Genomic DNA, 56,760 nt, shown 5'->3' with positions numbered 1-56,760 from the left:
ACCAGGTTGGGCAGGATTTCACTGGCCAGAATGCGCAGGGTCGAGCAGCCCAGCGCCTGGGCCGACGCCACATATTCAGCATCGCGTATCTGTTGCACCGAAGCCCTGACCACCACCGCGAAGCGATCCCATAACAGGCAGCCCAGCAGCACGATCACCACTTTCAGCGAGCCGCCCATCAACGAGGCCGAGGCCAGCGCGACCATCACGACCGGCATCGCCAGCCGGGTGGTGATCAGGTAGCTGATGAACGCATCGACCTTGCCGCCGTAGTAACCCGCCAACAGCCCCATGACAGTGCCGATAAAGCCGGAAATCAACGCCGCCGCAATGCCGATGAACAGTGAGATACGTGCGCCGTAGAGCAGTCGTGACAGGTAATCACGGCCCAGCTTGTCGGTTCCCAGGACGTATTCCCACGTGCCGTTGGCCATCCATGCCGGCGGTTTCATGCGCAGCATCACGTCTTGCGCATAAGGGTCATGAGGCGCCAGCCACGGGGCGAAGAGTGCGCCGGTGAAGATGATCAGCAACAACACCGTGCCAATGGCGAAACCACGATGGCGAAAGCTCTTGCCAAGCACTCGGCTCAGGCTGCTGGGGGGTGGCAGGTAGTCATTGATCGCGAGGGTAGTGGGGGTGCTCATGTAAGCCTCCTAGCGCACGCGAATGCGCGGGTCGAGCAGTGCGTTGAGCACATCGGCCAGCAAGGTGAGGATGATGTAGATCACCGCAATCAGCAGGACCACGGCCTGTACCACCGGAAAGTCATCACGGGCGATGGCGTCCCAGGCGAGTTGTCCGATGCCTTGCAGGGAGAACACGGTTTCGATCACCACCGAACCGCCGAGCATGAAGCCGAACTCCACCGCCGCCAGCGCGACGACCGGAATCAAGGCGTTGCGCAGTGCGTGCTTGAACAACACGCGGGCAGGGCGCAGGCCCTTGGCGCGGGCGGTGCGGATGTAATCGGAACTGAGCACATCAAGCATGCCTGCACGGGTCAGGCGCATAATCGCCGGCGTCGCGTAGTAGCCCAAGGCAATGGCCGGCATGACGAAGTGCAGCAGGGTCGAATTGCCAGACACCGGCAGCCACTTGAGTGTCACGGCGAACACCACGATCAACATCAACGCAAACCAGAAACTGGGCATGGCCTGGCCCAGTACGGCAATGCTCAAGGCCAGTCGGTCGATCCAGGTGTCGCGCTTGACCGCCGCCAGCACGCCCAGTGGAATCGCCACCAGCAAGGCGATGCCCAGCGCCATGGCCCCTAAGCCGAGGGTAATGGGCAAGCGGCTGGCGACGAGGTTGTAGACCGATTCCTGAAAGAAAAACGAGTTACCCAGATCCAGTCGCAGCAAATCGCCCAGCCAGTTGAAGTACTGGGTCGGTAGCGGTTTGTTCAAACCGTATTGCACGCGGATCTGTTCGATCTGTTCGCTGGTGGCTTCCGGTCCGCCAATGGCCGTGGCCAGGTCGCCGGACAGGTGCAACAGAGAAAAGCTGATCACCGACACGGTAATGGCGACGCAAATAGCGATGCCCAGCCGGCGCAGAAGGAATCCAAGCATGGCAAGTTTCCTCATATCCAATGGATGGCAGGTGTGAGGAGGTCTCCGTGGTGCGGGTTGGTCCGCAAGCCACGGCGCCTCTCGATCAATCCGCTCGGTTGCGGATCACTTCCAGCTGGACTGAACGAAACGCGGCAGTTCATCCGGATATGGCGTGAACGCCAGTTCGGAGGTGTAGGCGTAGTTCATCGAGTAGTTGAACAGCGGCGCCCAATACGCCTGTTCGCTGATGCGCTGCAACGCCTTGCGGTAGTTGTCCTTGCGCACTTGCGGGTCGAGGGCGTTGTCAGCGGTCTGCAACCAACCCTGGACTTGCGGATCCTTGATGTTGTCGTCCGGGTTGCCCTTGAACCAGGTGCCGGCCGACGCCGAGGTGTCGAGGATCGAGAACGAGCCCCAGGCCTGAAACGACATGGGCACCTTGCCGCCACGTTGCTGATCGCGCAGGGCGGCGTACTTCAAGAAGCGCAGCTTGGCGTTGATGCCCACGGCGCGCAGGTTGCCGATGATGGCTTCGACGTAATCACGGTCGCGATAGGCGAAGATTTCGGTCTCGAAGCCATTTGGGTAACCGGCTTCGGCAAGCAGCGCCTTGGCCTTGGCCGGGTCATAGTCGTAGACCGTGGCCGCGGTGGTATCGCAGCCGAACTGGCCTGGATAACAGGCAACCTGCAAGGGCTTGGCTTCGCCACCCACCAATTGCGTGGCCAGCGCATTGCGGTTGATCGCATGGTTGATGGCCTGACGCACCTTGAGGTTTTTCATCGGCGAGTTTTCAGTGGAGGTGCCCCGGGCATCAAGAATCAGGAAGCCGATGCGCATGGTTTCGCCGCTGGTCACGGTCAGGTTCGGCATGCCTTTGAGGTCGACCGCCTGATCCGAGGTCACACGCCAGGTCCAGTCGACACCATCGGTCATCAACTCGGCCAGGCGGGTTTCCGCATCCGGGATCACTCGGAATTTCAGGTGACCGATATGGGGCTTGCCTTGTGGGCTGTCTGGAAAGTAGTCCTTGTTGATCTCCATGGTCACGCCTTCGCCAGCCACCACCGACACGGCTTTATACGGTCCGGTACCGATTGGCTTGCGGCTGAATTCGGCCAGGCCGACCTTTTCGAAATACTGCTTGGGGAACATCGGAACGGCGTTGGACAGGTATTCCAGCGCCGGAGGGAAGGGCTTCTTCAAATGCAGGCGGACGCTGTAGTCACCGGTTTTTTCGGCGCTCTTGATCCAGTCTACGTTTTGCACGGTCACGACTTTCGCTTCGGGCGACACCACGTAGTTGAGGGTGAACACCACGTCGTCAGCGGTGAAGGCGTCGCCGTTGTGAAATTTGACGTCTTTGCGCAGCTCGAAGTCGATGGTGGTGTCGTCGACCTGTGTCCAGCGGGTGGCCAACATGGGTTTGTATTCGCCGCTGTTGGGATCGCGGTAGATCAGGTTGTCCCAGATCAGCCGACCGAGAATCACGCCTTCGCGTAGATCGTTGTGATAGGGGCTGATGTTTTCAGGCTCGCTGTCGGAAGCGTAAACCAGGGTGTCGTTGGCTTTACCGGCATGAGCCGGAAAACTGCTGATGATGCCCATCAGCGCGATAGTGCAGGCGAAACCTTTGATGCCCATGCCGTCGTCTCCGTTGGCGAGAGTGGTTGAATCAAAGGGCAGCGAATCGCAAAAGCGGAAAGGAGGGTAAAAAGACAGGTCATGTTTTTTTTGATCTGGACACGAATGTAGGGAAAGGCTATCAATGCCACAAGAATAATATTTCGATACTTCCTTTGCCGAAAAGGCAAACCTTGGGGGCGCCGATGCAGCTGTATGGTGTGCAGTCCACGGCACTGCGCTATTTTCTTGAAGTGGCGCGATGCGGATCGATCAGCGAAGCCTCGGTACGGCTGAACGTCGCGGCGTCAGCGGTGAGCCGGCAGATTGCCAAGCTTGAATTGGCCCTGGATGCCAGCCTGTTCGAGCGTCGTGCCCGGGGTATGGTGCTGAGCGAGGCGGGGGTACGACTGGCGGCTTATGCGCGCAAGTCGCAGCTTGAGGCCGAGCAGGTGGTGCTGGAAATTACCGAGCTGCATGGCTTGCAACGAGGTCATGTGCATGTGGCCTGCTCGGAAGGATTTGCGCTGGAGTACATGCCCAGGACCATCAGCGCGTTCCGGCGTGAGTATCAGGGCATTCATTTCACGTTGGAGGTCTGTGCGCCTGCCGAAGCGACCGAGAAGGTTCGCTCCGGCGAAGCCGATCTGGCGATGACCTTCAGCCTGACGCCGCAAAAGGAAATCAAGGTCGAACATGTCCTGAGCGGAGCGATTTTTGCCGTGGTCTCCAACGCTCATCCTTTGGCCGGGCGTGAAGCGGTCAGCCTCGCTGAGCTGCAACCCTGGCCCATTGCGTTACCCAAGGCCGACACCACGATACGGCAACTGTTCGACATCTGTTGCGGTGTACAGGGGTTGTTGTTCGACCCGGTGCTGACCACCAATTACGTTGCCTCGCTCTATAGCTTCGTCCGCGAAGAGGGGGGTATCAGCCTGGCCAGCGAAATGACCTTGCACAAGCAGGTGGCGGACAAGGCACTGCAATGCTTGCCGATCCTCGATGAAGGCATGCATGCGCGGCGCATCGAACTGCAAAGCATGGCTGGACGCAATCTACCGGCAGCGGTTTGTGCATTCAGGGATTTTCTGATTGCGGATCTGGCGAAAGCCAGGCTCTGAGCCGGGTGAGTGGGGCTTCAATGCTTGAATGACGTCATTCGATTTTTTCGACCATCAGCCGCAGCGTTGTATTTGCTCCAGGATCAGGTTATCGGTGATGTTCATGTCATCCAGCAACAGAAACATCTTGCTCAGCACCTCGGCCATTTTCTTGTCGGTGTCGGCGAACGGCAGGTAGAACTCCCTGGCGTTGCTGGCTGCGGGTACGATGCACAGGTAATGGCCGGGTTCGATATGGATGGCGGCGCTGCCCAGATGAATGCGGTAGTTCGCACGCTGGCCGGTAATGTGCAGAAAGTGCCCTTCGCATTTAACGTTTCGCAGCCCTAGCCCTTGAATCAGCTCGCCGACCAGTTCGGCGCGTCGTTGCACGGTTTCGTGGCTGGTGCTGTAGTCGTCTGCGGTGTGGGCCACGGAGACCAGCAGGTCGGCGTCACGCATGACTTCCGAGAACAGCAGCGGCGGTACTTGCTCAAGGGGGATGGCTTTGTGGTCGCGGTGGAACGCAATCGTGTCGAAGGTAAAGTGTTCTGTTTCCGAGAGGTAATGACCGGTATCCAGAAAGTTGAACAGGGCGTAAATGCCATGCTCCTTGCTCTCGTAATAGATGTCCTCGACGCTGGAGGTCGACCAGTTGCGCACCTGTAGCAACCGGGCGGCGACGTTGGCTTTCAGGCGGTGGCCGGCAAAGCGGTTGGACCACAGGCCGGTGTCTCGCTCGGCCGGTGTGAGCAGGTACAACTCGCGAAAGGCCTGTTTGAATGGCTGCACGCGGCGATGGGTCACCACGTCTTTCTGCCAGGCCGACAATTGGCCTGCCGTGAACAGATGAAAAGGGTGAGCGATACGCAGAGTCTTTTCAGCGATGTGTTGGCGGCCTTCAAGGTCAGTCACCGTCAGCGTCGCGGCATCGAGCCAGCCCAGCGCAGCGCCGTCGGCCTGCACAATGAGTTGTTCCAGTAGCAGGCGAGCAGCGGGCATTTTCAACAGTGGCTTCAGGTCGTCCAGGGCCAGGGTTTCGCCGCTGCTCATCATCGCTTCCAGGGTGCGGCAGAAGCGGCCGATCTGCTCCTTGAGCTGGGTCTGCTGCGTTTTGAGGTCGATGAAGGCTGCGTTCTTGCGAATCGCAGGCGGTGCGGTCTTGAGCGTCTTTGCGGCCTTGCAGATCCGCAATGTGGGTGACAAGCCGTCGATGACGAGTGTGACGTCATAGCCATCGATGGTGGCGGCGGTCAGGGCGGATTCGGCGATCTCCGATTCCATGGCCCATTCCAGGCGAATCGCCGAGGGGTAGCCGGCGACACGCGCCAGGTTTTCCAGGCCTGCCTGCACCGCTGCGTGGGAGTTGGCCTGGCGTTCAGCGCCGTACTTGCGCACCTCCTTGTGCAGTTTCTTGAGCGTCAGATAACGCTGGCGTACATCGTCCGAATCCATGACCGGCAGCAAGCCATAGATGCGCATTGCCGCCTGTGCATGGCGGGTCAACTTCTTTTCCAGCGCCGCTCGACCAATGCCCTGGTAGGCGTCGAGCAGCACACGGGTCTCGGGGAATGCCCAGTGCGAGGGAGCGAGCGTCGCGAGGTACTCGCGCAAGTGGTCTGGGTCGGCCTCGGCCAGCGCCTTGTCCAGCAGGTAGCGGTCCACCACGCCCACGGTTTCATCCAGCGTATTGGGCAGGTCGGTGCCCCAGCCGGATCGAGGTGCCAGGGCAATGTTCAGGTATTCACGCTGGAAGGCTTGCAGATCGCTCCAGCCGAGCGCGTCGAGTACCACCCGGCTGGCTTGTCCGGCGTAGGGCAGGGCGGTCAGCAGGGTATTTCTCGAAAAGCCGGACAACGCCGCGAGCAGCTCTGCCGATTGGTGTTTGGGCAAATCCTGAAGCGGCAGGAAGCATTGGAGCACCGCGGCCGTATCGCCGAAGCTGTCAAAGTCAGCCGGCGTCATCCCCAGTCGTTCGATGACCGCCAAGGCCTGCAGCAACCAGCGGGTCTGATACACCTCGACCAAGCGGAAGGTGTCAGCCAGCCGCTCGGCGTCATCGGGCAATCCAGCCAGGGCGTCCTCGACGTAACGAGCGGTGAAGTTCGCCAGTTCCGAGGGCACTTCGGCGGGGGTGTCGTCAGGCTGAGATGACTCATCATCGATGTCTTGCGGGTCATCGTCGTTTGAGTCGTCCTCGTCGAAATCTTCATCGGCGTACCGATTCAGGTCCGCATCATCGCTGTCCAGTCCGGTGTCGTCTGAGTAGAACATCATGGCGCGGCCCCAGGTATTGGCCGCCCGGACGAAGCGCGGGTAATCGAGGCGACCCGCTTCCATCAGGCCCAGGGCGATGCGCCTGATTTCCTTGTGCCCGTAGATATACGCATCGGCGATTTTCCTTTGTTCACCACCCGGCGTTGAAGGGGGCTGTTCGCGGTTCCAGCTGCCGTCCAGCAACCATTCGGCGAAGGTCTGCCAGGCCGGGGTGGACGGGTAATCGCTCAGGCGTTGGAGGCAGGCGTGAACATCGGGGAAGGCCCAGGCCTGGTCCGGACTTCTTCGGTAATAGGCCGGGCCATCTTCGTCAGTGGGCAGTGGATAGTCACTGTCCTCGAAGGCAAATTGCAGCATGTGCCGCAGTCGCGCGCAGATCTGTTCCAACCCATAGGCATCCGGGTGAGCCGTGACCCAGGCATCGCAGAGTCGATATTGCAGACCGTAGCGCTGTTGATCGCGGCGGTCCTCCAGATCGTCCCAAACGGTCGGGAACACAAAACCATCGGCCAGTGCCTTGGGCCCATCCTTGGGATGCTGCCTGACCCAGTCATCGGCCAGGCGCAGGAAATCGATGCTGTCCCAGAAGTCGGGCTCGAATACGTCATAGCGACTGAGCTCGGGATAGTCATCCAGCGCTTTGTCACAGAATGCTCGCAGTGCTGCGAGGCGTGTGGCTTGTTCAGGCACAGGACGGCGTGACGGCATGATATTGTCCGAAGAAGTGAGTGGCGAGGATCAGCCGCCAAGCAGTGGCACCAAGCGGATAAACGCGAGGGTGGAAGGGGGACTCAGCTCGATTGTCTCATCGAGCCTTTGCAGCATGACGCCGTTGTGCAGGACGCGGAATGCACGGTTTTCAAAACCCTTCAAGGCGCGTTCGACCTCAACGCCGACATCCAGGTCTGGAGGCGCGCTGACTTGGGGCATGACCACCGCGCCTTCACTGGCTTGCCGAAGTATGTCCCGCTCGCTCAGGTATTGGCGGTCGAGCACTTCACGCACCGACATTTGTTCCAGCCAGTGCTGGACCGACAGCGCGGCGATCTGTTCGGCTACGGTCAGGCGAATGAGCTCGGCGACCGTCAAGGTCGACGCGGTCGGAGTCAGGGTGACAGGGGGCAGCAAAGGCTCTTGGCGTGCGCCTTTCAGGCAATAGCTATGAACCACGAACTCCATGACGCGTTCCTTGCAAGCCAGGCCAGCCGGGCGGATGGCGCCGTAGCATAGCCCCGTGTGCAATAAATTTCATCACGTCGCCTTCTCTTTGCATCTTTACGATATTCGCCGGTCAGCCTCCCTGCGCCGAGCGGCCGATGAACTTCTGTTGTCGGCGGAAAAACCGTAGTGCTAAGGCTGGACGGTGCTCTTGGTGGAGACGATTTTGCCGTAGCCTTCCATGGGTGGCGTCTCGACCACCCACATACGCTCGCTGCGACATTTGAACTTCACACCTTTGCGCGGTGCCATGACTCTGGCCGTCTCCATGCACATTGCCCTGGTCGCGAAGGTAGGCCCCGGTTTGCGTTCCTCGACACAGCCTTCGATGCCACTGCAGATCGTCATCACAACAAAATAAACAGTCATCATCTCGGTATTGCTCCCTTGCGCGATGCGAGTGAACACATCCTGTAGTCCAGGTCGGCTGGGCTAAACGTTTAGCGGGGTTGCCTTCGGATAATGAGCTTCGATTTAAATCGCCAGCAATGGCACGTTGGTACCGCGCGTCGGGAAACTGTCGCTGTATTAATATATTTTTATTTCATCGATTTTTATGCCAATAACTTGGCGTCACCCGCGTGCCGGGGAGGGTGAACGCGGGGTCCATGAACACCCGAGAACCCTGTGGGAGCCGAGCTTGCTCGCGATAGTGTCGGTACATTCAACATCACTACAAGCTGACCCCGCGCTAGCGCGTTCCACACAGGGAATTTGTAGTGAGCGCCCGATCAGGCCATACCCCAATCGCTGCTCAGCACACGGGTCGCATCCTGACGGATTGGATTCACCGATGGGGTAGATCCATTCACAACTTCGATGCCGTCAACCCCTGCGCGTAATCCGGTAATCAGGCTGTCATTGCACGATTCGTTGCAACGATTTGCTCATGGGTGAACTGACTGCCAGAAGCCATGAACTTGGCCAGAAGTGCGTCCCGGTTTTGAGGCGCCTTCGTTTTATCTGCCGCACACAAGGCCGATTTCAGCTCCGGCAACGTCAGTTCGGTGCAATACGCTGGCGTGCCTGGCTGCTGGCGCCATGACTCCTCAAGGCTACCAGCGGCAAGCGCGGTGAAACCGGTATCTTCGACAAGAGCCTGCGCGATTGCCTCGGCATTGGCGTCATCCCCGGCGACAGGCAAGGCGATGCGTGTTGAAGACCCGGTGGGTTGGCCTTTGTCGGCAAGCGTCGCTGCGAGGACGGCGTTCCATGCCTTGATGATCGGGCGGCCAATCTGCTCGCTTACCCAGACGCTCTCGGGCTTGCCGTCGTCTACTTCTTTGATTGACCCGTCCCGTCCTGGATAGTAATTGGATGTGTCAATGACGACTTTGTCGGGAACATTACTCAACATCTGCTTGAGATCAGGGTATTTCGCAAAGGGGATCGAGAGAATGACAACGTCCACCTCGCCACGCTGAGTAGGAACCACCTTCAGGCGCCGTTCAAACAAGCGGTGCCCCGTCGAGGTGCTACCGACACGCTTAACATCATTCAGCCGGTGGTTTGTATCCTGCCAGCATTTTCAATACCTCATCGTGTGCCCCGTTCGCTTCAGCAAACCGCAATGGCTTGGCACGTTCGACGACAAGTTCGCATGGGGTCGGGGTGATCTCGAGCAGTTCGAAGATTTCATCCAGGAACTCATCCAAAGGCATGGCGTGTTCGTCATTTTCCTGACCGAGCAAAGTGGTCCGCACGCCCGGTGGCGCAAGCTCGATAACCTCGACTGACGAATCCTCCAGCTGCACGCGAAGACTTTGAGTGAACGAATGAACGGCTGCTTTGGTCGCGCTGTAGGTCGGTGTCGCAGGCAATGGGACGAATGCCAAAGCCGAACTGACATTCACGATCGTTGCACTGGGCTGCTTGATCAGTTGGGGTGTGAAGGCATACACCATGCGAATCGTGCCCAGCAGGTTCGTTGTCACGATATCTTCGGCTGTGCCCAGGTACTGGGAATCAGTCAGATCTTCCCAGTGCATGATGCCCGCATTGTTTATCAGAACGTTGAGATTCGGGTGGCTGATCGCAAGCGCTTCGCGGGCGTGCTCGATGGATTGTGGATCGGCGACGTCCAGCAATACCGATTCAATACCTGGATGTTCCGACACGATCTTGTCGAGCAGAGCCTTGCGACGTCCCGCGATGATGACGTTGTTTCCCGCCTTGTGCAGCCTGAGCGCCAGGCCGAGGCCAATGCCTGAAGTGCTGCCGGTAACCAGGATCGTGTTGCCAGTGCTGTTCATAGTAAACTCCGGTAAGAGTAGGTAAGCGGACAGGTGTCCACTTGCAGAAAAAACTACCGGACAACTGTCCGCTTTGCAATGCAGCGAAGGAAAAAACTTTGCCCAGGAATGACGAGTTGGCGATGCGTTCTGACGCCAAGAAAAACCGAGAACGAATTCTGAAAGTCGCTGTGGCGCAGTTGACACTCGATCCTGCTGTCCCGCTGAGCGCGATCGCGAAGAAAGCTGAAGTGGGACAGGGCACGTTCTATCGCCATTTCGCCAACAGAGAGGAACTGGTATTCGAGGTTTATCAATTCGAAATGCAGCAAGTGGCCTCGTTGGCGGAACAGCTGCTCGCGACAAAACCCCCTAAGGAAGCCCTCCGAGAATGGATGGATTGCCTCGCTGAATATGCAATGACAAAGGCGGGACTTGCGACCGCGATACGACAAGCAGCTTCCACCTACGAGTTTCCAGGAAAGTCGGGGTACGCCCCCGTCCAGGCAGCAGCCGAGTCGCTTTTGAGGGCGAATGAAAAGGCTGGAACGATTCGTAGCGGGGTTACCCACGACGATTTTTTTCTAGCCACTGCCGGCATATGGCAAATAGATTGCCAGGGCGAATGGCGCTCACGTCTTGCCAGATTGATGGACTTGGTCATGGACGGTCTATGCGCTGGCAGCCCCGAAAGCCTGAAGCAAAGAAACCAGTAGCATTCAAGTCGGCGGTCAGCGAACAGCTTGCCTACAACGACAGATGCAAAGGCGCTAGCATGAGCGTTTACTCATAGAAGGGAACATCATGCGGAACCTTCCTCCTTCTTCGAGCCTGCGCGCCTTTGAAGCCGCTACGCGGCACGCCACGTTCACCGCGGCGGCAGAGGAGTTGCATGTCACACAGAGCGCAGTGAGCCACCAGCTCAAGCATTTGGAACAGCTCTGGGGATTGCAACTGTTTCATCGCGGTAACTCACTGCACTTGACCTCGGCGGGCGCAGCGCTTGCGCCCATCGTCCGGGAGTTCTTCATGAAGCTCGAGGCCACCTTGGCCGATTTGCGCGAGCAAAACGGGCGGCAGCGGCTGAGCGTGAGCACGACCTATTCTTTCGCCTTGAAGTGGTTGCTGCCCAGGCTTCCCGATTTGGCGCAAGCGCATCCGGAAATCCTGCTTACCCTGGACAGTACCGATAGCCCCATCAACTTCTCGACGACAGACCCGGACGTGGCTATTCGCCTGGGCAACGGGCATTTCCCTTCGTTGTTTTCAGAATTCCTGTTCCGCGAGCAGATTTTCCCAGTCGCCAGCCCAGCGTTGCTTGCACGCTTTGGTACGCCTCAAACGGCCGCCGAATTGCTGCGCTATCCACTGCTTACGCGCGATGGCGCAGCGTTGGTGCCGAAATGGGAGCAATGGTTTGCCCAGGTGGGCGTCGAGGTCACGACCTTGAAGGAAAGCATCCGCTACGCAGATACCAATATGACCATCGAGGCGGCGCTCCTGGGACACGGTATCGCGCTGGCACGCAGCGGGCATGTCGAAGCCGAGCTCAATGACGGCCGTCTTGAAAGGCTTTTCGAACTGCCGTGCGCATCGCCCCTGGCGTATTACTTCGTATGCCCCAAGGGGATCGAGACTCAGCCTCATATCACCCGCTTTCGTCGTTGGCTGGTGACCCAGGCCCTGGACGCTCAGCACGCTTATGCATGAGGTTTTCCTCATGTAGGGATGAAGAGACTTTGCTTTTTCAGCGCTGCTCGATCGGTCTAGGATGATGCATGCCTTTACACATCATCTGCCTCGTCTTGTTCGCCGCGCTGCTACACGCCAGTTGGAATGCCATGCTGCGTGGGGGGGCCGACCGTTTGTGGTCCATGACCATCATGTGCGTGGCGATAGCCTTGGCGAGCGTCGTTGTGGCGGTGCTGTTGGAGCTACCCGCCCGTGCCAGCTGGTTTTGCATCGGACTCTCCGCTGTATTGCACGTGGGTTACAACCTGTTCCTGGTGCGCAGTTACAAGTCCGGCGACCTGGGCCAGACCTATCCAATCGCCCGCGGTGTATCCCCGATCCTGATTGTCCTGGCCGCCTCGCTGTTCGCGGACGAGCGCGTGGCACCGAGTGGACTGCTGGGTATTGCGTTGGTGTCGACCGGAATCCTCTCGCTGGCTTATACCGGGCGCCGGCGAGCGTTGCCTGACTTGCCCTATGCACTGGGGACTGGTTTTTTCATTGCCGCCTACAGCGTTGTCGATGGCATAGGTGTTCGCCTCTCCGGGGCGCCAATGGCCTACACCGCCTGGATGTGCCTGTTGTGGGGCGTGATGATGCCCCTGGTTTATATCGGACTGCGAGATGCCAGGAGCCTTTTTGCCTTGCGGCCAGGTATCACCGTGGCCTTCGCTGGCGGGCTGGTTTCATTGCTGGCCTACGGCGTCGTGATCTATGCCATGGCCCATGCCCCGATGGGGGCGGTGTCCGCCCTGCGCGAAACCAGTGTCATGTTCGCCGCTTTGATCGGGTACGCATTTCTTGGCGAAGCATTGACCTTGCGCAAGCTGTTGGCCTGCGCGGTCATTGCCCTCGGTACGCTGGTGATCGGCTGACGCTGCTTTTTTCATTGGGCTGTGAGGATTGACCATGAATGACCGTTCGCAAAAACCCGTGATCCTGATCACCGGAGGCGGGCGCGGGATCGGGGCGGCGACCGCCCTGCTGGCCGCTGAGCAAGGTTACGACGTCGTGCTGACCTACATCGCCGATGAGGCATCGGCGTTGGCGGTGGCCGCGCAAGTCGAGGCCAAGGGAGCCCGTGCCTTGGCGGTGCGCGCCGATAATGCCGACCCAGCCCAGGTCGCCGAACTCTTCGCCACCCTTGACCTACGCTTCGGACGAATCGATGTGCTGGTCAACAACGCTTCGATATTGGCACGCCAATCTCGCTTGGAGGATCTTGGCTTCGAGCGCATGCAGCGGATCTTTGCGGTCAACACCTTGGGCCCGATGCTCTGCGCGCAACACGCGACCCGGCGCATGGCTTACCGTTATGGCGGGCGTGGCGGTGCGGTCATCAATATTTCTTCGGCGTCAGCCCGCCTCGGTAGCCCGAATGAATACGTGGACTACGCAGCATCCAAGGGGGCGGTTGAAACGTTCACGACCGGTTATGCCAAGGAAGTGGCCCGGGAGGGTATTCGTGTCAACTGCGTTCGCCCCGGGCATATCTATACCCAGATGCATGCGAGTGGGGGAGAGCCGGGCAGAGTCGACCGGGTGAAGGAGACGATTCCCATGGGGCGCGGCGGACAACCGGAGGAGGTCGCGCGGGCCATTCTCTGGTTGGCGGGGCCGCAGGCTTCGTTTGTGACGGGCACCTTCCTGGATGTGACCGGAGGGAAGTAGACCGGCTATCGAGGTCTTCTTTCAGATTGCAGCGTCCGATTATTGCCGCTGTACCACGACCGGTCATGCCGTGTTCGAAGCGGCATGACCGGAGCGCTCTGCGGATTATTTTTGCGCCAGCAATGCCTTTCTTGTTGCCTTGTCATGTTTCATGGCGGCGATTTCACGCTCGCAGGCCTCGATATCGAACGAGTTGTCCCACTTGGCAATGGCGATGGTACCGATGCCATTACCGATCAGGTTGGTCACGGCTCGCGCTTCGTTCAGGAACCGGTCAATGCCCAAGAGCAAAACCAGGCCTACCAGAGGAATGGAGTGGATGGTTGTCAGCGTTGCAGCCAGCGTTACGAAGCCCGCACCCGCCACGCCAGCCGAGCCTTTTGAGGTCAGCAGGAACACGCCCAGCAGAATCATCTGGTCCGTAAAGGTCAGTGGTGTATTGGTCGCCTGGGCGATAAAGATGGCGGTCATGGTGAGATAGATGCAGGTGCCGTCCGCATTGAAGGTGTACCCCGTCGGCAACACCATGCCCACTACCGATTTTTTACAGCCAAGCTTTTCGAGCTTGACCATCATTCGCGGCAGTACGGCTTCGGTGGAGCAGGTACCGAGCGTGATGAGGATTTCATCCTTGAAATAACGCAGGAATTGCAGGAGTGGCATGCCCGACCATCTAGCCACCGTACCCAGCACGATCACGATGAAAATCAAGGTCGTGGTGTAGAGCGCGACCAGCAACTGGCCGAGTGACAGCAAGGTACCAATGCCGTACTTGCCGATGGTGAAAGCCATACCTGCACCGGCGCCGATCGGCGCCAAGCGCATCACCATTGCAACCACCTTGAACAGCCCTTGCAGGAACAGGTCAATGGTGTTGATCAGCGGCTTGCTGGTTTCGCCCATTTGAACCAGGGCAACCCCCATCAATACCGACAGCAGGATGACCTGGAGCATGACGCCATTGGAGAATGCGCCAAGGAAGGTCGGCGGGATGATATTGAGGAAGAAATCAATGATGCCGCCTTGCTCACTGGCCGCTTGGCTGTATTTGCCAATGGCGCTTCCATCCAGTGCGCTAGCGTTGATGTTCATACCCACACCAGGCTTCACGATGTTGACCACAATGAGGCCAACGATCAAGGCGATGGTTGAAAGGATCTCGAAGTAGACCAGCGCTTTGACGCCAATCCGCCCGACCTCCTTGATGCTGCCCATCTTCGCGATACCCACGACGACGGTACCGAAAAAATAATGGGCGCCAACAGCATTTTGATCAGCTTGATGAAGCCATCGGCGAAGGGTTGGAGCTTGGCTCCGATATCGGGCGCGAAGTAACCGATTGCCGCACCGATCACGATGCCGATCAGCACTTGCACATACAGTTGGCTGTACCAGCGGGTTCTGGAGATTTCCACGAAAGCACCTCATTTTATTCTTGTGATGGGCATGTGGCTTGCGTCAGTGGCGGACGCCTGATCCTGCGGTCTTTTTCAGAAAAACCGCAGAGCGAGAGGGATCAGCCTTCGCCCAGCTCACGCATGACGGCGTACAAAGCGGACTTGGCTTCAAAGCCAACACCTGGAATATCCGGCAGGCCGACATAACCATTTTCGACGCGGATGCCGTCAGCGAAGCCGCCAAAGGGCTGGAACACATCGGGGTACGATTCGTTGCCGCCCAGGTGCAAGCCCGCGGCGATGTTCAGGGACATCTGGTGACCACCGTGAGGCACTACGCGGCGGGAAGACCAACCCATTTCCTCCATCACCTTAAGGGTGCGCATGTACTCCACGAGCCCGTAGGACAGCGCACAGTCGAACTGCAAGTAGTCACGATCGGGGCGCATGCCGCCGTGGCGCAGAAGGTTGCGGGCGTCCTGGTGGGAGAACAGGTTTTCGCCGGTCGCCATGGGCAGTTCATAGTGGTTGGCAAGCTCGGCCTGCAAGGCGTAGTCCAGCGGATCGCCGACCTCTTCGTACCAGAAGAGGTTGTACTGCTTGATGGCTTCGGCGTAAGCGATACCGGTCTGGAGATCGAAACGACCGTTGGCATCGACCGCCAGTCGACGACCGTCCCCAACCACTTCAAGTACCGCCTCGATACGACGGATATCCTCGTCCAGCGGCACCGCACCAATCTTCATCTTGACGACATCGTAGCCACGATCCAGATAGCTCTGCATTTCCGCCTTGAGCTTGGTCTGGTCTTTGCCGGGGTAGTAGTAGCCGCCCGCTGCATAGACCCAGACCTTGTCATCGGCCAAGCCGTTACGGTAGCGATCAGCCAGCAGGCGATACAGCGGTTTGCCTTCGATCTTGGCAACGGCGTCCCATACCGCCATGTCGAGGGTGCCAACGGCGACCGAGCGCTCGCCGTGGCCGCCCGGCTTTTCGTTGGTCATCAAGGTCTTCCAGATGGCGAACGGATCCAGGTTGTTGTGCTCATGATCGACGAGCGTATCTGGATCCGCTTCCGTGATTCGTGCCAGGAAGCGATCACGCATCAGGGCGCCTTGGCCATAGCGACCATTGGAGTTGAAACCGTAGCCGATGACAGGCTTCCCCTCGCGAATCACGTCCGTGATGACAGCCACGACTGAGCAGGTCATTTTCGAAAAATCGATGTAGGCATTGGCGATTGGGGAGGCAATCGAAACGGTTTTTTCACGAATGTCTACGATGCGCATGGCGGGTTCCTCTTGTTGTTGATGGCCCCACGTTATGCGTTGCGATGCCCCCCGCCCAATGCTATTAATGCCGCACCCTATGCACAGGAGGCATGGCCCTTGGAGCTCGTTTGGCTTGAAGATTTCTCGGCGCTTGCGGAGTACGGCAGCTTCGTTCGGGCGGCTGAGGCGCGGCACGTTACCCAGCCCGCATTCAGTCGCAGGGTGCGGTCATTGGAGACCTGGATGGGAGTGCAGTTGTTCGTTCGAACGCCTCAAGGCGCGACGCTTACCGAAGCAGGCAGGCAAATTTTGCCGAGTGCTCAGGAGGCGGCCAGGCGCTTGTACAGAATGCGCAACGAGGCCCAAGAGATCGCTGGAATGGCCGCCAAGTCGCTTCAGTTCGCGGCCACTCACTCCCTGTCGTTTACATTTTTTCCAAAGTGGCTTCGAAGCTCGGAGAGCGGTGCTCCCATCGAGGCTGTGCAACTGCATTCGGCTAGCATGGCAGCCTGTGAGCAGATGCTCATACACGGTCAGGTTCAGTTTTTACTGTGCCACCGCCATCCCGATGTTCCTCCTCTGCTAGCCCCTGATCAGTTCATTGGCAAGAAGGTAGGTGAGGACGTTCTCGTTCCCCTTGCGAGTGCTTCCGCTAACTTCGGCACCTCGCCTGCGGCATTGCCCTACCTCGCTTACACCCATGAGTCCGGATTGGGGCGTATCGTCGCTCACAGATTGCGTGGCAAAGAGGATTACCTGCACCTCAAACCACTTTTTAGCAGCCATCTCGCAGCGGTACTCATGTCCATGGCCCTGGAAAGCAAAGGTGTGGCCTGGCTGCCCAAGAGCCTTACCGAACAGGAAATACTGGATGGGCGCTTGGTCCGGGCGCTCGACGAAAGCTGGGATATACCCCTGGAAATTCATCTGACCCGTCCAACAGCGCCACTCAGTCAATCGGCCGAAGCGTTCTGGGGCAGGGTGGGCAAGTGACCGCTTCTCACGTACACCTCTCTGCGCCTCTACGGAGTATTAACACCGTGATCTCATACGCGAGAACCGCTTTTCCCGTTGTCGTAGCGACTTCCACATCGAACACGACCCAGCCTCGGTTTGGGTTTTTGGTGTGAATGAGTAACCGGAGGACTTGAGCGCTAAGGTTGAGCTTGTCTCCTGGCACTACAGGAGCGATCAACCTGAACGCATCGATCTTCCCTCCCGCCACGAGGCTTGTTTGAAGAAACAACGCGTCGCACATCAAGCGCTGCGCAAAACCGAAAGTTTGCACCGCGCTGGCACAGTGCACCCCTAACGGGCTCGAATGGGCAAGGTCCGGATCGATATGCATATCCAGAGGATCGTACTCGATCGCAAAGGCAATAATTTGCTCCTCTGTGATGGCGGCAGACTGTGTGGCAGTCCATGTTCTGCCAAGCGTAAAGTCTTCCCAAAACAGCGCCTTTTCCATCGCGATGTCTCCATTTTTTGTGTCATGACCATTGAAGGTCCTGGAATGGATAGTGGCGCTGACCAGGGCTCACGGCAATGTTCAACCACCTCAGCCTGGCTGAACGCTTTGGACAGTGGGGGCTTGGCATCGAGGTTCTGACGGCGCTGTTAGCCAATTGATCTCAACCTGCACCACCTTCGGGTTGACACGCGTTGTGTTGGCGCGAGAACTTATTGACGCAACTTCGACCGCGAGGCCACCCGCAGAGAGAGCTACGCGTGCTCGCCCAAGACAAAGGGACTACTTCAATCAGCTTGGTGCATGAAGCCCTCGAGGGCGCATTGCGGCGCCAGCTGGATACCGCTGGCGTCCTGCAGCAAGCACGCATCGATCCTGAGCTCCTTACCTCGCCCCAGGCGCGCGTTTCGGCAGCTGCATTTTCTCGTTTGTGGGTTGCGCTTTCAGACCTTCTCGATGATGAGTTTTTCGGCATCGATAGTCACCCAATGCGAAGAGGCAGCTTCCGACTGATGTGCCAGGCGTCGATTGGTTCCACGTCGCTAGAGCAGGCATTGCATCGGATTTTGAAGTTTCTTCGGCTCGTACTCGACGACATCTACGGTGAACTGATGTTTGACGGCGACTGCGCCGTCATCGTCATTCATGATCACGGCGTTGAGCGACGCCTGTTCAGCTATGGAACCTGGCTGATCCTGGTCCATGGCCTGCTGTGCTGGCTGGGTAACAGGCGTATTCCAATTCAGGCGCTTTGCTTCAGGCCCTCCCGGCCAGCTGACGACAGCGACTACCGCATGCGTTTTTGCGAAGACATTCAGTTCGGTGCGCCAATCAGCTCTGTGCGATTTGACCGCAGTTTTTTAGATCTGAAAGTCGTGCAAACCAACGCCACCCTGTCGACCTTCATGAAGGAGTCGCCTGCCAGCCTGTTAGTCAAATATCGCAACGAAGACAGTATCAGCGTCCAGGTCCGAATGAGATTAAGAGGTCTGGACCCGGAACAATGGCCAGAGCTCGACAAGCTGGCGAAGGTTCTTGGCATGTCCTATTCGACCCTTCAGCGAAGGCTGCAGGCCGAAGGCATCAGTTACCAGCGCCTGAAGGACAACTTGCGGCGGGATATGGCAATCAACCTGCTCTGCCAGCCAGACATGACGGTCATGGAGGTGGCGGCGCTCACAGGTTTCCAGGAAAGCAGCGCCTTTCACCGGGCCTTCAAGAAATGGACTGGAGTCAGCCCGGGCGCCTATCGCCGATCTAACGCCGACGACTCAAGTGAGGGCTGAACAGCCCTGCATGTGTGCGCGCGAGTTTCCTTGAAAACTGCAACTCGTTTCCCGACCTGAACCCTCGGCGCTTTCACGCCAGCACCGCCCGGACGTGTCAGGCGGCCACGACTGTCCAAAACGGTCACGCAAAACGATGCCGTAGGGCATAGGCCACCGCCAACCCAACTCCTACGATGCGAACCAGGTAATCCCTGGGTGCGCGTCGATCAAGCAAGCCGCCGGTCGTTGAACCGGTGTGCCTTCTCCCCCGACCGCAACCACGACCATGCGCCTCGTGACGCAGGGACATGTGCACTTCACCAACAAAAACAAGATCGAAGGAGACACACTATGCAGCCGGTAAATGCACTTGCGGTGGACTCAACGTTCAACCGCTTCCATGGGCTCATACTTTTTTGGTGTGTGCTCATTCTGATCATCGATGGCTATGACCTCGCCGTCGTCGGCGCTGCTCTTCCGGCAATCATGAAAGACATGAACATCGATCCGACCAGCGCCGGCGTCATGGCCGGTGCTGCACTCTTTGGAACGATGCTTGGCGCAATTTTTCTTGGCACGCTGGCGGACCGCATTGGCCGGCCGAAAATGATCGCCATCTGCGTAGCGCTGTTCAGCATTTTTACCGCCGCGGCAGGGCTGACGAGCGACCCTATCAGTTTCAGCATCTCTCGCTTTATCGCCGGCCTTGGTATTGGCGGTGTACTGCCCATTTGTACAGCGCAGATGGGTGAGTTTTCCCCGCTCAAACTACGCACGCGCCTGGTGACCCTGGTTTTCGCGGGCTACTCCGTAGGCGGTATTCTGGTGGCGCTCACTGGCAAGCAGCTCATTGAGAGCTACGGCTGGCAGTGGGTGTTTTATGTAGCGCTGTTGCCTGTACTGTTGATCCCCCTGATTCTGAAGACCATGCCTGAGTCCATCGGTTATCTGCTCAAAACCGGCCGTCAGCAGGAGCTGCGGGCTATCGCGGGCAAAATAGACCCGACGCTCCAAATCGACGAGAACACCGTGATGGTGGGCAACGCTGCGGTCCTGGATAAGCAGCAGGCACCCGTTCGGCACCTGTTCAAGGAGGGCCGGGGTTTCAGCACGGTGATGATCTGGGCGGCGTTCATGACTGGCTTGTTTATGGTCTACGCCCTTAACTCGTGGCTGACCAAGCTGATGGCGATGGCTGGTTTCAGCCTGGGCTCGGCGTTGAATTTTGTGATTGTGTTCAACGTGGGCGCCATCGTGGGGGCTATTGGTGGTGGCTGGCTGAGCGACAAGCTCAACATCAAGCACGTGCTGGTAGGTTTCTACATCGTCGGCGCCATTGCGCTGACTGTCTTGGGCTATACGCGCTCAACGACGTTATTGTTTCCGGTGGTATTCGTTGTCGGGGCGTCCACCTTGGGTACCCAGTTGCTGGCCTATGCCTATGCGGGTGATTTCTACCCCTCAACGATTCGTTCGACCGGCGTGGGCTTTGCGTCGGGGGTCGGTCGAATCGGCGCCATCGTTGCCCCGGTTCTTATCGGCTGGCTGGTGTCATTGAACCTGCCGCTCGAGAAAAACTTCATGGCCATCAGCCTGGCTGGCCTGATTGGCGCGGCCGCGGTCACCCTGATCAATCAATCGCGCGCTGACTCTACACACGTTCGAAAGGCAACGGCCCTCACGCACTGACAAGCGTTGCGTATCCCCTGTACCCGAATCTGTAAGCCATAAGGCCTGAAAATGAACCGCTTATCCCAGCCGCCAGTACCAGCTGAGCTACTTAGCCAGACGATTGATTGGGCGATCGCTTCACGACGCAGCATTCGGGCGTATCTGCCCACGCCTGTACCACGGGAAGAAATCGAGGCGATCCTGGACGTCGCCCGTTTTTGCGCGACAGGCGTGAACATGCAGCCTTGGCGTGTCCACGTAATCACCGGTGCCGCCAAGGCTCAGGTTTCAAAGGCTATCGCTGAACTGGACAACGATCCGTCGCTCAGCGGTGACCTTGAAGACGCCTACGAGTACTACCCACGAGAATGGACATCGCCGTATGTGGACCGGCGCAGGAAAGTGGGTTGGGACCTCTATGGCCTGCTGGGCATCGCCAAAGGTGACAAACAGCGCATGCACGCTCAGCACGGACGCAACTACCGTTTCTTCGATGCGCCTGTCGGTTTGCTCTTCACCATTGACCGGGTGCTCAAGGAGGGGAGCCTGCTGGACTACGGCATGTTTTTGCAGGCGGTGATGGTGGCGGCGCGAGGAAGGGGGTTGCATACCTGCCCGCAGGCAGCCTTTTTGAAGTACCACGAGGTTATTTCCAACGCGCTCGAGATTCCCGCCGAACAGATGCTGGTATGCGGAATGAGTCTTGGCTACGCCGACGAAAACAGCATTGAAAATACGTTGGTGACTGATCGTGAGCCCGTGAGCGCGTTCACTACGTTTCATCACAATAATAAGGAGTCAACACCATGAAGCCTGGTGCCTACGAGAATGGGTTGGAGCAATCCAAGGCCAACTATCTGCCCCTGACACCCCTTGGTTTTCTGGATCGCGCGGCCCTTGTCCACCCGGACCGGGTCGCCGTGGTGCATGGTGACCTGCGCAGAACGTGGCGCCAAACGCGCGAACGCTGCTATCGGCTCGCCAGTGCGCTTTCCAACGAGGGCATGGGGGCAGGGGACACGGTGTCGATCCTGTCCCCCAACACCCCTGCCATGCTCGAAGCCCATTTTGGCGTGCCGCTTTGCGGCGCGGTGCTCAATACCGTCAACTACCGCCTCGATGCGGAAGGCGTGGCATTCATCCTGCGTCATGGGGAATGCAAGCTTCTGTTGGTGGATCGCGAGTTTGCGGCACTCGCGGTTGCCGCCCTCGAACGTCTCGAGCATCCACCCGTGGTCATCGACATCAATGATCACTTGGCGCCCCTGGGCAACAGCATTGGCGATGTCGACTACGAAACCTTTATCGGCCGCGGCAGCCCGGATTTCCAAGGCGTGTGGCCCAGTGATGAGTGGCAGCCCATCGCACTCAATTACACGTCCGGCACCACAGGCGATCCGAAGGGGGTCGTGGCCAGCCATCGCGGTACCTATCTCATGAGCATGCTGCAGATGACCAACTGGCCCCTTTCCCGGGCGCCACGGTACCTGTGGACATTGCCTATGTTCCACGCCAACGGCTGGTGTTTTACCTGGGCTATCACTGCCGCTGCTGGCACCCACGTGTGTTTGAGGAAGGTCTCGGCAGAAGCGGTGTTCGATGCGATCGATACCCAGGGTGTCGATCACTTCTGCGCGGCACCGATTGTCATGGCCATGATCGCCAACTCAGCCGATCGTCCCCCGCTTGAAACGCCGGTTCGCGTGCTGACGGCGGGCTCTCCGCCTCCGGCAACCGTGCTTGATGCCGTCGTTTCCTTAGGCTTCGACGTTGACCATGTGTACGGCATTACCGAAGTATCCGGCACACCGATCAGCTGCGTCTGGCAGGACGGTTGGAACGCGCTCGCGCAGAGTGACCAAGGCGCCTTGCGCGTACGCCAGGGCGCTCGCGCGGCTGGATTTGAGGGCCTGATGGTGGCTGACGCTGAGACCCTGCAGCCGGTTCCAAAAGACGGCCACACCACCGGAGAACTGCTGCTCAAAGGCAACACCGTGATGATGGGTTATCTGAAAAACGAAAACGCGACGCGCAAAGCCTTTGAAGGTGGCTGGTTCCACACCGGTGATGTCGCAGTGGTGCACCCTAACGGTTACATACAAATCACCGACCGCTGCAAGGACGTCATCATTTCCGGAGGAGAGAATATCTCGTCCGTCGAAATCGAAGAAGCCATCCACTGTCATCCGGCTGTTTTGCATGCAGCCGTCGTCGCGCAACCTGATGACATATGGGGCGAGGTGCCGTGCGCGTTTATCGAACTCAAAGGCGGGGCTGAGCGGCCTACCGAAGCCGACATGATCGCGTTCTGCCAAGCGCGCCTTGCCCGCTTCAAATGTCCTCGCAGAGTGATCTTCATGGAATTGCCCAAGACCGCGACCGGGAAAATCCAGAAGTTTCTTCTGCGAGAACAGGCCGGCAGTCGCGATGCAATTGTGCGTTTAGCATCGAGTGGTTGAACCGGGTTCAGTTCGCCCAAGGCGGTCGGGCTCAATCGTTGATATTCCCACCGCATCTTCATCGAGCGTTTCGCATCCAACTCACACGCTGCCACCCATCAAGCAGTGAGCACTCATGCACACTACAAAAACAAAGGGCGCCCACAATGTCGAACAAAAACAATAAACTGTGGTTGGTTTTAGCTATTGCTTCCCCAGCATCCGTGGCATACGCCGACATCGTAAAGGATGCAAAAGGAAGTCTGGAACTCCGTAATTTTTACTACAACCGCGATTACCGAAACGACGGGGCAACCCAATCGAAGCGGGATGAATGGGCTCAAGGTTTCATTCTTAATCTGCAGTCAGGCTTCACCGAGGGCAGGGTTGGCTTCGGTATCGATGCCCAAGGCCTTCTAGGTGTGAAGCTGGACTCGAGTTCGGATCGAACGGGTTCTGGACTCCTCGCCTACGATTCCCAGCGGAACGTCGAAGACGAGTACGCAAAGATGACCTTGACCGCGAAAGCGCGTATGGGGCGAAGTGAATTGAAGATAGGCGGGCTCAGCCCGCTGATGCCCTTGCTATGGAGCAACAACAGCAGGCTGCTGCCGCAAGTGTTTCGCGGCGGCATGCTGGTATCCAATGACCTGGATCCACTCTCCGTGACTGCGATAAGAGTCAATGCCGTCAGGCAGCGTAACTCCACTGACTTCGAGTCTCTAACCACATTTGGCTATCGGGCTATCGAAGCCGATCACTTCAACTATCTTGCTTTCGACTATAAGGCTCTACCCACGCTGACGCTCAGTGCGCATGCCGCACAGCTTGAGGATCTATATCGGTCGAATTTCTTTGGCATGAAGCTGAACCAACCCATCACGCACGGTAGCGTTATCGCAGACATTCGCCTGTTCGATGCGAAAGAAACCGGAGATAAGAATTTAGGGGAGGTGGACAATCGGACACTGAGTAGCTACTTCGCTTACAGCCTTCAAGGTCATACCTTGGGTGGTGGATATCAGAAAGCATGGGGCGACACCCCGTTCGCCTTTGTTAATGGAACGGACACCTATCTGTTCGCTGAGTCGCTCGCGAGTACATTTACAGCGCCCAATGAACGTATCTGGTTCGCGCGCTATGACTTCGACTTCGTCGCCGTTGGCGTGCCCGGGCTTACCCTCGGCCTCAAGTATGTGAGCGGTCAGGACGTTGACCCAACGCTGCTGACGACACGCCAAGCGGCTGCGTTGAGAGCGGAAGACGAAGAGGGGAAAGAGTGGGAGCGTGTGACTGACCTTACTTACGTTGTGCAAAGCGGCCCGGCGAAAGGTGTCGCCGTGCAGTGGAGAAACTCGACCAATCGCTCGACCTATGCCGACAGCGCGAACGAAAACCGCCTCATCGTTCGTTATACGGTGAACTTCTAGTCGAGCATCGGGCGCTTTCCTCAGTCGGCTTCTTCAATGGTTTTTTCTGGGATGCCTGGCTTTCATCGCCGCGTTCAGCAGCTTTGATGCGCACAACAAGAGGTTCATCCCGCAGCTGTTGTAATCGGGTCATACAACGACAAGCGCCGCTGCTCCCTGGTCGGGACAGCGGCGTTATTGTCTAACGTTTGCGGCTATTTGTAATGTTGCTCAAACACCGCCAACTGCTCGGGCTTGATCAACTGAAAGGGCACCCAGACGTCCGTTTCCACCGGTTCTCCCTTGATCATCTTGAGTGCGGCCTGTACCGCGCTGGTCGCCTGGGCCTTGGGGTCTTGGAACACCGAGGCGACCAGCATCCCGCGCTTGATCGCCGCCAGGCCGTCGGGCAGGCCGTCGATACCGACGATGGCGACCTCGCCCTTGGCTTTGCCGGCCTGCTGCAAGGCCATGGCCGCACCAATGGCCATCTCGTCGTTGTTGGCGACGATGGCGTCAAACCGACTGCCGGCCAGCAACCAGTTACTGGTCAGGTCCATCCCTTTGTTGCGCTGCCACTCGGCACTTTGCTGCTCGACGATCTTGATCCCGGGATAGTCCTTGAGCACCTGTTTGACGCCTTCGGTGCGGTCGTGGGTGGCGTTTTGCGCCAGGTCGCCCATGATGATCGCCAGGTTGCCCTGGCCTGCCGCCGGTTTCGCGCTGTCGATCATCCTGGTGGTCAGCCTGCAAGTGCTGTTGTTCGGTATCAACCCGTGGATGGCCTTGTTGACCATTCCCCTGGCGATCTGCCTCGCGGCGGTGGCGGCCCGGGTGGTCGGCGCCACGGGTATTCCGCCGATCGGGGCCATCGGGCAATTGTCCCAACTGAGTTTCGGCATCGTCGCCCCGGGGCAGGTGCCGATCAACCTGATGAGCGCCAATACCGCCGGTGGTTCGGCCGGGCAGTGCACCGACTTGATGAACGACTTCAAGGTCGGCCGGGCGATTGGCGCCACGCCGCGCAAGCAATTGATCGCCCAGACCCTGGGCATTTTCATCGGTAGCATCGTCGGCGTGCTGGCCTATCTGGCCCTGATCCCGGACCCGCAAACCATGCTGCTCACCGAAGAGTGGCCGGCCCCGGCGGTCGCCACCTGGAAGGCCGTGGCGCAAACCCTGACCCTGGGCCTGGATTCGCTGTCAGCGAGCATTCGCTGGGCGATTTTCATCGGCGGCCTGGTGGGTTTGTTGTTGGGGATCCTCGACAGCCTGCTGCCGGCGCATCGGGCCCGCTACCTGCCGAGCACGGCGGCCTTGGGCCTGGCCTTCGTCCTGCCGGCCTCGGTGTCCCTGATGATGGCGCTCGGTGCGGTGCTGACGTGGCTGGTGAGCTGTCGCTGGCCGAGCCTCACCGAACGCTTCGCCATTACCGCGGCGGCGGGGTTGATTGCCGGGGAGAGCATTACCGGGGTGGGGGCTTCGTTGTGGCAGATGCTTGGCAATGGGTGAGGGCGACCTCAGTTATCAGGAAACGGCAACGACAGAAGCCAGGCACTGAAGGCCTTCAACGCCGGCAGGTGTTGGTATCGGCTCGCGTAGACAAGGTAATAGCGGCGTCCGCTTTCCATCGGTTCAAACAGCGCTACCAGGTCGCCGCTCTTCAGCTCATCCTGGACCAGGATTTGTGGAACCAGCCCAATCCCGATCCCCGCCGACACGGCTTGGATCAGGTGGGCAGTCAGCTCGAAGCTCGGGCCGGATCGCATGTTGCGGTGGTCGACGTTGTGCTTGTCGAACCAGTCCGGCCAGGCTCCCGGCCTTGATACGACGTTCAACAAGGCATGCTCGGCAACGTTCGCCGGCGACATGGCGCGGTACTCGGGCAGTGCGGTCGGGCTGGCGATCACCACCAGCTTTTCCGTGAGCAACTGATGTGCAATGTAGCCAGGCCACTCCCCCGAGCCTGCGCAGATGATCGCATTCATGTCGTGGGTGGAGGATTGAACGTCCTCGCGGATGATCCTCGAATGTATGTGCACCAGCAGGTCCGGATGCTTGGCATAGAATTCATGCATCCGCGGCAGCAGCCATTTGGAACCGAGGGTTGGCAGCACGGCCAGGTTCAATGGGCCGGTGTCGCTCTTGTAGGCGATGGCCTGCAACGTTGCGCTTCGAATACGCCCCAACGCGGCCGCCAACTCGTGCTGATACAGCGCGCCGGCGGCGGTCAGTTCAATCTTTCGGCCTTCGCGGCGGAAGAGTTCGATTTCAAGTTGCGCCTCCAGGGTCTGCACCTGCCGGCTGACGGCGCTTTGCGTCAGTGCCAACTCTTCCGCGGCCTTGGTGAAGCTGCAATGGCGTGCGGCGGCCTCAAAGGCAACCAGCAGCGACATCGAGGGCGTCAGTCGTCTAGGGTTCATTCATAAAACTCATGTAAAAACAGCAGGAATTACGTTTGCTCCGACCGTATAGGCAGGCAAGAATCATGAAAACCTTATGCAGCTGCTCGATACGTCCTGTACTGAGCATACGTAATGTGAATGCATAGATTAGCTTTTCAGCCTGTAGGAATACATCATGATTGCCCGGTTATCGCCTCCTGAACCCCAGAAAGCGACCTATGACGCTTTTCTGAATGCGCTCCAAGTGGCGGGGTTCCAAGGCGAGATTGCCCGCGACCATGGTGACCGGACGGTATTGGCCACCGACAATTCCATCTACCAGCGCCTGCCCCAAGCGGCGGTATTTCCCCTGGATGAACAGGACGTGATGATCCTGTCGCGCCTGGCCGCCGAACCCGCGCACCGTGCGATCGTGCTCACGCCGCGCGGTGGCGGTACCGGCACCAACGGGCAATCGCTGACTGATGGTGTGGTGGTCGACCTTTCCCGCCATCTGAACAAGATCCTGGAAATCAACGTCGAGGAACGCTGGGCCAGGGTACAGAGCGGCGTGGTCAAGGATCAGTTGAACGCAGCGCTCAAGCCCTACGGTCTGTTCTTTGCCCCCGAGCTCTCGACGTCGAACCGCGCCACCATTGGCGGCATGATCAACACGGACGCGAGTGGCCAGGGCAGTTGTACCTACGGCAAGACGCGCGATCACGTGCTCGAGCTTTCGACGGTGTTGCTGGGCGGTGATCGTCTCACCAGTTCAGCCGTCGACGCCGCGCTGTTGCCGGCGCTGGTCGAACGCCGGGATCGGGTGGGGGAGGTCTACCAGTGTGCGGTGGACATCGCCGATACCCAAGCCGAGCTGATCAGGGACACCTTTCCGACACTCAACCGTTGCCTGACCGGTTATGACTTGGCCCATCTGCGCGAAGCCGATGGGCGCTTCAATCTGAACAGCGTTCTTTGCGGCTCCGAAGGGTCCCTGGGCTTCATCATCGAGGCCAAACTGAACGTCCTGCCTATCCCGAAATACTCCATCCTGGTGAACGTGCGTTACGCTGGCTTCATGGATGCCTTGCGTGACGCGAAGGCGTTGATGGCAATGAAGCCGCTGTCGATCGAGACCGTGGACTCGAAAGTGCTGATGCTGGCGATGAAGGACATCGTCTGGCACGGCGTCGCCGAGTATTTCCCTGAAGACCCTGATACGCCGACACTTGGGATCAACCTCATCGAGTTCAGCGGGGATGACGAAGCGGCGGTTCAGCAGCAGGTTCATGAGTTCGTTCGGCACCTGCAACGCGATACTTCCGTGGTCCGTTTAGGCCACACACTGGCCATCGGCGCCGATGCGCTCAAGCGTGTCTATGCGATGCGCAAGCGCGCCGTGGGGTTATTGGGCAACGTCAAGGGCGAGGCCAGGCCCCAGCCCTTTGTCGAAGACACCGCTGTTCCACCCGAACATCTGGCGGACTTCATCCAGGCGTTCCGTGCACTGCTCGATCGCCATGGCCTGCAGTACGGCATGTTCGGTCACGTCGATGCCGGGGTCTTGCATGTGCGACCGATCCTCGACATGAAGGACCCGGCCCAGGCCGCCTTGATCCGGCCGATTTCCGATGCGGTCGCGGCCTTGACGCAACAGTACGGCGGACTGTTGTGGGGCGAACATGGCAAGGGCTTGAGGTCGCAATACGTGCCCGATTACTTCGGTGATTTGTACCCTGCACTGCAAGCGCTGAAGGCGGCGTTCGATCCATTCAACCAACTCAACCCAGGCAAGATCGCCACCCCGAACACGCTGCCCGGCGCTCGATTGACCCGCGTCGATGAAGTGCAAATGCGCGGTGCCCTGGATCGCACCATCGATGAGCGTGTCTGGCAAAGCTATGACACGGCGGTTCATTGCAATGGCAATGGCGCGTGCTACAACTTCGACCCTGATGACGCCATGTGCCCGTCCTGGAAGGCGACGCGCAATCGCATTCACTCGCCCAAGGGGCGGGCGTCGCTGGTCCGCGAATGGCTGAGGTTGCAGGGCGAGCAGGGTGTCGATGTACTGGCGGCCAGCGAGCGGGTTCGAGGGGCTGGCGGGGCGCCGAGCGTTGCGCGCCGGGCCGTGAATAGCCTGGCCCGGAAAATGGGGCAGCCGGATTTTTCCCATGAGGTCTACGAGGCGATGAGCGGTTGCCTGGCCTGCAAATCCTGCGCGGGCCAATGCCCTGTGAAAGTGAATGTGCCGGAGTTCCGCTCGCGTTTCCTTGAGCTTTATCACAGTCGCTACCTGCGTCCACTCAAGGACTACCTGATTGGCTCACTGGAATACACGGTTCCGTATTTCGCCAAGATGCCGCGGCTGTACAACTTCGTGATGAGTGCCCGGCCGATCCGCTGGGGGCTCGAACGAGTCGCTGGGATGGTCGATAGCCCGCTGCTCAGCCTGGTGGATTTTGCCGCTGTGTGCCGGCGCTGGAGCGTGGAGGTGGCAACTCCGGAACGCCTGGAAGCGCTTAGTGCTGAGCAGCGTGAGAAAAGTGTCATCCTCGTTCAGGACGCTTTCACCCGGTTTTTTGAAACGCCATTGCTCGTTGATTGGGTGGAGCTGATCTCGAGGCTAGGCTACCGAGTCTTCCTGGCCCCGTACGCGCCCAACGGCAAGCCGCTTCAGGTGCAGGGTTTCCTGAAAGCGTTCGAGAAGGCCGCCAGCTTCAACGGCCAGACCTTGCTCAGCCTCCAGCAGTATCGAGTGCCATTGGTGGGGCTCGATCCGGCGATGACCCTGGTCTATCGACAGGAATATGCCAAGACACTGGATGCCGGCAACGCTCCCCAGGTGTTGCTCGCGCAGGAGTGGCTGATGGATGCCCTGCCGGAAGATGCGGCAGTGGAGGAGGGAGAGCCTTACCACTTCCTGCCCCATTGCACGGAAAAGACCAATGAGCCGGGCAGCGTCGGGCAATGGCAGAAGATTTTCCAGCGCCTGGGCCTGACGCTTCACGTACAAGCCAGCGGCTGTTGCGGAATGTCGGGCACCTACGGGCATGAAGCGCGAAACGCTGGAACGTCCGACACGATCTACAGGCAGTCCTGGAAACCGCTCCTGCAGAAACTCAATCGGTCGGGCAGGGTGGTTGCCGATGGGTACTCTTGCCGCAGCCAGGTGAAGCGGCAAGAGGGTGTGACGGTGCTTCATCCCCTGCAGGTTCTGTTGGCGCGGGTGAAAGAGTAGGCACAGATCCCCCGTGGGAGCGAGCTTGCTCGCGAAGGCGGTGGATCAGGCAATGAAGTATTTGGCGGAGCGGCCTCATCGCGAGCAAGCTCGCTCCCACAGGGGGCTGGGTAAGGCCCGAGCCTTTCGACAGGCACAGATCCTTCCAATGAGGGCTGGGTATGGCCCGGCCTTGCGACTGGGTGAAGGCGTTGTCGAGGTCGCCTGGTCTCAGGACGCGTCCTGCTGATAGGTGCAACCTACGTAGAGATCGCTGTCCTTGTTTTCGGTGGAGACCACGCGCAGGGTCGCGCCGTTGTCGAGGTTGCGCTGGTAATCCACGTAGCCGTCGGTATCCAGCGTCTTTTCCAGTTTCAGGGCGCTGGCGAATTTCTCTGCGTCGGCCTTCGGGTTGCTGCTTTTGGCCTGGAGAAAGAAGCTGAAGCGGTCGGTCATCACCAGGGTGGTCGACGACACGCCGTGCACCGTCAGCGCCGGCGAGGCTTGCCAGGCGCCGCCGCCCCACGGGGTGTGCGCTTCATCCTTGGGGAGCGTCAGTTGCTCGGCGTCAACCAGGTTGTTGAACTCGCCCACCTGCTGCGCACTGGCCTGGCACTGCGCCAGTGCCTTGAACAGATCGCTGTGGCTCGGGCCAGCGGCCGAAACAGCGAAGGTGGACAGGCACCCGGCCAGGGCGACGAGACCAAGAGAGATTTTCATGCCTACATCCTTGTTCAGTTGAATAACAGGTGATGGATACCCGAAGTCAATGGCTGCAAGCATCGGATATTGCTGCCCGGCTGCACACGGGCCTGCGCTGCAGGTTGGAAGCTTGCCATTGCTGACTTGAATAGGCCATCAGGTTATCCCTGAGGGTGGACTGTCGTAGAAACACTTTTTTGCTCATTTCTGGCACCGGTAGTCGGCGAGATAACGGTCGGCATTACCAACCCACAGGCCACCGCAGCACTGACGGCCTGTTGGCGGCTTACCGAGCCCAGCTTGCGTCGCGCATTGAGCAGGTGGAAGTCGATGGTGCGTTCGGAGCAGGTCAGGATGTGGCTGATTTCCCAGGTGGTCTTTCCTTCGCTGGCCCAGTACAGGCAGTCCATTTCCTTGGGCGTCAGGTCCTGGCGCGCTTGGGCAGGCCGTTGCAGTTGATGTCGTATCCCGGCGAGCAGGTAGGGAATGAGCATGAACAGTTGATAGACGGCAGGGTTGGAAACCCCTTTCTGTTCGGTGATCTGTGTGTCGTCGAAGGCCACGCTCAAGGTTCCCCTGAGCATTTCGTAGCGCAGTGGGATGCTCACGCCGCTGCGCAGGCCGTGTAGCTCGCGTTGCTCCCAGAAATGCCGGGAGCGTCCCCGGGCGCGCCGTCGTTCGCTGTCCCAGAAAAGCGGCACCAGCTCGCGTCGACAGTGTCTGAGTATCGGGTCGATCTCGATCAACCCATCACAGCGGTAGTGTTCCAGCCAGCGTTTGGGGAAGGTGGTGATGAGACCGGCGAGAGGGTCGGTATCCCCCGGCGTTGCCGGCCCGAGGCTGATGAGGTAGCTGCCGAAGCCGAGTTGGCGCAGTACTTTGTTCAGCAGGCGCTCCCAATCGCAACGGTTGGCATCCTTGGCGAGGCTCGTGAAGGCGGTCAGCGTAGCAGCACGCTCGGCTTGGGTCCGGCCGCAGGCGGGGGAGTGGTGTTTGTCCATAAACGGATCGCTCTAGTTGTAGCAGGAATGAAACAGTCGGAGTACAGGAAGGAAGGGGCGCATGCCCCCTCCGGATGAATCACTTGTGCACGTGACACCGGATGAAGCTGCGGAACAGGTCCAGGCCGTTTTCGGTGAGGATGCTTTCAGGGTGGAACTGCACGCCCTCCACCGGCAGGTGGCGATGGCGCACGCCCATCACATAGCCGTCGTCCGTGGATCTGGACGTGATCTCCAGGCAGTCGGGTAACGGCTGCTCGCTGATCATCAACGAGTGGTAGCGGGTCGCCCTAATCGCATGTGCCTGGGTGTGGTCATAGACGCCCTTGCCGTCGTTCTCGATCGTGCTCACCTTGCCGTGCATCACGTGTGGGGCCCGGCAAACCTGGGCACCGAAGGCCAGGCCGATGGCCTGGTGACCCAGGCACACACCCAGCAGCGGCAGGCGTCCCTGAAAGTGCCTGATCACTTCGATGTAGCCCACATCGGCCGGATGCCCAGGCCCAGGGCCCAGCACGCAGAAATCCGGTGAGAACGCTTCAATGCGCTGGATGAGGTCCGGTATGTCGTGACGCTCGACGTGGGTTTCCAGCCCCAGTTGTTCCAGGTATTGGCTGATGATGAAGACGAAGCTGTCATAGGCGTCGATCAAGAATACTTTCACAGTGCGATCTCCTGGCCGGTCACTGCCCGATAGACGGAACCCATCTTGTACAGTGTCTCTTTCCACTCAAGCTCTGGCACCGAATCGGCCACCACTCCGGCGGACGCACGCAAGTGGTACGTACCCTCATCGAAGACCGTCGAGCGAATGCACAATGCGGTGTTGACGCTGCCATCGAAACCGACCAGGCCCAGGGCCCCGGCATAAATGCCCCGGCGGTTGCTTTCCATCCCTTCGATCAGCTCCATCGCTCTGACCTTGGGCGCGCCGGACATGGTGCCCGCGGGGAACGAGGCCTTGATCACGTCGAAGGCATCCAGGCCCGGGCGCAGCAAGCCGCGAACGTTCGACACCATGTGGTAGAGGTGCGAGTACTCTTCCACCAGCATGAACTCATCGACCTCCAGCGAGCCGGCCTGGCACACGCGACCGATATCGTTGCGACACAGGTCTATGAGCATCAGGTGTTCGGCGCGCTCCTTCTCGGAGCGGGTCAGCTCCAGGACCAACTGAGTCGGATCGACGCCAGGCTTCTTGCCCACGGTGCCGGCGATCGGGCGCATCTCGATCAAGTCGTCCTTGATCCTGACGAACAGCTCGGGGCTGGCGCCGATCAGGTCGATGCCGCCTACGTGGGCCAGGTACATGTAGGGGGAAGGGTTGCGCAGGCGCAGGTTCTGGTACACGTCGAACGGCGAAACCTGCGAGCGGATGCGAATCTCATGACCGAGCTGGATCTGGTAGACGTCGCCGGCGCGGATGTGCTCCATCGCCACTTCGACACGCTCGACGAATTGCTCCGGGGTCACCGTGCGCTCTTCCTCGAAGCCCTCGGGGTATGGTGGCGGGGCCAGTGCCTCGGATGCCGGGGTTGTGCTCAGGAAGGGGTAGTCCTCCAGCGTGCGGGGCGACCAGAGATCGTGGTTATTGATCAAGGTTTCGACGATGCCATTGCTGTGGAAATAAACCAGGGTCTGATAGACCGACAGGGCAATGAGCGGGTAGTCGTAGGTCTGTTTGGCCAGATCGGGAAGTCGCTCGATCAGGCGAACGCAGTCGTAGGAGAAATAGCCAAAGAATGCCAGGCTGGAAGGGGCATTGGATGCAGGTTGGAACGTTGCCTGGATCGCCCGGAGCAGGTTCCACGCAGCCTCGCTGTCGGGTAGATGGATCTTGTGTTCCGGATCGACCTGCATGCCCGCTTGCCGCAGGCTGGCGGACAAATGTTCACACAGGGCGGCGCAGCCTCTCAGTTGGGCCTGGCCCTCATTGATACACACTTCGAAAAGCGGTTCGAGCCCGACGATCGTCGCCCGGCGATCACGGCTTGGGCCGGACAGTGATTCAAGAATGAAAACAGACTCGCGACCCAGTTTTTCCAGTGCATTTGCATATATGCCAAGTGTATCCGTAGGTCGACGTTCTTCACGGCGAAGAACATTCACGCCAATTAAATTTTTATTCATGGTTAATACCATATTCAAGGTGTAACGATTCAGGCGCTCGATTAAGAGAGCGCCACGGGAATATAAAGCGCGCGGGCACTTTAAATACGAGTTGACGGATATTCTGAATAGACGGGACGGACGCTGTTCATGTCGCGCGCACTAAAAAGCTTGCAATGGATTGCAGCCAATTGTTGCGCAGGGCACAAGGCGCGAGCGCCTTCGATTTCAGAGGGGAAAGATCAGGACGTTGCTGGCAGGCAGCAGACAGGCTCCGGTCTTCGCTGGATTAGCGACGCCAGATATTGCTTTTGAAGATGGCCAGAATGGCCCGGGAACAGCTGTCGGGATAGCTGTGGGAGGAACTGATAGCAGAAAGGTGATAGTACATTTTTAGACATCCCAGTCTTGGCTAAGCACTGCGGGAATAATTGGCAGTGCGGCGAAATTACCAGTGTGCCCTAGGGCTGTCAACTGCTGAGGGCATATTAATCTTTCATTCATTTCTGAATGTCGACGGGGGCCCTACGCGTATGTAATCGCGCGTGCCTTTAACAAGAAACTCGTGCGCGCACAACTGCGAGATAGCGCAGCTGGGTATTTATAAGTTCTGTTACTAACGTAGCGGCCGTTGAGTTCCAGTAACCCATCAAACCTGAGCGGCTGAAATGAAAGAGCATTTAGAGACATTCAAGAAGCGGTACGACCCGATTCATCATGCCTATTGGACCGATGTCCTCAGTGACACCGAGCTGGCGGCCTGGCACCAACAGTCGCTTCCAGGCGTTTCTGGAGCGAGTCGGTTATGGCTTCCTGCGGCCTCGGGAGCGTCCGCTGCGCGACAAACTCGCGGCAATTGCGGTCGTCGGCCGACGCTATGGACACACGGCGGTTTTCTCCCAGGTCGCCCTGAACGTGCTGCCCAACAAAATGATTCTGGTCGGCTCGGGATTTCCGCCGTTCTTCCAGACCCTATCTTGAACGGGGCGCCAATGTGGTGGCGGCCATCACAGGGTTCATTGCAACGTCCAGAGGGCAGGAGGAATCGATCAAAGCCTGGCCGCCAAAGTCCCCTTTCTGACCTCCCATAGCCTCAACAGCCGGGTATAGCTGCCGTAACGTGCACTTGACTGCGCGCGAAGGAGCGTCCTGATGAACCGTAGAACCTTTATGCTCGGCACCGTGGGAGTGGGGGCGTTGATGGCAGGGGCGGGCGCGCTGTTGCGTCCGAGCGACCGGGGCAGTCCCTACAACGAGTACTTCCGCGCGCTGAACCAGGAGCTGAAGGTCCATGGGCCGATGCGGCCGGTGATGCTGATCGACCTCGATGGGCTCGATCACAACATCGATGTGGTCATGCAATCGGTCAAACGTGCCGGCAAACACTTGCGCCTGGTGGAGAAGTCCCTGCCGTCAGCGGGGTTGTTGGCGTACATCGCCAAACGGACCGATAGCCAGCGGCTGATGTCCTTTCACCAGCCATTCCTCAATCAGGATGCGGTGACCTTTCCCGAGGCCGACCTCTTGCTCGGCAAGCCTTTACCGGTACGCTCGGCCGAGGTGTTTTACCAAACCCACAAGGGAACCTTCGACCCTTCCAGGCAACTGCAATGGCTGCTCGATACCCCCCGGCGGCTGATGGATTACCTGGCATTGGCGCAGGGCCTGGGCATCCGGCTGCGGGTCAATATCGAGCTGGATGTCGGCCTGCATCGCGGCGGAGTCGCTGACCAGGCGGTGCTCGGCGAGATGCTGAGGCTGATCAGTGCCCATCCGCAGCATCTCGAATTTTCAGGCTTCATGGGTTATGACCCGTTTGTCGGCATGGGCGTGCCCCGGATCCTCGGTTCGTCCCAGGCGTTGTTCGACCAGGTGATGGTCATTTACAACGGTCATGTGAACTACGTACGTGAGCATTTTCCGGCGCTTTGGCACGACGGGCTCACGCTCAATACCGCCGGCAGCCCCAGCTACCGCATACACGAACAGGAGCGCTTGAGCAGCGAGGTCTCGGTGGGGACGGCGTTTCTCAAGCCGACCCATTACGACTTGCCATCGCTGGCCGAGCATGTGCCGGCGGCCTTTATCGCAACGCCGGTGTTGAAGAGCACCGGGGCCGTCAATTTCCCCGCTTTGGATGACAAGTCCCGATTGTTCTCCTGGTGGAATCCGAATCAGCGCGGAACCTTCTTCATCTATGGCGGCAACTGGATGGCCGAGTTCGAGTCCCCCTCGGGGCTGCAAAGTAACGAACTCTATGGCCGCAGTTCCAACCAGGAAATGGTCAACGGCTCACCGGCCGTGGGGCTGAACGTGGAGGACCAGGTGTTTTTACGGCCGACCCAGACTGAGTCCGTGCTGCTGCAGTTTGGCGACTTGCTGGCCGTGCGCGGGGGGAAGATTGTCGAAACCTGGCCGGTGTATTGATTGGCGCTTCACCGGCGCAACCCTCCATCGTGCTTGGCCGGCAAAGCGATTGCTCAAAGCCTGCCGCGCAACAGAAACAGCACCAGCGCCACCAGGCAGGCCGTCGCCTGGATCCCACCCAGCGTCGTGACCGGTGCGAAGCTCAAGACCGAGGCCAGCCAGGTGGTCAGCGCAGCCGCGCCCATGGAGAGAAAACCCAGCAGTGCGGAGGCCATCCCGGCTTCTTTGCCGAAAGGGCCCATGGTGATCGCCGTGCCCAGCGGATTGGCCAGGCCCATGCCCCAAAGGAAAGTGACCATCGAGAGGGCATACCACCACAGGCCAGGCACGGCCGGACCTACCAGAAGCAGGCCACCGCCGATCATGGCGCAGGCGATGCCCAGGAGCGTGATGACTTGAGTGCCATGACGATGGGCCAGGCGGGGGGCCGCCATGCCGGCGGCGAACACGACGAATACCGTAGAGGCGAAATACAGGCCGGTCTGCACCGACGTCAGGCCGATGCCTTGCATCAGGATGGCGGGCGCCGCCGCGAACGAGGCGAACAGGCCGCTCATCAGCAGGCTCATTGAGAGGGCTGGGAGGATGAAGCGCTTATCCAGTACCAATCGGCGATAGGCGAGTACCACGCTCTTGGCCGAGTGGGGCGCCCGGCGATCGGCGGGATGGGTTTCTCCGAGGTCGCGCACGTAGAAAAACGCCAGTACCACGGCGGCCAGTCCCACCAGGATGAAGATGGCACGCCAGCCGAGCGTGACGGCCAGTATGCTGCCGGCCAACGGCGAAAACCCCGGCGCCGCGGCGGTGGCGATCATCGTCAGCGACAGGGCGCGGGCGAGCGTCTCGCCTTCGAACAGATCCCGAGCGATGGCGCGCGACAGCACCGAGGCCGCGCACACGCCCAGCGCCTGCACGACGCGTCCGGCGATCAGCACATCGAGGGTGCTGGCCAGGCCGGCGACGACGGTGCCGACCACGAACACTGACAAGCCGCCCAGCACCAGTTTCTGGCGTCCGTAGCGGTCGGCCAGTGGCCCGACCACCAGTTGGCCCAAGGCGAAGGTGATGAAGAAACTGGACAGCGTCAGGCCGAGCTCGCGAGCGGTCACGCCCAGGTCTTCACCGATCGCCGCAAAGGCCGGGAGGATGATGTTGGTGGAGAGCATGCTGATCGCCGCCAGGCCCGCGAGCAGCGCCACGACTTTGCCGGTCAATGGTTGTGTGGAGGCGTGCGGTTGCCTATCGGTGATCGCCAATGAAGGTCTGGCTTCCATACGTCATCTCCTGCGCGGGTGGAGGGCGTGCCTCGACCTGAGTCTGCGGCCCGTGGCGGTTCACATGATGGTCATAATATTCGACCAAATATGATGATCATCATCTCAGGCGTCAAGCTAAATATTGGCGGTTCGAATTTCGTGACAGGAATCATCCGCGCGCTGTCTGCCACCGGACAGTTGATCAACAAGGTTGTCACCATGCAGGCATTTCCCGTGAACGAATGCATGTCTAACTTGCTGTAAATAAAAGACTTATTACTTGGCACGAATCGTGTTGATAGAGCAGTAAGAAGCACTCGGAAGGGGTGCTGAATCTATCGAGCAGGAGTTCCCATGCCACGTGAAATTCGATTGAATGCCTTTGAGATGAACTGTGTGGGTCACCAGTCGCCCGGTCTCTGGAGGCATCCCAAGGATCGCGCCTGGCAGTACAAGGACCTGGATTACTGGACCGACCTGGCCAAGCTGTTGGAGCGCGGCAAGTTCGACGGCATCTTCATCGCCGATGTGATTGGTATCTACGATGTGCTCGGTGGCAATGGCGATGCGGCCATCCGCCAGGCGACGCAGGTGCCGGTCAACGATCCCTTGGCGTTGATCACGCCGATGGCGCTGGTGACCGAACACCTGGGCTTCGGCCTCACCGCCTCGTTGACCTTCGAGCACCCTTATCCCTTCGCCCGTCGCCTGTCCACGCTGGACCACCTGACCAAGGGGCGCATCGGTTGGAACATCGTCACCTCGTACCTCGACAGCGGGGCGCGCAACCTCGGGCAGAAAGCCTTGAGCGATCATGATGCGCGCTATGACTACGCCGATGAATACCTGGAGGTGCTCTACAAGTTGTTCGAAGGCAGTTGGGAAGAGGGCGCGGTGGTGCGCGACCGTGAGCGCGGCATCTTCAGCGACCCGAGCAAGGTCCATGAGATCCGTCACCAGGGCAAGCACTTCCAGGTGCCGGGCATCCACCTCTGCGAGCCGTCGCCGCAGCGCACGCCGGTGCTCTATCAAGCGGGAGCGTCGAGTCGTGGCAAGGACTTCGCCGCCGGCCACGCGGAGTGTGTGTTCGTTGCCGCGCCGTCCAAGGTGATCCTGAAGAAGACCGTGGCCGATATCCGCCGGCGTGCTGCCGAAGCCGGACGCGATCCACGCAAGGTGCTGATCTTCAACCTGCAGACGGTGATCGTCGACGAGACCGACGCCAAGGCGCAGGCCAAGTGGCAGGAACTGAAATCCTACAGCAGCTATGAGGGCGCGCTGGCGCTGATCTCCGGTTGGACCGGTATCGATTTCGGTCAGTACCGGCCCGACCAGGTGCTCAAGCACATTCATACCAACGCCATCCAATCGGCCGTGGAAACCTTTTCTACCGCCGACCCGGACAAGCAGTGGACCGTCCAGGAGCTGGCCGACTGGGTCGGTATCGGCGGCTTCGGCCCGTTGATTGTCGGCAGCGCGCAAACCGTGGCCGACGAGCTGCAGGCCTGGGTCGAGGACACCGATGTGGACGGTTTCAACCTGGCCTACGCCTTGGCCCACGAAACCTTCCGCGATGTGGTTGAGTTGCTGGTGCCCGAGTTGCAACAGCGCGGTGCGTACAAGACCGAATACCGCCCCGGTACCTTGCGCGACAAGCTGTTCGGCGACGGTCCGCGATTGCCCGCTAACCACCCTGGCGCCGGCTATCGGGACTTGAAGCGCCTCGCCCCGCGCAGCCGCCTCGCTGAACCGGCCTTGGCCGGTGAGGAGTAAGCGCATGAGTGTCTACGAACTCAATTCGCCACTGCTCGACCGAGTCACGGACAGCGCCCTGGCGGCCTTGCAACGCTGGGCCAGGGAACGACCGACGCAGATCGCCCTGCGCCATCGGCGCCTCGGTCTCTGGAAGGCCTGGCGTTGGATCGATGTGCAGCGCGAGGTCGAGCGGGTGTGCGATGGCTTGCGCCAGCAGGGCTTCGCCCCTGGCGCGCGGCTGGCCCTCAGTGGTGCCTTCGAGCCGAGCCTGCTGATCCTGGCACTGGCCGCGCGCCAACTGGGTGGGCACAGCGTAGTGATCGACCGCGACAGCCGGGGTGAGGACCTACAACGTCAGCTACGCCTGACCCGCCCGGCGTTCGCCTTTGTCCAGCGTCGCGAAAGCGTATCGCACTGGCTGCAGTGCGGCCTGGACGAGGAGTGGCCGCTGCGGCTGTATTCGGCCCAGGTCAACGTAGCGAATCGTGGTCTGTGGCAGGTGCAGTCGCTGTCGGTGCTGTTCGTCACCGAGGCGCCGACCGCACAACGCCAGGGCTGGGCCGAGGACGCAGTGGTGTGGGTCGATGAAGGCACCGAGTGGCGCGATGGCCTGGCCCACTTGTTCAGTCGCTGGCTGGAGGGCGAAGGCTTGGCGTTTCCGGAAACGCGCGAGTCAGCCAGTCGCGATCGTCGCGAGATCGCCCCCACAGCCTTGCTGCTGTCCGCCGTGCGAGTCGAATCCCTGGCGGCGGAAATCGAAGCTCGCCTGCCACTTCCAGGCAGTTGGCGCCGACGCCTGTGCGAATGGACCCTGGACGATCCGCGGCGTGGCCTGCGCCGCTGGCTCAAGGCGCGGGTACGGCACCTGCTCGGCTTCCAGCGACTGCGCCGGATCGAAGTGCCGAGCGCGCCCGCAGACGCGGTGCTGCAAGGCCCCGCACGCCAATCGTGGTTGCAGGAGTACCTGGAGCGAGCGGCATGAGTGCGCTGCTGGAGGTGCGCAATGTGTCGCTGTCGTTCCAGGGCGTGAAAGCGATTTCCGACCTTTCGTTCAGCGTCAAGCTTGGCGAGATCTGCGCGCTGATCGGGCCGAACGGCGCGGGCAAGAGTTCGCTGCTGAACATCCTCAACGGCGTCTACCGGGCCGACGCCGGCCAGTTGTTCTTCGCCGCCGAACCGTTGCGCCGCCCGCATCCGCTGAAGGCGGCGCGACTCGGTATCGGTCGGACGTTCCAGAACAATGCGCTGTTCAAGAAAATGAGCGTGGTGGACAACCTGCTCACCGGCCTGTCGCGCTTCCAGCGGACGTTTTTTCTCGAACAGGCCTTGGGCTTGCCGCGTGCCCGGCGCGAGGCGCGGGCGTTCGCCGAGCGTGCCGAGCAGGTGCTGGAATTTCTCGAGTTGCAGGCCTGGCGCGACGTCGCCGTGGGCAGCCTGGCCTACGGCCTGCAGAAGCGCGTGGAGCTGGGCCGGGCATTGATCGCGCAGCCAACGCTGCTGTTGCTCGACGAGCCGATGGCCGGCATGAACGCCGAGGAGAAACAGGACATGAGCCGCTTCATCGCCGATATCAATCGTGATCTTGGCACCACGGTGATTCTCATCGAGCACGACATCCAGGTGGTCATGGGCTTGTCCAGCCATGTGGTGGTGCTGGATTACGGACGCAAGGTCGGCGACGGCTCGCCGGCCGAAGTCCAGGCCAATCCCGATGTGATCGCTGCCTACCTGGGGACGCCTCGCCCATGAACTTCTTTCTGGAAACCCTGATCGGCGGGCTGCTGGCCGGCACCTTGTATTCGCTGGTAGCCATCGGTTTCGTGCTGATCTACAAGGCCAGCGGCGTGTTCAATTTCGCCCAGGGCGCCATGCTGTTGTTCGCCGCGCTGACCTTCGTCAGCTTGCGCGAACAGGGCCTGTCCTTTGCCCTGGCGTTGCTCCTGACGGTGTTGGTGATGGTCGTCGGCGCGCTGTTGATCGAGCGCCTGGTATTGCGGCCGTTGGTCAACCGTTCGCAGATTACCCTGTTCATGGCCACCCTCGGCCTGTCGTTCATTATCGAAGGCCTGGCCCAAGGGTTGATGGGCGCCCAGGTGCGCGCCCTGGACCTGGGCATCGAGGACGTCCCGCTGTTCGTCGGCGAGATCATGATCAGCCAGTTCGACCTGATCGCCGCCGGGGTGTCCGCGCTGACCGTGGCGGTGCTGGCCCTGCTGTTCAACAAGACCCGCATCGGTGTTGCCCTGCGCGCCGTGGCCGACGACACCCGTGCAGCGCTGTCGCTGGGCATCAACCTCAACCGCATCTGGCAGATCGTCTGGGCCGTGGCCGGGGTGGTCGGGCTGGTCGCGGGGCTGCTCTGGGGCGCGCGCCAGGGCGTGCAGTTCTCGCTTTCGCTGGTGGTGCTCAAGGCGTTGCCGGTACTGATCATCGGGGGCTTCACCTCGATTGGCGGGGCCATCGTCGGCGGGCTGATCGTCGGCGCCGCCGAGAACCTCGCCGAGGCCTGTATCGGCCCGCTGATCGGCGGCGGCATCACGCCCTGGTTCGCCTATTTCCTCGCCTTGATCTTCCTCTACATCCGACCGGCCGGCCTGTTCGGCGACCGGATCATTGAACGGGTATGACGCCATGACCGCTACTGTTCCGCGCCTGACTGCCAGCTTCGACGAGGCGCCGCTGACCCTGGTGCGCCGGCGCTGGCGGCCGGGCCTGCTGCTGTTGCTGCTGGTGGCCTTTGTCGGCCTGCCGTGGCTGGGCAACGACTATTGGCTCAACGCGATCCTGATTCCGTTCCTGGTGCTGTCGCTGGCCGGCCTGGGGTTGAACCTGCTGACCGGCTACACCGGCCAGACGTCGGTCGGCGCCGCCGGCTTCATGGCGGTGGGCGCGTTCGTCACCTACGGCCTGCTGCTGCGCGTACCCGGATTGCCGCTGCCACTGGCGCTGATAGGCGGTGGTTTGATCGCCGGGCTGGTGGGGTTGCTGTTCGGCATCCCCAGCTCGCGGATCAAGGGCTTCTACCTGATGGTCACGACGCTGGCCGCGCAGTTCTTCCTGGAATGGGTATTCGCCAAGTTCCCCTGGTTCTACAACTACGCCTCGTCCGGCACCATCAGCGCGCCACGCCTGGAGCTGTTGGGCCATAACCTGACCACCCCAGTCGGTCGCTACCTGTTGACCCTCAGTTGCGTGGTGCTGCTGACCTGGATAGCAGCCAACCTGGTGCGCAGCCAGGTCGGCCGCAACTGGATGGCGATCCGTGACATGGACACCGCTGCCGCCGTGATCGGCATTCCTGTGGAGCGCTACAAGCGCCTGGCCTTCGCGGTCAGTTCGTTCTACCTGGGCATCGCCGGGGCGCTCTGGGCGTTCGCCTACCTGGGCACGGCCAGTGCCGGCAGCTTCGACATCAACCGCTCGTTCCAGATTCTGTTCATCATCATTATCGGCGGCATGGGCAGCATCGCCGGCAGTTTCATCGGCGCGGCCTTCATCAGCCTTGTGCCAATCCTGCTCAGCCATGCCGGGCAATGGCTGTTCAACGGCAACGTCGACGCCGGGCAATTGCAGAACCTGCAGAAGGTGCTTTTCGGCGGCCTGATCATCTGGTTCCTGATCAAGGAACCGGAAGGGCTGGCCCGCCTGCTTGGCGACTTGCGCGAACGCATCAGGGTCTGGCCGCTGCGGTTCTGAGCGCCGATCCACGACCCGACAGACCTTGACCCGACCCAGGGAAAGGAGGTTTCCAACCGCCGGCCATCATGACGTGGCCAGGCACTCAAACCGAGAAAAACAACCATGCATGCAACCCTCAAACGTCGCCTCGCCGCCATCGGCCTGGCACTCGGCGCCTGCGCGGCGCTGGTACCGGCTGCCCAGGCGGCCAACGAACAGTTCTTCCCGCTGGCCACCTACCGGGTCGGCGCCTATGCCTCCAGCGGTATTCCGGTGTGGGCCGGAATGATCGACTACCTGCGCTACATCAACGAGGTGGAAGGTGGCATCAACGGCGTCAAGCTGGTCTGGCAGGAGTGCGAGACCGAATGGACGGCGGAGAAGGGCATCGAATGCTACGAGCGCTTCAAGAACGGTCTCGATGGCGCGCCGGTGGCGGTCTATCAGCCCAACGGCGCACCGGCTGCCTACGCCCTCGCGGACAAGGCCGAGGCCGACAAGATTCCCTTGATCACCCTTGGCTATGGCCGTACCGAAGCCACCGACGGCAGGGTGTTCCCCTATAACTTCCCGGCCATGCTGACGTTCTACAGCGAAGCCTCGGCGTTCATCAACTACGTGGCCGAGCGCGAGGGCGGGTTGGACAAGCTCAAGGGCAAGAAAATCGCCACCGTCTACCACGACTCCGCCTACGGCCGGGAAACCCAGGGGCCGTTGGCGTTGCTGGCGCAGAAGTACGGCTTCGAGAACATCCAGATCGCGGTGGCCGATCCGGGTAACGAGCAGGCCGGGCAGTGGCGCCAGGTGCGGCAACTCAAGCCGGACTGGGTGTTCCTGCGGACCTGGGGCGTGTCCACGCCGGTGGCGATCAAGACCGCGGCACGTTTCGGCTACCCGGTGGAACGCATCGTCGGCGACATCTGGGCCAGTTCCAACGAAGACGTGCTACCGGCCGGTGAGGCGGGCAAGGGGTATCTGGCATTGACACCCTACCCGGGCGGCGCCGACTTCGACATTCACCAGCGCATCCGCCAGCACATCCTCGATACCGGCAAGAGCGATCTCAAGGATCCGAAGAGTTTTGGCAGCGTCTACTACAACTCCGGCCTGGTGAATGCCGCCATTGCCGTCGAAGCGATCCGCACCGGGCAGAAGCATTTCGGCAACCGTCCGCTCAACGGTGAGGAAGGTCGCTGGGGCCTGGAGCATCTCGACCTCAACGATGCGCGCCTCAAGGAAATCGGTTTTCTTGGGCTGATGCAGCCGCTGCGGTTGTCTTGCAGCGACCACGAGGGCGGCGGGGCGGCCAAGGTTCAGCAGTGGGACGGCCAGCAGTGGAACCTGATCACCGACTGGGTCCAGGCCGACCGCGCCACGTTGCGCCCGTTGATCGATGCCAAGGCCGCCGAGTACGCGAAAGAGAAGGGCGTGACCCCTCGCGATTGCACGGCGCAGTGACCCTGCACACGGCTTGGCAAATCGAAACACAACCGGGCGCGACTGCGCCCAAGGAGTAAACCATGACCATTGCGGCCCTTGCGGACGCCGAAAGCAGTGAGTTGCTGGCGGTGCAAGACATCGAGGTGATCTATGACGGCGCGATCCTCGCCGTGGCCGGGGTTTCCCTGCGGGTCGGGCAGGGCGATATCGTTGCCCTGCTCGGTGCCAATGGTGCGGGCAAGAGCACTACGCTCAAGGCCATTTCCGGGCTGGTCCAGGCCGATCGGGCGCAGGTCAGCCGTGGGCGGATTGTCTTCCAGGGACAGGACACCGCCGGGGTTGCAGCCAATCTGCTGGCACGCCAGGGCATTGTCCATGTGCTGGAGGGGCGGCATGTGTTCGCCCACCTGACGGTCGAGGACAACTTGCGCAGCGGCGGCTTCCTGCGCAAGCCGACGCGCCGGGAGCTGGAGCAGGATCTGGAGCGGATCTACGCCTGGTTCCCGCGGTTGAAGACCAAGCGCAAGACCCAGGCCGGGCTAACCTCGGGCGGCGAGCAGCAGATGCTTGCCATCGGCCGGGCCTTGATGACCCAGCCTCGACTGGTGCTGCTCGATGAACCCTCGATGGGGCTGGCGCCGATTCTCGTCGAAGAAATTTTCGCCATCGTCGCGCAGCTCAATGCCCAGGAGGGCGTGAGCTTTCTGGTGGCCGAGCAGAACATCAATGTCGCCCTGCGCCATGCCAGCTATGCCTACATCCTAGAGAACGGGCGGGTAGTGGGCGAGGGCAACGCCACTGAGCTGGCGGCGCGGGAAGACCTCCAGCATTTTTACCTGGGTGGCAAGGCCCGCTGAGGAACTGTTCGCTGGGCAACAGTTCACCGACAGTTTGCCGCTCACGGGGCTTTCAAACGTACCCGAGTATTTCTTCAAGGTATTGAATATAAAGCGTTTTTAATATTGGTACGGGCTGTGCTTTAGCGCTGGATGAACCCGTTATGCATGGAGTAGCACATGACCGTCTCACCGTCTTTCGATCTGCCTGGACAGGCTCATCCGGCACCGCGCAGTCCGGCCCACATCATCCGTAGCGACGCCGAGGCCATCGAGGTGGCGCAGCGCCTGGCCGAGGATTTCGCCCGCGAGGCGGCCTTGCGCGACCGCGAGCGACGGCTGCCCTGGGAAGAACTCGAACGTTTTTCCGCGAGCGGGCTGTGGGCGATCCGTGTGCCGAAGGCCTACGGTGGCGCCGAGGTGTCCTACGCCACCCTCAGCGAAGTGATCGCGATCATTTCCGCTGCCGATCCGTCCCTCGGCCAGTTGCCGCAGAACCATTTCGGTGTGCTCAGCAACCTCAGCCTGACCGGCAGCGAGGAGCAGAAGCGCCGCTACTTCGCCAAGGTGCTGCAGGGCTATCGTTTCGGCAACGCCTTTTCCGAAGCGCGCAGCCAGTACGTCACCACCTTCCAGACGCAGATCCGCTTCGACGGCGACACGGCCGTACTCGACGGCGAGAAGGCCTACTGCACCGGTGCGTTGTTCGCCCACATCGTGCCGGTCGCCGGGGTGGACGAGGCGGGGCACGTTCATATCGCCCTCGTTCCACGGGATGCGGCGGGCCTGACGGTGATCGACAGTTGGGACGGCTTCGGTCAGCGCATCACCGCCAGCGGGCAGGTGCGCATCGAAGGTGTAAAGGTACCGGCGAGCGATGTGGTGCCGGCCTGGAAGGCCTACGACCAACCCACCTCCGACGGCCCGATCTCGCAAATCATTCAGGCTGCGGTGGACACTGGTATCGCCCGGGGCGCCTTCGCCGAAACCTTGCGCGTAGCACGCCAGGCGCGGCCATGGGTGGACAGCGGGCTGCAACACGGCTGGCAGGACCCGCTTGGCCAGGCGCTGATCGGTGAGTTGGCCTGGCGCCTGCAAGCGGCCGAAGCGATTCTGCGTCGCGCGGCGCACGCGGTCGACCGGGCCGTCGCCGAGCCCAGCGAGGAGCGGGTTGCTGAAGCTTCGGTGATTGTCGGCCAGGCCAAGGTGCTGTCCACCGAGATTTCCCTGGAAGCTTCCAGCCGTCTGTTGGAGTTGGGCGGCACCCGCAGCGTCTCGGCCAGCCAGGGGCTGGACCGGTTCTGGCGCAATGCGCGGACCCACACCCTGCACGATCCGGTGCGCTGGAAGTATCACTTGGTCGGCAATCAACTGCTCAACGGCATCAAGCCACAACGTCATTCCTGGAACTGAGGTATCGCCATGTCCAACTTACATTCCCCCGGCCGTAGCGACCTGGCCCATGCTCGGCATGTCGAGGCTGCGCTGATCGACTATCTGCGTGCGCAAAGTGCCCGTCACGAAGCGCTGGTGATTGCCGCCGTCGGCGAACTGCGCATCCGCATCGACGCTGCTGACGCCTTGCTGGAGTACGCCGATGAGTCCCAGTCGGCCGCCATTGCCTTTCGCTTGGCTGCCGCCGAGGCGGCGCGCCTGGCGGGTGACGTGTACTTCGAACTGGCCGGCCGCAGCCTGCCGCGGCCCCTGCCACACAGCGCCGAACCGGCCTTGCTGACCCAGCGCCGGTTGCTGGGCGACCACTACCTCAACGGTGCCGCGTTGGCCGACGGACAAGGAGGGCAGGCTTGAGTCGATCTGATCGCTATTGGGGGTGGGGGCAGTGAATGGCGGGGCGTAGTGTCCACTCCCGGATTGAGCAGATCTGGCTGTGTTGAGGCGATGTGGCTGTCGAGGAAGTTCCTGTGGCGAGGGGATTTATCCCCGCAGGGGCGCGAAGCGGCCCTAAAGACTGGGCACGCGGTGTGTCAGGCCGGTTGAGAGGGACTGCTTCGCAGTCCAGCGGGGATAAATCCCCTCGCCACAAGGTCCAGGTTGTCTGGTCGGCTCAGGTCAACGCAAACAGCCGCCTGGCATTGCCGTGGAAGAACTTCTCCAACACCTCGTCTTTCAACCCCAGTTGCAGGGCGTCTTCGATGCTTTGACGGATCGGTCGGAAGGTGTAGGACGAGCCGAACAGCAACTGGTCGGCCAGGTAGCCGTTGGCCGCTTGCACGTAACCCTCGCTGCCCGGCTGGAACAGGTACATGTCCGGCACCAGGTGAATGTTTTCAAAGCGGAAAGCAACGCCGAGGGCCTGTTGCACGTTGGGCCAGTAGCCGTGGTAGACGACGATCGTCAGGTCCGGGAACGCACGGGCTACGGCCGCCAGGCGTGCCGGGTCGTTGTAGCTCGGGTCCGGGGTGGTCGGCCCACTCATCAGGAACAACGGGATACCGCGCTTTTGCAGGTGTTCGTAGAGCGGCCAGTACAGCGCATCGTCGGGGTGCCGGGCCGGCTCGGCGAAGCCCGGTTCCAGGTCGATGCCGGCCAGGCCCAAGTGATCGATCGCCCGGTCTATTTCCGCCAGGGCGCCTTCGATTCCTTGTAGCACCGGCTCTACCGAGCCGATGCCGATCAGCTCGTCGTGACCCCGAACGATTTCGTGGATGCGCTCATTCGGCAGGTGCTGGCTCGGTGTATGGCGGCCCACCACCACGGCTTTGTCCAGCCCGGCGTCACGCACCTCGGCGAGAAAACCCTCCGGTGTCAGCGAACGTTCGAAGTGATCGTCCGGGCCGCGAGTGCCGACGCGCCGGTTGAGCCAGCGCGCCACGGCGTGTTCGGGCGAGCCCGGGACCCCGCCGAAGAATGGGTGCAGGTAAGCCGGGCGACAACGCAGGTCGATGACATTCATGCGACTTTCTCCTTGCCGGCGCGAACGTCGAAGGCGCCGCCAGTGAAGGCGCCCTCCACGGTGACCTTGCTTTTGCCCGGTAACAACGGGAACACCAGTTCGGCGAAGCGGTAGGCCTCTTCCAGGTGCGGGTAACCCGAGAGGACGAAGCTGTCGACGCCCAGGTCGGCGTATTCGAGCAGGCGGGCGGCGACGGTTTCCGGATCGCCGACCAGTGCCGTACCGGCACCGCCGCGCACCAGGCCGACACCGGCCCAGAGATTGGGCGCCACTTCCAGCCTGTTGCGGTCGCCGCCGTGCAACGCGGCCATGCGCCGCTGGCCTTCGGAATCCATCTTGACGTAGTTGGCCTGGGCGGCGGCGATGGTGGCGTCGTCGAGGTGGCTGATCAACTCGTCGGCAGCGGCCCAGGCGGCTGCGCTGGTTTCCCGCACGATCACGTGCAGGCGCACGCCGAAGCGCACGCTGCGGCCATGCCTGGCGGCACGAGCGCGCACGTCGGCGATCTTCTCGGCCACGGCCGCCGGCGGTTCGCCCCAGGTCAGGTAGGCATCGACATGCTTGGCTGCCAATTCGTGGGCGGCCTCTGATGAACCGCCGAAGTACAGCGGCGGGTGGGGGTGTTGTACGGGTGGGAAGAAGTTCTGGGCGCCACGCACTTTCAGGTGCTTGCCGTCGAAGTCGACGGTTTCGCCCTGGAGCAGGCGGCGCCAGATGGTCAGGAACTCATCGGAGGCGGCATAGCGCTCGTCGTGCGTGAGGAACACACCGTCGGCTTCCAGTTCGGTGGCGTCGCCGCCGGGTACGACGTTGAGCAGCAGGCGGCCACCACTGGCCTGGTCCAGGCTGGCGGCCTGGCGCGCCGACGCCGTGGGGTTGCCCAGCGAGGTGCGCAGCGCCACCAGCAGCTTGATGCGCTGGGTCACCGGAACCAGGCTGGCGGCGGTCACCCAGGGATCCAGGCAGCTGGCCCCGGTGGGGATCAGCAGGCCATCGTAGCCGAGCTGATCGGCGGCCACGGCGATCTGGCGCATGTAGGCATTGGTCGCCGGTCGGCCACTGTCGGAGTGTCCCAGGTAACGAGTGTCGCCGGAGGTGGGAAGGAACCAGAAAATATCCAGGCTCATGGGGTTTGATCCTTGTGCGGTTGGGCGTATGGAAGGGCGCATGGGCCCTTCCGGCATCGCAACGCTTGGCATGTTGGGGCGTTGTCGGTCGCCCATGGGGGCGCCGCATCGCCTGGTTTTAGTTTGATCAGATCGACAGTTGCAGCGCCCGATCCGGGCGTGTTTGGATGTCCGGGCGACGTCGATTGACCACCAGCTCGCCAATGGCGATCAGTCGTGCTCGCGTGACGTTGCGACTCAGGCCCAGCAAGCTGGCGGTACGCACCTGGTTGCAGTGGCAGAAGCGGTAGGCGGCGCGCAGCAGGCTGTCTTCGACCTTCTCGTGGAGGCCGCCAGCCTGTTCTTCGAACAACCGGTGGAATGTGCGCAGCAGTTGTTCGTCAGCGCTCTCGCCGAGGGCGGCCTGCGCTGGCTCCTGGCGCTCGATGCGCAGGGACGATAAGCGCAAGTCGTCTTCCTGCACCAGACCGTTGCGGCACACCAGCAAGGTGTGGTGGATGACGTTCTCCAGTTCGCGGATGTTGCCCGGCCAACTGTAGTCCGCCAGTTTGCGCTCGGCTCCGGAGGTCAGGCGCACTTCGCCGTAGCCCAGGCGGTTGCAGTAGGTCTTGATGAAGTGACGGGTCAGCGGCAGGATGTCGCCTGGTCGTTCACGCAGCGGGGAGAGTTGCAGGCTGACCACGTCGAGGCGGTAATACAGGTCCTCGCGGAAGTGGCCGGCGCCGATGGCCTTGTCCAGTTGCACGTTGGTGGCAGCGACCACGCGCACGTTGATCGGGATGCTCTTGCGCGAGCCCAGGCGCACCACTTCGCGCTCTTGCAGCACGCGCAACAGCTTGACCTGGATGGCCATTGGCAGGTCGCCGATCTCGTCGAGGAACAATGTGCCGCCGTTGGCTTCCTCGAACCAGCCGGCCTTGGCGGCGAGGGCGCCGGTGAAGGCACCTTTCTCGTGGCCGAACAGCTCCGCCTCCACCAGCGATTCGGAAAAAGCCCCGCAGTTGACGGCGACGAAGGGCCCGGCGCGACGACCGCTGAGGTTGTGGATGTGGCGTGCGACCAGCTCCTTGCCCGTGCCGGTCTCACCAATGATCAGGACGCTGGCCTCGCTGGGGGCGACCTGTTGCACGTGGGCGAGCAGCGCCTGCGATCTAGGGTCTTCGAAGACCTGTGCGGTCGCCCGGATCGAGGTAGCCAGTGTCGGCGAAGGGGGGAGAGTCAGCAGTTGCATGGGCATCCCTATGAGTAGAAGGAGGGGGTGGGCCGCGTCTGGTTCAGTGCCCATTCACCCAGTTCGTGGAGTTTGTAATCCACGGGGTCGTGCAGGCTCTGGGTGCGCAGGTTGCGCCAATGGCGATCCAGGCGTAGCGAAGCATGGGTGGCGCGGGCGCCGGTGACTTCGAACAGGCGGCTACAGATATCCAGGCCGGTACGTACGGCGGCGACTTTGGCGGTGGCGATGGACAGCGCCAGTTGGGCGCGTTCCTCGGCACCCAGGGCGTGGCCCTTGTGCCAGGCCTCATCCAACTGGTCGGCGGCGCGTTCCACCAGCAGTCGCACACTTTCCAGGCCGACCCAGAACTCGCCGTAGTGGCGCAGTACATAAGGGTCTTCGCTGACATGCTGGGCCTTGGAGCGGAACCACGGACGGCCTTCCTTGAGGGTGTAGTGCCGGGCTTCTTCCAGGGCGCCTTCGGCAATACCGAGGAAGATGTGGGAGAAATGCAATTGCGCGATCAGCGGGCGCAGGCAGGCGAAAGGCGTACTCAGGGGGCCGGGGTCGAGCAGCAATTCGTTCTCTTCTACCCGCACCCGTTCGAAAGTGGCACTGCCGCTGTCGGTCTGGCGTTGGCCCATATTGTCCCAGTCGCCGTGCAGGGTGATGCCGGTGCGGCCACTGGGGATCGCGGCGATCAGCAGTTTGCCGCCAGCGCTTTCGTCGATGGCCGAGGCGATCAGCATTTCCGAGTCGCTGGCACCGGAGCAGAAGCTCTTCTTGCCGGAGAATTCGCGCCAGCCGTCGAAGGTCTTGACCACGGTACGGGTGTCCAGTGGGTTCAGCGCGTTGCCCCAGAACCAGTTCTTGCGAGCGGTCTGTTCGAACCAGGGTTGCCACTGATCGGGGCGCGAGAACAGGCGCACGGTGGCCAGCATCAGGTGCTGAAAACCGAAGACGTGGGCGATGGAACTGTCCACCTTGGCGAACTCGCGCACCACGCCAAGGGTTTCGCTCCAACTGGCCCCGAGGCCACCGAACTGGGTGGGGATGCTCAAGGCCAGCAGACCGCTCTGGCGTATGGCATCGCGTTGCAGTTTGGGCGTGCCGCCGGCCTCGTCGCGCTCGACGGCGGTTTCGGCGAACTCCGCAGCCAGGCGGCGGGCGGTCTGCAGCGGCGTCAGCACGGTGGGTTGTGGTTGGATTCTCATGCGATGTCCCTCGCAAAAACGCCTTCCAGGCAGATGCAATCGTGATTCATGCGGGCTCCTCAGGCGATCTTGCGCAAGGCGTGCGCCTGGCCGGCAAACAGGCGAGCGGCGCGTGCGGCCGCCAGCTCGATGCGCGACTGCAAGGTCGCATTGACGATGCGGTAGTCGGCGAAATCGGTCTCGCTGGCGTACACGCCGATGGGCAGGGTGAGTGACTGGAAGAAGCTGAACAGCGGGCGCAACTGGTGATCGAGGACCAGGGCATGGCGTTCGCTGCCACCGGTGGCGGCCAGCAGTACCGGCGTGTTGATCAGGGCGTCCTGGCCGACCAGATCGAACAAATGCTTGAACAGGCCCGGATAGGTGCCGCGATAGACCGGCGCGGCCACCACCAGCAAATCGGCAGACTCGATCAGGCGCAGTTCGTGCTCGACGGTTTCCGGAAGCTCCTTGCGCCACAGCGCACTGCCCAACGGACGGGCGATGTTGCCCAGTTCGATCAAGTGGGTGTCGATGACCAGATGCTGACCGAGCTCGCCCAGGATGGCTTCGGTCAATGCCAGTGTGCGCGAGGGGCGGGCGGTACCGCCGGAGACGGCGACGACTTTCAGTGGAGTGCTCATCCTAGGTGTTCCTGTTGGACTGTTGATCGAGGTACATAGGCTTGAGCAAGGGCCGTACCAACGCGAAAAGCCCAGCGTTTACTGGGCTTCGCGGGGAAGGGAGGGGGCGTAACTGTTGGTCTGGCGGATGAATTGTTGAATGGCTGTTGCCCAGGCAACAACCGAGCCGCTGTTTCTGGGGCAACAGTCTTCAGTGGCAACAGTCTTCAACCCTACAGGTCGTCCGCCATCGATGCTACAGTCCCGTCTTTGCAGGGGAGCGCGCGTCATGCGGAACGTGGTATTGGCTTTGACGATGGCGCTGCTGGCGGGATGCGCGACGGCCAACGAAACCTTTGGCATGGGGCAAATGTGCGGCCTTCATCCGTACTGCGGTGCGGCTACCGATATCGAGATCATCAAGGGCTCGACGAACGATAACGATGTGTATTCTCGCGCGTTGGCACCGTTTGCAATCGTTGACCTGCCTTTCAGTGTCGTGGCCGATACGTTGATTCTGCCCTATACGATCTTTCATATGAGGCCCGCGGAGGAGTAGGCCTCTCTGAATGATTCGAACCCGCTCCCTCGCCCCAGGGATTTAAACCCCTGCGACAGCCTCGCGAACGAAGTCTTCATAGGTGCGCAGCGGGCGTCCCAGAATCGCCTGGAGCCGTTCCACGGTGCCTTCAGCGGCCTGCATGCCAAACGTCTGGATACCGGACATCATCAAGCGCATGTCATAAGCCAGCCAGGCAGGACCATGCGCAGCCAACTGTGCTTCGAAGGCGACCACATCGTCACCGCCGTAGGCGATCTCGCGACCCAGGGCGGCGCTCCAGATTTTCGCCACGGCGGTACCGGTCAGTGCGTGCGGGCCGACCAATTCCAGGGTGACCCGGTCCAGGGCCGAAGGTGCCTTGTCGCGACGCAGCAACTCGGCAGCGGCGATATCGGCGATGTCCCGGGTATCGATCATCGACACGCCCGCCGAGCCGATCGGCATCGGGTACACCGAGTAATCCTGAATCGTCTGCCGGACCATGAATTCGTTTTGCATGAAGTAAGCCGGGCGCAGGATGGTCGCCGGGATGTCGAGGCTTTCGATCATGCGCTCGACCGTGTGCTTGCCGGTGAAGTGCGGCACGTAGGTGAACTTGTCGGCATGGATCACTGACAGGTAGACGATGCGCTCGATGCCGGCTTCGCGAGCGAGGTTCAAGGTGATGAGGGCTTGTGTCACCTCGTCGGGCGTCACGGCGTTGAGCAGGAACAGCGTACGCACCGATGCCAGTGCGCTGCGCAGCGAAGGGACGTCGGTGAGGTCGGCGACGACTTCAGTGACGCCCACCGGGAAACTGCCCTTGCCCGGCTGGCGCACGAGGGCCTTGACCTCGGCGCCTGCGCTGGCGAGGCGTTGAATGATGAGTGAACCGAGGGTGCCCGTGGCACCGGTAACGAGAATGCTCATTTTGAATCTCCTGCAAAGGGTGGATGAGTCAGAAAGTCCGCTAGGACCTTGTCGGCCCGTTGCGATGGAGAAACGATAGGGTGTTGCAGGAATAAATCGAAGACACCAGGATGTAGACACTCCGTTGCAAAAGTGGAACACCATGAACCTGAACGCACTGATCGATTTCACCCTCGTGGCCACGAACGAGGGGTTGGGCAAGGCAAGCCGTGCCAGCGGAATATCCAAGGCGACCTTGTCGCGCCGCATTGCCGACCTCGAGGAGCAATTGGGGGTCAGGCTGATCGAGCGCAGCGCCCGCGGCCTGAAGCTCACCGAGGCCGGTGCGCTGCTGATGGCCAGGGCCGAAGGGCCGTTGGCCGAGGTGGCCGAAGCCATGGCGGCGGCGAAGGAGGGTGTATCGACGCCGCGCGGACGCTTGCGTGTCGCGGCTCCGGTCCTGTTCTCGCAGCTTGCGATGGGACGCATCGGCGCAGCGTTTTGCGCGGCTTACCCTGACGTCACGATCGAGGTCATTGCGGAGGACCGCGTGGTCGATCTCGTCGAGGAGCAATTCGATGTCGCCATCCGGATCAACCCCGGCCCGGACAGCGATTTGGTCGGTCGCTGTTTCGCCAAGGACCGGCTGGTGGTGGTGGCCGCCCCTGAACTGCCGATGCCTGCACCCGGCGCCATCCGCTCGGTTCCCGGCATTGTGGCGTCCGGTTTCGAGCCCACCCAGTGGACACTGGACGGCGGCCACTTGGTCCTGGAACCGATCCCCAGGCTGCGGTTCTCTTCGTTCCTGATGATCCGCGATGCGGCCATCGCCGGTGGTGGGGCGGCCCTTATCCCGCAGTCGATGGCATGGAGCCAGTTGGCCAGTGGCGAATTGGTCCAGTGGGGCACGGTATCGGGGAAAGAAGCCGAACTCTGGGTCTTGCACACGTCCCGGCGACTTGCTGCGCCAAAGGTGCGGGCCTTTGTCGATTTCATGTGTGCCAGGTACCCGGACATGTCCCTGGTTTTGCAGGGATAAAAACGCTCACGTCAGGTCGTCGGTCATGAGCCTCACCCTGTGGCAATCGGTCGGCCCGAGTTTTTGACCGCTTGCCGAGCGCACCTCCATCGGCATGAGCGCTTGCCCGGACGCGTTGTCCAACAGCACGGAACGGGTTTCCCCCGGCTCGAACAGGAAACGTTCGCCCCACTGCCGCAGGCTGACCACCACCGGAAAGATCTCCCGGCCTTTCTCTGTCAGGACGTACTCCTTGTAGGCGCTCCCATCCGAGGCGGGTCGAATGTCGAATACGCCGGCCTCGACCAAGGCTTTGAGTCGCGAAGCCAGAATGTTCTTGGCCACGCCCAGGCTCTTTTGAAATTCGCTGAATCGACGGATGTCGTCGAATGCGTCGCGGATGATCATCAGCGACCAGCGATCACCCATCACATCCAGTGTCCTGGCGACCGGGCATTCGTTGTTTTGCGATGAAGCGGTTTCCATTTTATTGACCCTCTGGAAAGCATTGCCAAGTTGGCCGGAATTTGTGGTTGCAAATTGAAACCTGATAAAGCAACAATCCACACAGGTTTTTAATTGAAACCAGTTTAGCGCCAAGGAGACGTGCATGACAGCAGAGGCCGACTGTTTCACCCAGCAGCCTTCGGGAAATCAGGGTGGCGAGGGAGCTTGCTCTCGCCGGCCTGTAGGAGCTGACGAGCGAAGCGAGGCTGCGATCTTTCCCACGACGCTTGAGTCTCAAGCGAAAGATCAAAAGATCGCAGCCTTCGGCAGCTCCTACACGAGATCATCGGGGCTTCCGCCGTCGCTCACGTTATTGTTTTCCGTGACCTGCGCCCTGGCCGTCGCCAATGTCTACTTTGCCCAGCCCTTGCTCGCCTCGATGGCCGAGAGCCTGGGCGTCGCTTCCGGATTGATTGGGGGGGTGGTGACGGCTACCCAGGTGGGGTACGCGCTGGGGTTGCTGTTCATCGTCCCGCTGGGGGACAGGGTCGATCGTAAACGGCTGGTTTTCGCGCAATTGGTGTTGTCTGCCATCGCGCTGGCGGCCGTCGGCGCAGCCCAGCATTGGTTGGCCTTGCTGGGCGCCATGGTCGTGATGGGGTTGCTGGCGGTGGTTGTCCAGGTGCTGGTGGCCTATGCCGCCGTGCTGTCCTCGCCCTCCCAACGGGGACAGGCCGTGGGCAACGTCACCAGTGGCGTTGTCCTGGGGATTCTCCTGGCGCGGTTTACCTCCGGGGCGATCGCCGACCTGGCGGGCTGGCGCGGGGTTTATTTCGTGTCCTCGGGCTTGATGCTGGCCACCGCAGCGGTGTTCTGGGCCGTGGTGCCCGCCGCTGCGTCGCCCCGTCACCGGCAGCCTTACCTGGCGCTTATCCGCTCGCTGTTTGTGCTGTTCGTGACCGAGCCGATGCTACGGACCCGAGGCCTGCTGGCCTTGCTGATCTTTGCCGCTTTTTCGGTGCTGTGGACTGCGATGGTGCTGCCGTTGAGCGCCGCGCCGCTGTCACTTTCACACACGGCCATCGGCCTGTTTGGCCTGGCGGGTGTCGTCGGTGCGCTGGCGGCCAGAAGCGCCGGTCGTTGGGCCGATCAAGGTTTTGGACAACGGGTGACTGGTTTGTCGCTGGGGCTCCTGACGTTCTCCTGGCTGCCCATCGCATTTACCGAGAGCTCCCTGATCGCACTGGTCTGCGGCGTGGTGCTACTCGACTTCGCCGTACAAGCCGTGCACGTCACCAACCAGAGCCTGATTTTCGCCGCGAGGCCCGACGCCCAGAGTCGAATGGTCGGTGCGTACATGTGTTTCTACTCGGTGGGTAGCGCGCTGGGAGCGGCCGCCGCGACCCAGGTCTATGCGCTGTGGGGCTGGATGGCAGTCAGCCTGCTGGGCGCCTCGATCAGCCTCGCCGCGTTGGTGGCCTGGAGACGCTCGCTTCATTGCGGCCACTGCTCAAGCAGGATCGAGACGAATTTCTCCGCGGCCGGGGAGAGCGATGCGCCCCGGCGGTAAACCAGGCCCAGGGAGCGGTTTACCACCGGCTCGATCAGCGGCACGCTGACCAGGGTTGGATGATCCCC

At 60.8% G+C, this 56,760-nt stretch carries 50 protein-coding genes and 4 pseudogenes (2 of these 54 running past the window's edge); 28 read left to right on the top strand and 26 right to left on the bottom strand.

What is annotated here, in order from left to right:
* From BLU85_RS13375 to BLU85_RS13365, 3 genes are all read right to left on the bottom strand, one after another.
* On the bottom strand, positions 1-647 hold the 5' portion of the coding sequence (locus tag BLU85_RS13375; protein ID WP_092203494.1) for an ABC transporter permease. It extends 256 nt beyond the left edge of the window; 647 of the gene's 903 nt are visible here — the first part of the coding sequence; it begins with the start codon at positions 645-647; the stop codon falls past the left edge of the window.
* A gap of 9 nt (positions 648-656) precedes the next feature.
* Positions 657-1,574 carry an ABC transporter permease gene (locus tag BLU85_RS13370; RefSeq protein WP_064053624.1) on the bottom strand — a complete coding sequence of 306 codons (918 nt, stop codon included), beginning with the start codon at positions 1,572-1,574 and terminating at the stop codon, positions 657-659.
* Positions 1,575-1,679: 105 nt separating this feature from the next.
* Positions 1,680-3,200, bottom strand: a complete 1,521-nt coding sequence (locus BLU85_RS13365) for an ABC transporter substrate-binding protein (RefSeq protein ID WP_092203496.1) — start codon at positions 3,198-3,200, stop codon at positions 1,680-1,682.
* A 185-nt stretch (positions 3,201-3,385) separates the two neighbouring features.
* Between BLU85_RS13365 and BLU85_RS13360 the strand changes: the two genes are divergently transcribed.
* Positions 3,386-4,300 (top strand): LysR substrate-binding domain-containing protein, encoded by a 915-nt coding sequence (locus BLU85_RS13360; protein ID WP_060742845.1) that lies wholly within the window; start codon positions 3,386-3,388, stop codon positions 4,298-4,300.
* A 54-nt stretch (positions 4,301-4,354) separates the two neighbouring features.
* Here the strand turns inward: BLU85_RS13360 and BLU85_RS13355 are convergent, their stop codons facing one another.
* The 5 genes from BLU85_RS13355 to BLU85_RS13335 form a co-directional block, all read right to left on the bottom strand.
* On the bottom strand, positions 4,355-7,264 hold the full coding sequence (locus tag BLU85_RS13355; RefSeq protein ID WP_092203498.1) for a DUF4132 domain-containing protein: 2,910 nt from the start codon (positions 7,262-7,264) through the stop codon (positions 4,355-4,357).
* A 30-nt stretch (positions 7,265-7,294) separates the two neighbouring features.
* Positions 7,295-7,735, bottom strand: coding sequence for a hypothetical protein (locus tag BLU85_RS13350; protein ID WP_092203501.1), 441 nt, complete (start codon positions 7,733-7,735; stop codon positions 7,295-7,297).
* Positions 7,736-7,906: 171 nt separating this feature from the next.
* On the bottom strand, positions 7,907-8,182 hold the full coding sequence (locus BLU85_RS13345; RefSeq protein ID WP_092203503.1) for a hypothetical protein: 276 nt from the start codon (positions 8,180-8,182) through the stop codon (positions 7,907-7,909).
* 442 nt (positions 8,183-8,624) lie between these two features.
* On the bottom strand, positions 8,625-9,230 hold the full coding sequence (locus BLU85_RS13340) for an NADPH-dependent F420 reductase (RefSeq protein WP_256572876.1): 606 nt from the start codon (positions 9,228-9,230) through the stop codon (positions 8,625-8,627).
* A gap of 37 nt (positions 9,231-9,267) precedes the next feature.
* The gene (locus BLU85_RS13335; protein ID WP_092203505.1) at positions 9,268-10,026 is read right to left on the bottom strand and encodes an SDR family oxidoreductase; all 759 of its coding nucleotides are present in this window, start codon (positions 10,024-10,026) and stop codon (positions 9,268-9,270) included.
* Between the two features lie 122 nt (positions 10,027-10,148).
* Here BLU85_RS13335 and BLU85_RS13330 point away from each other — a divergent pair, with 122 nt between their 5' ends.
* The 4 genes from BLU85_RS13330 (at position 10,149) to BLU85_RS13315 (ending at position 13,407) form a co-directional block, all read left to right on the top strand.
* Entirely contained in the window at positions 10,149-10,721 is a 573-nt protein-coding gene (locus BLU85_RS13330) for a TetR/AcrR family transcriptional regulator (protein ID WP_092203652.1), read from the top strand.
* An 88-nt stretch (positions 10,722-10,809) separates the two neighbouring features.
* Positions 10,810-11,715 carry a transcriptional regulator GcvA gene (gcvA, locus tag BLU85_RS13325; RefSeq protein ID WP_092203507.1) on the top strand — a complete coding sequence of 302 codons (906 nt, stop codon included), beginning with the start codon at positions 10,810-10,812 and terminating at the stop codon, positions 11,713-11,715.
* A 68-nt stretch (positions 11,716-11,783) separates the two neighbouring features.
* On the top strand, positions 11,784-12,611 hold the full coding sequence (locus tag BLU85_RS13320) for a DMT family transporter (RefSeq protein WP_092203509.1): 828 nt from the start codon (positions 11,784-11,786) through the stop codon (positions 12,609-12,611).
* Positions 12,612-12,645: 34 nt separating this feature from the next.
* The gene (locus tag BLU85_RS13315; protein WP_092203511.1) at positions 12,646-13,407 is read left to right on the top strand and encodes a glucose 1-dehydrogenase; all 762 of its coding nucleotides are present in this window, start codon (positions 12,646-12,648) and stop codon (positions 13,405-13,407) included.
* Positions 13,408-13,512: 105 nt separating this feature from the next.
* Here BLU85_RS13315 and dctA read toward each other — a convergent pair.
* Together dctA and BLU85_RS13305 are read right to left on the bottom strand one after the other, a co-directional pair.
* Positions 13,513-14,822 (bottom strand): annotated as a pseudogene (gene dctA, locus BLU85_RS13310) (C4-dicarboxylate transporter DctA).
* 101 nt (positions 14,823-14,923) lie between these two features.
* Positions 14,924-16,093, bottom strand: a complete 1,170-nt coding sequence (locus BLU85_RS13305; protein ID WP_092203513.1) for a mandelate racemase/muconate lactonizing enzyme family protein — start codon at positions 16,091-16,093, stop codon at positions 14,924-14,926.
* Between the two features lie 99 nt (positions 16,094-16,192).
* Between BLU85_RS13305 and BLU85_RS13300 the strand changes: the two genes are divergently transcribed.
* A complete protein-coding gene (locus BLU85_RS13300) occupies positions 16,193-17,068 on the top strand; it encodes a LysR family transcriptional regulator (protein WP_092203515.1) in 876 nt (291 codons plus the stop codon).
* Positions 17,069-17,075: 7 nt separating this feature from the next.
* Here the strand turns inward: BLU85_RS13300 and BLU85_RS13295 are convergent, their stop codons facing one another.
* The gene (locus BLU85_RS13295; RefSeq protein ID WP_092203517.1) at positions 17,076-17,543 is read right to left on the bottom strand and encodes a MaoC/PaaZ C-terminal domain-containing protein; all 468 of its coding nucleotides are present in this window, start codon (positions 17,541-17,543) and stop codon (positions 17,076-17,078) included.
* 260 nt (positions 17,544-17,803) lie between these two features.
* Here BLU85_RS13295 and BLU85_RS13290 point away from each other — a divergent pair, with 260 nt between their 5' ends.
* The 5 genes from BLU85_RS13290 (at position 17,804) to BLU85_RS13270 (ending at position 24,350) form a co-directional block, all read left to right on the top strand.
* Complete coding sequence (locus tag BLU85_RS13290; protein WP_092203519.1) at positions 17,804-18,829, top strand: AraC family transcriptional regulator; 1,026 nt, start codon at positions 17,804-17,806, stop codon at positions 18,827-18,829.
* 333 nt (positions 18,830-19,162) lie between these two features.
* Positions 19,163-20,500 (top strand): MFS transporter, encoded by a 1,338-nt coding sequence (locus BLU85_RS13285; protein WP_092203521.1) that lies wholly within the window; start codon positions 19,163-19,165, stop codon positions 20,498-20,500.
* 51 nt (positions 20,501-20,551) lie between these two features.
* Positions 20,552-21,292, top strand: coding sequence for a nitroreductase (locus BLU85_RS13280; protein ID WP_092203523.1), 741 nt, complete (start codon positions 20,552-20,554; stop codon positions 21,290-21,292).
* Entirely contained in the window at positions 21,289-22,941 is a 1,653-nt protein-coding gene (locus BLU85_RS13275; protein WP_092203525.1) for an AMP-binding protein, read from the top strand. Before BLU85_RS13280 ends, BLU85_RS13275 begins: the two co-directional genes overlap by 4 nt.
* A gap of 146 nt (positions 22,942-23,087) precedes the next feature.
* Positions 23,088-24,350, top strand: a complete 1,263-nt coding sequence (locus BLU85_RS13270; RefSeq protein ID WP_092203527.1) for an OprD family porin — start codon at positions 23,088-23,090, stop codon at positions 24,348-24,350.
* Between the two features lie 194 nt (positions 24,351-24,544).
* Here BLU85_RS13270 and BLU85_RS13265 read toward each other — a convergent pair.
* Positions 24,545-25,036, bottom strand: a pseudogene (locus tag BLU85_RS13265) (substrate-binding domain-containing protein); the annotation flags it as partial.
* Here BLU85_RS13265 and BLU85_RS13260 point away from each other — a divergent pair.
* Positions 25,035-25,841: pseudogene (locus BLU85_RS13260) on the top strand (OPT/YSL family transporter); the annotation flags it as partial. The pseudogenes BLU85_RS13265 and BLU85_RS13260 sit on opposite strands and share 2 nt — an antisense overlap.
* Before the next feature lie 8 nt (positions 25,842-25,849).
* Here BLU85_RS13260 and BLU85_RS13255 read toward each other — a convergent pair.
* A complete protein-coding gene (locus tag BLU85_RS13255) occupies positions 25,850-26,752 on the bottom strand; it encodes a LysR substrate-binding domain-containing protein (RefSeq protein WP_092203529.1) in 903 nt (300 codons plus the stop codon).
* A 157-nt stretch (positions 26,753-26,909) separates the two neighbouring features.
* On the opposite strand from BLU85_RS13255, the gene BLU85_RS13250 reads away from it, so the two are divergent.
* Complete coding sequence (locus BLU85_RS13250; protein ID WP_092203531.1) at positions 26,910-29,954, top strand: D-2-hydroxyglutarate dehydrogenase YdiJ; 3,045 nt, start codon at positions 26,910-26,912, stop codon at positions 29,952-29,954.
* Positions 29,955-30,164: 210 nt separating this feature from the next.
* Here the strand turns inward: BLU85_RS13250 and BLU85_RS13245 are convergent, their stop codons facing one another.
* From BLU85_RS13245 to BLU85_RS13230, 4 genes are all read right to left on the bottom strand, one after another.
* A complete protein-coding gene (locus BLU85_RS13245; RefSeq protein WP_092203535.1) occupies positions 30,165-30,653 on the bottom strand; it encodes a hypothetical protein in 489 nt (162 codons plus the stop codon).
* Positions 30,654-30,796: 143 nt separating this feature from the next.
* Positions 30,797-31,636, bottom strand: a complete 840-nt coding sequence (locus BLU85_RS13240) for a helix-turn-helix transcriptional regulator (protein WP_092203537.1) — start codon at positions 31,634-31,636, stop codon at positions 30,797-30,799.
* Between the two features lie 79 nt (positions 31,637-31,715).
* Positions 31,716-32,300, bottom strand: coding sequence for an anthranilate synthase component II (locus BLU85_RS13235; protein WP_092203539.1), 585 nt, complete (start codon positions 32,298-32,300; stop codon positions 31,716-31,718).
* On the bottom strand, positions 32,297-33,766 hold the full coding sequence (locus BLU85_RS13230; protein WP_092203541.1) for an anthranilate synthase component I family protein: 1,470 nt from the start codon (positions 33,764-33,766) through the stop codon (positions 32,297-32,299). Before BLU85_RS13230 ends, BLU85_RS13235 begins: the two co-directional genes overlap by 4 nt.
* A 741-nt stretch (positions 33,767-34,507) precedes the next feature.
* Between BLU85_RS13230 and BLU85_RS13225 the strand changes: the two are divergent.
* Together BLU85_RS13225 and BLU85_RS13220 are read left to right on the top strand one after the other, a co-directional pair.
* A pseudogene (locus tag BLU85_RS13225) lies at positions 34,508-34,717 on the top strand (flavodoxin family protein); the annotation flags it as partial.
* A gap of 249 nt (positions 34,718-34,966) precedes the next feature.
* Positions 34,967-36,172 (top strand): DSD1 family PLP-dependent enzyme, encoded by a 1,206-nt coding sequence (locus tag BLU85_RS13220; protein WP_170847621.1) that lies wholly within the window; start codon positions 34,967-34,969, stop codon positions 36,170-36,172.
* Between the two features lie 53 nt (positions 36,173-36,225).
* Here the strand turns inward: BLU85_RS13220 and BLU85_RS13215 are convergent, their stop codons facing one another.
* The gene (locus BLU85_RS13215) at positions 36,226-37,446 is read right to left on the bottom strand and encodes a multidrug effflux MFS transporter (RefSeq protein ID WP_092203545.1); all 1,221 of its coding nucleotides are present in this window, start codon (positions 37,444-37,446) and stop codon (positions 36,226-36,228) included.
* Positions 37,447-37,536: 90 nt separating this feature from the next.
* Here BLU85_RS13215 and BLU85_RS31150 point away from each other — a divergent pair, with 90 nt between their 5' ends.
* From BLU85_RS31150 to BLU85_RS13170, 10 genes are all read left to right on the top strand, one after another.
* Complete coding sequence (locus BLU85_RS31150) at positions 37,537-37,692, top strand: hypothetical protein (protein ID WP_170847619.1); 156 nt, start codon at positions 37,537-37,539, stop codon at positions 37,690-37,692.
* Positions 37,693-37,782: 90 nt separating this feature from the next.
* Positions 37,783-39,201, top strand: coding sequence for an LLM class flavin-dependent oxidoreductase (locus BLU85_RS13210; RefSeq protein ID WP_092203547.1), 1,419 nt, complete (start codon positions 37,783-37,785; stop codon positions 39,199-39,201).
* 4 nt (positions 39,202-39,205) lie between these two features.
* On the top strand, positions 39,206-40,165 hold the full coding sequence (locus BLU85_RS13205) for an AMP-binding protein (protein ID WP_092203549.1): 960 nt from the start codon (positions 39,206-39,208) through the stop codon (positions 40,163-40,165).
* Positions 40,162-40,932 (top strand): ABC transporter ATP-binding protein, encoded by a 771-nt coding sequence (locus tag BLU85_RS13200; protein ID WP_092203551.1) that lies wholly within the window; start codon positions 40,162-40,164, stop codon positions 40,930-40,932. The genes BLU85_RS13205 and BLU85_RS13200 overlap by 4 nt, the downstream gene beginning before the upstream one ends.
* Positions 40,929-41,810, top strand: coding sequence for a branched-chain amino acid ABC transporter permease (locus BLU85_RS13195; protein WP_092203553.1), 882 nt, complete (start codon positions 40,929-40,931; stop codon positions 41,808-41,810). The genes BLU85_RS13200 and BLU85_RS13195 overlap by 4 nt, the downstream gene beginning before the upstream one ends.
* A 4-nt stretch (positions 41,811-41,814) precedes the next feature.
* On the top strand, positions 41,815-42,879 hold the full coding sequence (locus BLU85_RS13190) for a branched-chain amino acid ABC transporter permease (protein WP_092203555.1): 1,065 nt from the start codon (positions 41,815-41,817) through the stop codon (positions 42,877-42,879).
* A 105-nt stretch (positions 42,880-42,984) separates the two neighbouring features.
* Complete coding sequence (locus BLU85_RS13185; RefSeq protein WP_092203557.1) at positions 42,985-44,319, top strand: ABC transporter substrate-binding protein; 1,335 nt, start codon at positions 42,985-42,987, stop codon at positions 44,317-44,319.
* A gap of 62 nt (positions 44,320-44,381) precedes the next feature.
* Complete coding sequence (locus BLU85_RS13180) at positions 44,382-45,158, top strand: ABC transporter ATP-binding protein (RefSeq protein ID WP_092203559.1); 777 nt, start codon at positions 44,382-44,384, stop codon at positions 45,156-45,158.
* A gap of 159 nt (positions 45,159-45,317) precedes the next feature.
* On the top strand, positions 45,318-46,550 hold the full coding sequence (locus BLU85_RS13175; protein ID WP_092203561.1) for an SfnB family sulfur acquisition oxidoreductase: 1,233 nt from the start codon (positions 45,318-45,320) through the stop codon (positions 46,548-46,550).
* Positions 46,551-46,559: 9 nt separating this feature from the next.
* Positions 46,560-46,946 carry a hypothetical protein gene (locus BLU85_RS13170; RefSeq protein ID WP_092203563.1) on the top strand — a complete coding sequence of 129 codons (387 nt, stop codon included), beginning with the start codon at positions 46,560-46,562 and terminating at the stop codon, positions 46,944-46,946.
* Positions 46,947-47,202: 256 nt separating this feature from the next.
* Here the strand turns inward: BLU85_RS13170 and BLU85_RS13165 are convergent, their stop codons facing one another.
* From BLU85_RS13165 to msuE, 5 genes are all read right to left on the bottom strand, one after another.
* Positions 47,203-48,051, bottom strand: a complete 849-nt coding sequence (locus BLU85_RS13165; protein WP_092203565.1) for an amidohydrolase family protein — start codon at positions 48,049-48,051, stop codon at positions 47,203-47,205.
* Positions 48,048-49,178: an FMNH2-dependent alkanesulfonate monooxygenase gene (ssuD, locus tag BLU85_RS13160; RefSeq protein ID WP_092203567.1), complete on the bottom strand. Its 1,131-nt coding sequence runs from the start codon at positions 49,176-49,178 to the stop codon at positions 48,048-48,050. Before ssuD ends, BLU85_RS13165 begins: the two co-directional genes overlap by 4 nt.
* Positions 49,179-49,305: 127 nt before the next feature.
* Positions 49,306-50,409: a sigma-54 interaction domain-containing protein gene (locus BLU85_RS13155; protein WP_092203569.1), complete on the bottom strand. Its 1,104-nt coding sequence runs from the start codon at positions 50,407-50,409 to the stop codon at positions 49,306-49,308.
* Between the two features lie 8 nt (positions 50,410-50,417).
* Positions 50,418-51,605 (bottom strand): acyl-CoA dehydrogenase family protein, encoded by a 1,188-nt coding sequence (locus BLU85_RS13150; protein ID WP_092203571.1) that lies wholly within the window; start codon positions 51,603-51,605, stop codon positions 50,418-50,420.
* A 59-nt stretch (positions 51,606-51,664) separates the two neighbouring features.
* Complete coding sequence (gene msuE / locus BLU85_RS13145; protein WP_092203573.1) at positions 51,665-52,228, bottom strand: FMN reductase; 564 nt, start codon at positions 52,226-52,228, stop codon at positions 51,665-51,667.
* 139 nt (positions 52,229-52,367) lie between these two features.
* Between msuE and BLU85_RS13140 the strand changes: the two genes are divergently transcribed.
* Positions 52,368-52,766 (top strand): YceK/YidQ family lipoprotein, encoded by a 399-nt coding sequence (locus BLU85_RS13140; RefSeq protein WP_256572878.1) that lies wholly within the window; start codon positions 52,368-52,370, stop codon positions 52,764-52,766.
* A gap of 42 nt (positions 52,767-52,808) precedes the next feature.
* Here the strand turns inward: BLU85_RS13140 and BLU85_RS13135 are convergent, their stop codons facing one another.
* Positions 52,809-53,678: an NmrA/HSCARG family protein gene (locus BLU85_RS13135; RefSeq protein WP_092203577.1), complete on the bottom strand. Its 870-nt coding sequence runs from the start codon at positions 53,676-53,678 to the stop codon at positions 52,809-52,811.
* A 142-nt stretch (positions 53,679-53,820) separates the two neighbouring features.
* On the opposite strand from BLU85_RS13135, the gene BLU85_RS13130 reads away from it, so the two are divergent.
* The gene (locus BLU85_RS13130; protein WP_092203578.1) at positions 53,821-54,696 is read left to right on the top strand and encodes a LysR family transcriptional regulator; all 876 of its coding nucleotides are present in this window, start codon (positions 53,821-53,823) and stop codon (positions 54,694-54,696) included.
* A 6-nt stretch (positions 54,697-54,702) separates the two neighbouring features.
* On the opposite strand, the gene BLU85_RS13125 is transcribed toward BLU85_RS13130, so the two are convergent.
* Positions 54,703-55,161 carry a winged helix-turn-helix transcriptional regulator gene (locus tag BLU85_RS13125; RefSeq protein WP_072405025.1) on the bottom strand — a complete coding sequence of 153 codons (459 nt, stop codon included), beginning with the start codon at positions 55,159-55,161 and terminating at the stop codon, positions 54,703-54,705.
* A 274-nt stretch (positions 55,162-55,435) separates the two neighbouring features.
* On the opposite strand from BLU85_RS13125, the gene BLU85_RS13120 reads away from it, so the two are divergent.
* Positions 55,436-56,692: an MFS transporter gene (locus BLU85_RS13120; protein WP_371914238.1), complete on the top strand. Its 1,257-nt coding sequence runs from the start codon at positions 55,436-55,438 to the stop codon at positions 56,690-56,692.
* Here BLU85_RS13120 and BLU85_RS13115 read toward each other — a convergent pair.
* On the bottom strand, positions 56,617-56,760 hold the 3' end of the coding sequence (locus BLU85_RS13115) for a LysR family transcriptional regulator (RefSeq protein ID WP_003200706.1). The gene runs 747 nt beyond the window's last position; 144 of the gene's 891 nt are visible here — the last part of the coding sequence; its start codon lies off the right edge, out of view — the gene reads right to left on this strand; the stop codon is at positions 56,617-56,619. The two genes, BLU85_RS13120 and BLU85_RS13115, sit on opposite strands and share 76 nt — an antisense overlap.

It is taken from the genome of Pseudomonas sp. NFACC14 (assembly GCF_900106885.1).
Lineage (GTDB): Bacteria > Pseudomonadota > Gammaproteobacteria > Pseudomonadales > Pseudomonadaceae > Aquipseudomonas > Aquipseudomonas fluorescens_AA.
The sequence above is the reverse complement of the archived record's forward strand: the minus strand, read 5'-3'. Positions and strand labels throughout refer to the sequence as shown.

Bases quoted from the DNA above. Each gene is read 5' to 3' on its own strand.
- BLU85_RS13370 (WP_064053624.1), bottom strand. From the start codon at position 1,574: ATGCTTGGATTCCTTCTGCGCCGGCTGGGCATCGCTATTTGCGTCGCC.
- BLU85_RS13365 (WP_092203496.1), bottom strand. From the start codon at position 3,200: ATGGGCATCAAAGGTTTCGCCTGCACTATCGCGCTGATGGGCATCATC.
- BLU85_RS13360 (WP_060742845.1), top strand. From the start codon at position 3,386: ATGCAGCTGTATGGTGTGCAGTCCACGGCACTGCGCTATTTTCTTGAA.
- BLU85_RS13355 (WP_092203498.1), bottom strand. From the start codon at position 7,264: ATGCCGTCACGCCGTCCTGTGCCTGAACAAGCCACACGCCTCGCAGCA.
- BLU85_RS13350 (WP_092203501.1), bottom strand. From the start codon at position 7,735: ATGGAGTTCGTGGTTCATAGCTATTGCCTGAAAGGCGCACGCCAAGAG.
- BLU85_RS13335 (WP_092203505.1), bottom strand. From the start codon at position 10,026: ATGAACAGCACTGGCAACACGATCCTGGTTACCGGCAGCACTTCAGGC.
- BLU85_RS13330 (WP_092203652.1), top strand. From the start codon at position 10,149: ATGCGTTCTGACGCCAAGAAAAACCGAGAACGAATTCTGAAAGTCGCT.
- gcvA (WP_092203507.1), top strand. From the start codon at position 10,810: ATGCGGAACCTTCCTCCTTCTTCGAGCCTGCGCGCCTTTGAAGCCGCT.
- BLU85_RS13320 (WP_092203509.1), top strand. From the start codon at position 11,784: ATGCCTTTACACATCATCTGCCTCGTCTTGTTCGCCGCGCTGCTACAC.
- BLU85_RS13315 (WP_092203511.1), top strand. From the start codon at position 12,646: ATGAATGACCGTTCGCAAAAACCCGTGATCCTGATCACCGGAGGCGGG.
- BLU85_RS13305 (WP_092203513.1), bottom strand. From the start codon at position 16,093: ATGCGCATCGTAGACATTCGTGAAAAAACCGTTTCGATTGCCTCCCCA.
- BLU85_RS13295 (WP_092203517.1), bottom strand. From the start codon at position 17,543: ATGGAAAAGGCGCTGTTTTGGGAAGACTTTACGCTTGGCAGAACATGG.
- BLU85_RS13285 (WP_092203521.1), top strand. From the start codon at position 19,163: ATGCAGCCGGTAAATGCACTTGCGGTGGACTCAACGTTCAACCGCTTC.
- BLU85_RS13280 (WP_092203523.1), top strand. From the start codon at position 20,552: ATGAACCGCTTATCCCAGCCGCCAGTACCAGCTGAGCTACTTAGCCAG.
- BLU85_RS13275 (WP_092203525.1), top strand. From the start codon at position 21,289: ATGAAGCCTGGTGCCTACGAGAATGGGTTGGAGCAATCCAAGGCCAAC.
- BLU85_RS13270 (WP_092203527.1), top strand. From the start codon at position 23,088: ATGTCGAACAAAAACAATAAACTGTGGTTGGTTTTAGCTATTGCTTCC.
- BLU85_RS13255 (WP_092203529.1), bottom strand. From the start codon at position 26,752: ATGAACCCTAGACGACTGACGCCCTCGATGTCGCTGCTGGTTGCCTTT.
- BLU85_RS13250 (WP_092203531.1), top strand. From the start codon at position 26,910: ATGATTGCCCGGTTATCGCCTCCTGAACCCCAGAAAGCGACCTATGAC.
- BLU85_RS13245 (WP_092203535.1), bottom strand. From the start codon at position 30,653: ATGAAAATCTCTCTTGGTCTCGTCGCCCTGGCCGGGTGCCTGTCCACC.
- BLU85_RS13240 (WP_092203537.1), bottom strand. From the start codon at position 31,636: ATGGACAAACACCACTCCCCCGCCTGCGGCCGGACCCAAGCCGAGCGT.
- BLU85_RS13230 (WP_092203541.1), bottom strand. From the start codon at position 33,766: ATGAATAAAAATTTAATTGGCGTGAATGTTCTTCGCCGTGAAGAACGT.
- BLU85_RS13215 (WP_092203545.1), bottom strand. From the start codon at position 37,446: ATGGAAGCCAGACCTTCATTGGCGATCACCGATAGGCAACCGCACGCC.
- BLU85_RS31150 (WP_170847619.1), top strand. From the start codon at position 37,537: ATGATGATCATCATCTCAGGCGTCAAGCTAAATATTGGCGGTTCGAAT.
- BLU85_RS13210 (WP_092203547.1), top strand. From the start codon at position 37,783: ATGCCACGTGAAATTCGATTGAATGCCTTTGAGATGAACTGTGTGGGT.
- BLU85_RS13205 (WP_092203549.1), top strand. From the start codon at position 39,206: ATGAGTGTCTACGAACTCAATTCGCCACTGCTCGACCGAGTCACGGAC.
- BLU85_RS13200 (WP_092203551.1), top strand. From the start codon at position 40,162: ATGAGTGCGCTGCTGGAGGTGCGCAATGTGTCGCTGTCGTTCCAGGGC.
- BLU85_RS13195 (WP_092203553.1), top strand. From the start codon at position 40,929: ATGAACTTCTTTCTGGAAACCCTGATCGGCGGGCTGCTGGCCGGCACC.
- BLU85_RS13190 (WP_092203555.1), top strand. From the start codon at position 41,815: ATGACCGCTACTGTTCCGCGCCTGACTGCCAGCTTCGACGAGGCGCCG.
- BLU85_RS13185 (WP_092203557.1), top strand. From the start codon at position 42,985: ATGCATGCAACCCTCAAACGTCGCCTCGCCGCCATCGGCCTGGCACTC.
- BLU85_RS13180 (WP_092203559.1), top strand. From the start codon at position 44,382: ATGACCATTGCGGCCCTTGCGGACGCCGAAAGCAGTGAGTTGCTGGCG.
- BLU85_RS13175 (WP_092203561.1), top strand. From the start codon at position 45,318: ATGACCGTCTCACCGTCTTTCGATCTGCCTGGACAGGCTCATCCGGCA.
- BLU85_RS13170 (WP_092203563.1), top strand. From the start codon at position 46,560: ATGTCCAACTTACATTCCCCCGGCCGTAGCGACCTGGCCCATGCTCGG.
- BLU85_RS13165 (WP_092203565.1), bottom strand. From the start codon at position 48,051: ATGAATGTCATCGACCTGCGTTGTCGCCCGGCTTACCTGCACCCATTC.
- ssuD (WP_092203567.1), bottom strand. From the start codon at position 49,178: ATGAGCCTGGATATTTTCTGGTTCCTTCCCACCTCCGGCGACACTCGT.
- BLU85_RS13155 (WP_092203569.1), bottom strand. From the start codon at position 50,409: ATGCAACTGCTGACTCTCCCCCCTTCGCCGACACTGGCTACCTCGATC.
- BLU85_RS13150 (WP_092203571.1), bottom strand. From the start codon at position 51,605: ATGAGAATCCAACCACAACCCACCGTGCTGACGCCGCTGCAGACCGCC.
- msuE (WP_092203573.1), bottom strand. From the start codon at position 52,228: ATGAGCACTCCACTGAAAGTCGTCGCCGTCTCCGGCGGTACCGCCCGC.
- BLU85_RS13140 (WP_256572878.1), top strand. From the start codon at position 52,368: ATGGCTGTTGCCCAGGCAACAACCGAGCCGCTGTTTCTGGGGCAACAG.
- BLU85_RS13135 (WP_092203577.1), bottom strand. From the start codon at position 53,678: ATGAGCATTCTCGTTACCGGTGCCACGGGCACCCTCGGTTCACTCATC.
- BLU85_RS13130 (WP_092203578.1), top strand. From the start codon at position 53,821: ATGAACCTGAACGCACTGATCGATTTCACCCTCGTGGCCACGAACGAG.
- BLU85_RS13125 (WP_072405025.1), bottom strand. From the start codon at position 55,161: ATGGAAACCGCTTCATCGCAAAACAACGAATGCCCGGTCGCCAGGACA.